The sequence below is a fragment of the Faecalibacterium sp. OF04-11AC genome, from assembly GCF_003460645.1.
In the GTDB taxonomy this organism is placed as follows: Bacteria; Bacillota; Clostridia; order Oscillospirales; family Ruminococcaceae; genus Faecalibacterium; species Faecalibacterium prausnitzii_I.
The window spans coordinates 57,672-115,342 of sequence record NZ_QTVP01000002.1; the positions used below are offsets into that span (position 1 = coordinate 57,672).

Here is a 57,671-nt window from a genome sequence, read left to right on the forward strand (position 1 = left end):
CCGCCCAGACGGTTTGCACCGTGGACGCCGCCGGTGATCTCACCTGCTGCAAACAGGCCGGGGATCACGTTGCCATTGGTATCCAGCACTTCCGTGTTGGTGTTGATGGTCAGGCCGCCCATGGTGTGGTGGACACCGGCAGTGACCTTGATGGCATAGTAGGGAGCGGTATCCAGCGGGTTTGCAAAGCTGGTACGGCCAAACTCGGCGTCGGCCTTATCGGCCACGCACTGGTTCCAGTTGTTCATGGTCTCGGCAAAGGTCGCCTCGTCCACGCCAATGGCCTTGGCCAGTTCCTCGTAGGTAGCGCCCTCCGCGGTATAGCCTTTCTTGATGTAGCCCTGGATGACGCTGGAAGCATCGGCCATGGCCTGATCGACCACCAGCCAGCTGTAGCTGCCCGGCTGTGCGATCTCAGCAGCGGAAACCACGTCACGGGTGCCCACTTCGTCAATGAAGCGCTTGCCGTCAGCGTTGACCAGGATCGCGCCATCGCCGCGCAGGCCCTCGGTGATCAGGGCAGCGGTGTTAGCCTCCACAGTGGGGTGGATCTGGATCTGGTCCATATCCACGGTACCGGCACCGATGGCCGTTGCCATCTCAATGCCCTGGCCCAGGATGCCGGGAGCGTTGGTGGTCATAAAGCCCTCGAGCTCCGGCTTGTACTTCACGACCATGTCCAGGTTGGCACCGAAACCGCCGGAAGTCAGGACCACGGCTTTGGCGTTGACGGTGACGGTCTCACCGGAAGCGCCGGTGGCCTTAACGCCGCAGGCTGCGCCGTTGGCATCGGTCAGGATCTCGTTGGCGGTGGTGTTCAGCAGGATCTGAACACCGGCCTTTTCGCAGTTCTCCTGCAGCAGGGGGATCATGTAAGAGCCCACAGAGAGGGTCTTGCCCTCTGCGTCCACAGGGCGATGGATGCGCTTGACAGAAGCGCCGCCAAAGCTGGAAACGCTGTGCAGGGTGATGCCGTTCTCATCCAGCCAGTCGATGGCATCGGCACTGTTCTCGCAGAGAGTCTCCACCAGAGCGGGATCGTTGATGCCCTTGCCGCCGATCATGGTATCCAGCTCCATCAGCTCCACAGAGTCGAAGTAGCCGGTGGGGTTGGCCTGATAAGCAGCCCACTGCTCGGCCACGGTAGCAGCCAGAGCGGTGATGGTCTCATTGTCAGCGTACTTTTCGGCAGCGGTCTTCAGGGTCTTTTCCACGCCTGCGGACTCGCCGAACTCGTTCTCATCCTGATACACGGTCTTGCCTGCGTTCATGCCGCCGGTAGCGCGGACAGAGTTGCCGCCCACCATGGCCTGGCTCTCCAGAATGACAACGCTCTTGCCCTCGTTGGCAGCGGTAATGGCGGCAGTCATGCCGGCACCGCCCGCGCCCACGATGACCACATCGGCGTCCACCGTGGAGTCCTCAGCGGGCTCGGCGGTGTTGTCCACAGCGGTCTTGTAGTCGTCGGGGTTCAGGCCGGCCGCGGTCAGGGCGGCAGCGGCAGCCTCCTTGATGGCGTTGGAGGTGACGGTTGCGCCTGCAACGCCGTCCACCGCAATGCTGCCGCTCTCGGCGATGGCGCCGGGCAGCTGGTCGATGGCCGTGGAGCCCACGCCCTCGGTCTCGTCCTTGCCCTCGGCGGTGCAGCCGATGATCTTGCCGTCGGCAAGGGTCAGGGTAACGGTCACATCGCCGCCAAAGCCTTTGGCAGTGCCCATGCTGGTGGTTTTGCCGCTGCTGTACACCAGCAGACCGGCTGCCACCACCACCACCACCATCGCCACAGCGAGGAGGATCTTCTTTATCTGGTTCTTCTTCATGGTTTTTCCAATTCCTTAGCAGATTTGAGGGCCAATGCCCTCAGTTTGTTAATGCGAACATATCAGCAGAAAAAGGGGGCTGCTCATTCGGAAAGCAGCCCCCTTTGCCGAACTAAGAGAAAAAATCAGGCGTTGGCCTGTGCAGCAGCAACTGCGCAGGCAACGGTTGCACCGACCATGGGGTTGTTGCCCATGCCGATCAGGCCCATCATCTCAACGTGCGCAGGCACGGAGGAGGAACCAGCAAACTGAGCATCGCCATGGACGCGGCCCAGAGAGTCGGTCAGGCCGTAGCTGGCGGGGCCGGCTGCGACGTTATCGGGGTGCAGGGTACGGCCCGTGCCGCCGCCGGAAGCGACGGAGAAGTACTTCTTGCCGTTCTCGATGGCCCACTTCTTATAGGTGCCAGCAACCAGGTGCTGGAAGCGGACGGGGTTGGTGGAGTTGCCGGTGATGGAGCACTGGACGTCCTCTTTCTTCATGATGGCAACGCCTTCCATGACGTCGTTGGCGCCGTAGCACTTAACAGCGGCACGCTCGCCATCGGAGAACGGGATCTCCTTGACCACTTTCAGGGTCTGGGTGGGGATATCATACTCGGTCTGCACATAGGTGAAGCCGTTGATGCGGGAGATGATGTAAGCGGCGTCCTTGCCCAGGCCGTTCAGGATGACGCGCAGGGGGGTCTTGCGGACCTTGTTTGCGGTGCGGGCGATGCCGATGGCACCCTCAGCAGCAGCAAAGGACTCGTGGCCAGCCAGGAAAGCGAAGCAGGTGGTGTCCTCGCTCAGCAGGCGGGCACCCAGGTTGCCGTGGCCCAGGCCGACCTGGCGCTGCTCAGCAACGGAGCCGGGGATGGTGAAAGCCTCCAGGCCCTCGCCAATGGCAGCCGCGCACTCGGCAGCATCGGTCAGGCCGCGCTTCACGGCGATGGCGGTGCCCAGGGTGTAAGCCCAGACAGCGTTATCAAAGCAGATGGGCTGCACGCCGCGCACGATCTTGTCGCAGTCGATGCCCTTGGCGAGGAGCATCTCGTTGCAAGCGTCCAGAGACTCCAGGCCGTTAGCCTTCAGGCATGCCTCGATCTTCGGCATGCGGCGATCCATAGATTCAAAAGTTGCCATGAGTTGTTCCTCCTCTCTTATTCCTCACGCGGGTCGATGTACTTGACAGCGCCTGCTTCCTTGCTGAAGCGGCCGTAGGTGCCCACGTTCTTCTCGTATGCCTCGTTGGGGGTCTTGCCGTGACGGATGTCCTCCATCATCTTGCCCAGCTTGACAAACTGATAGCCGATGACCTCATCGTTCTTGTCCAGAGCCAGCTTGTTGATGTAGCCCTCGGTCAGCTCCAGGTAGCGGACGCCTTTCTCCTTGGTGGAGAAGATGGTGCCGGTCATGGAGCGCAGGCCCTTGCCCAGGTCGTCCAGACCCGCGCCGATGGGCAGACCGTCCTCAGAGAAAGCGGTCTGGCTGCGGCCGTAGACGATCTGCAGGAACAGCTCGCGCATTGCCACGTTGATGGCGTCGCACACCAGGTCGGTATTCAGAGCTTCCAGGATGGTCTTGCCGGGCAGGATCTCGCCAGCCATAGCAGCAGAGTGGGTCATGCCGGAGCAGCCGATGGTCTCCACCAGAGCCTCCTCGATGACGCCGTTCTTGATGTTCAGCGACAGCTTGCAGGTGCCCTGCTGGGGTGCGCACCAGCCCACACCATGGGTGTAGCCGCTGATGTCCTTGATCTCATAGGCCTTGACCCATGCGCCCTCTTCGGGGATGGGAGCCGGACCATGCTTAGGACCTTTGGTGATCGGGCACATATTCTGTACTTGCTGCGAATAGGTCATAATCATACTCTCCTTTTGACAATTTGTGCTCTGCGGGCAAAAAACGAGCCTGGTATCCCAGCCTCATTTCATGTTCCACGTTGCATTGACCGGGCGTGCCGCTCTCTTTCTGCACCACATTCCGGTACTACCACGCATGATTTTATTATAGAGAACCTTGGCGCATTTTGCAAGACATTTCTGATAAATAATTCGCAATCTTTTTGGTAGTTATTCATGTCTAACCGTCATTTTTGCTTCTTTCGTCTTCCACATCGTCATGTTTTTGTCAATTTTGTCGGAATGGATTTTTAGTTCAATTGGGACGGGGCGCGCGGGGCGGCTGGACGGGTCTCAGGGCCCAGATGGCAACAAATCCGCCCACCGCTCCCGCAATGGCAAGGATGTGCCGCCCCTGCTCCAGCCCCCAGAGATTGGCCATCAACGGAAACGCCAGGCTCCCCACGCTCTGTCCCAGAGCCAGAAAGCCATAGTTGACCCCGGCATGGGGAAACCCGAACAGATCGGTGGAGAGGGCGGGCAGCACCGCCGCCAGCGCCGAGTAGCAGAACGTCAGGCCCGCGTACACGGCCACCACGGCCCACCCCTGTGCAAACCAGAAGACGGCACTCAGCCCCAGCGAGACCGCAAACAAGATCATATCCGTCGGCCTGCGGCCAATTTTATCACTCAGCATGGGCATCAGCAGCCGCCCGGCTGCACTGCCCACGCTGCCCAGCACCACGCTCCACAGCGCGGATCTCTCGTCCAGCCCCCGCTCCATCCCCAGTTTTAAGATGATGGGACTGAACAGCAACACCGCCGGGGTGGAGCAGCACACCGCCCCGGCGCAGAGCCAGTATTGCCTGGTGCGGAGCATCTGCCCAGGGGAGAGGTCCAGCTTCGGGGCCGCCTTTCCCCTGCCCTGCTGGCTGGGCCGGGGCTTTTCCGGCGGAGGGTCGGTCAGCAGGGCACTGCCCACGAGGCAGACGGGCAGGGTGAGCACCCCCAGGGCCCAGAACGCGCCCCGGATGCCCTGTACCGGGCCAAAGCCCCGCAGCGCCGTCCGGACAAAGACCGTGAGGAACGCGCCGGAGAGCCCCACCGCCCCGCCGATGACGCCCGTGGCCAGCCCTTTGCGGCCCTTGTACCATTTCTGGGCGCAGGACTGGATGGAGGGGTACAAAAAGGCCGTGCCCAGCCCCGCCGGGACACTGAACAGTACCCAGAACCACCCGCCCGCGGCCCCGGGCAGGAGGGCCGCCGCAAAGAACCCGCCGCAGAGCAGGGCCGTGCCCCAGAGCGCCGCGTGGCGCGGGCCGTTCCGGTCTTGCAGAAAGCCGCCGATCACACACCCCACCCCGAATGCCGCGATCAGGATGCCGAACGCCAGCCCGGCCCCCTGTTCCGAGAGGCCGTACTCCTCCATGACCGGCTGCTGGAACACGCCCCAGGCCGCGGGCAGGCCTGTTAATATTTGAATGGCCGCCCCCGCCGCCAGAATGGCCCATGGTCTTGTTTTCTGCATTTCGCGCATCACCTCACAGGATAGTGTGCCCTTTTTGATTGACAAACCCGCATATTTCTTTATAATTGAGGGGTAAGAATTACGATGAAACCTCTCAGTCTCGCTCCGCTCGACAGCTCCCCTACTGAGGGGAGCCTCTGGCGAAGAGGGAAAGCTTCTCGTTTTTGCCAAGGCCTCCCCTATGAGGGGAGGTGGCACGCCGCAGGCGTGACGGAGAGGTTTTACTTCTTTAAAAAGAGAGGAATTACCAACCATGAAGACCCAAGCGTTGAAAGGTATGCGGGACCTGCTGCCCGCGGAGCAGACCCTGCGCGATTATATCCAGGGCAAAATTCTGGAGACCTACCGTGCCTCCGGTTTCGAGCGCATCTCCACCCCCATGCTGGAGGATATGGAAAACCTCGATAAATCCGATGGCGGCGACAACCTGAACCTCATTTTCAAGGTGCTCAAGCGGGGCGATAAGCTCACCGCCGCCCTGAACAGCGGCGACCCCAAGGCCCTCTCCGATATGGGCCTGCGCTATGACCTCACCCTGCCCCTGAGCCGCTTCTATGCCGCCAACAAGGACAAGCTCCCCCACCCGTTCAAAGTCATCCAGACCGACCGCGTCTTCCGCGCCGAGCGCCCCCAGAAAGGCCGCCTGCGCGAGTTTGTCCAGTGCGACATTGACATCCTGGGCGATGAGAGCCCCAACGCCGAGGTGGAGCTCATCGACGTGACTACCCGCGCCCTGCTGGGCATCGGCTTCACCGGCTTTACCGTCAACATCAATGACCGCCGCATCCTGCGCGGGATGCTGGAAAGCATGGGCTTTGCGGCCGACACGCTGGACTCCGTCTGCATCACCTTTGATAAGATGGACAAGATCGGTGCCGAGGGCGTCAAGGCAGAGCTGACCGAGAAGCAGCTGCCCGAGACCGCCATCCAGGCCCTGGCCGATTTCATCGCCGCAGGCAATGTGACGCTGGACGCCGTGGCCGCCCGCTGTGCGGACCCCGCCATTGCCGACGACCTGAAGTATGTGCTGGCCACCGCCAACGCACTGGCCGACGGCCGCTATGAGGTGGCTTACTGCCCCAGCCTGGTCCGCGGCCAGGGCTACTACACGGGCATGGTCTTCGAGGTCACCTGCCCGCAGTTCAGCGGCGCTGTGGCAGGCGGCGGCCGCTACGACAACATGGTTGGCAAGTTCCTGGGCACCCAGGTGCCCGCCGTGGGCTTCTCCATCGGCTTTGAGCGGGTCTGCGGCATCCTGCTGGAGCAGGGCTACCAGATCCCCGGTGCCAAGCAGAAGATCGCTCTGCTCTATCAGAAAGGCTCCGACTTCCCTGCCGTGCTGGCCAAGGCCGCACAGCTGCGGGAGCGCTACAACGTGACCGTGCTGGAGCAGGCCAAGAGCTGGGCAAACAGCTGGGCCAGCTGGAAACCGCCGGTTTTGCGGGCGCTGCCTTTATGGACAAAGAAGAGATCAAGATTTTCTAAACTTACAACGAGCAAGGGCCTCCGCAGATGCGGAGGCCCTTGTTTTTGATGTCTTTTTATGTTTTCTTCGCGTTGGGGTAGACCCGCTCCATCCGGGCGTTGTCAAAGTGTTCGTCCAAAAAGACCTCCAGCTGGTTCCGCGGCGTGATGCCGTCGGTCCGGCTGTTATACCGGGCCAGCGCCAGACCGGAAAGGGACATGTTCACCGCCATAAAAATGGCCAGTAAAATGGTCATCCAGGGTTTGACGTGCCGCCGGACGAGGTCCATCCCCTTTGCCACCAGCGGATAGCCCAGCCGGAGCCAAACCACCGCCGCAATGCCCCAGAAAAGCAGTACAGCAGGTTGACGCGGCCCGCAATGTTGAATTTGAAGCCGCTGTAATCCCAGAAGATGACACCAAACAGCAGCTCGCCTACGGCGCTGCACACATACTCATAGGCACCGCCCATGAAGACGCCAAAGGCAAAGATGGCGCTGTCGCTCTTGTCCTCACTGTTCCGCAGCAGAACGGTAGAGAGGGCCAGTGCCAGCCCCCACACCACGCTGAACGGACCCCAGACCAGGCTGGAACGGCTCATCCAGACGCCCGCCGTCACCCGGCAGAACAGCGTCTCCACAATGTCGCCCAGAAATGCCCCGATGACGAACAGCCAGAGCAGGTCGGCAAAGCTCAGGGTCTTTTCGGCTGTGACGGTCGGTACCACCCGCGCGGCGGCCGGGTAAGCTTTCTGGACACGGCGCTCCACCCAGCTGCTGAGCCGGGTGCGGAGCTGATCGGAGTGCTTTTCCAGCTTGGCATTGAGCTGTTCCAGGTGTGGATGCTCCCGGGCGTAGCGGCTCACTGCTAGGAACGCGCCCAGCTGGTCCAACAGGGAGATCGTGATGGAGACCCACAGCAACGGCCGGACGAGCCACTGGGGCAGCAGGCCGTAAAGCTTGAAGAGCAGACCATTGCCCCACAGGACCGTCGCCGTGCCCAGCGCGCCCCAGAGCAGCGAGTATTGCAGGCAGATGTAGCCATCCACATTGAAGCGCTTGCCGGAGTAGTCCCACCAGCGGCGGCGATGCACCCGCTCCAGCAGTTTGGCTGTCAGCCACTCCACCACGGTGGCGTCAATGGCGCAGCCAGAAACAGCAGCAGCGGGCCGGGCCGGTCTGCAAAGGAAATCGCCAGCAGCACCGCCGTAAAGCCGTAGATAAAGCAGAACGGGCCGGACGCCACGCCTCGGTTGGCAAAGCGGCGGCCCTTTATCGTTGCCACCACCGTCTCGCCTACCCAGCCCAGGAACGAATAGACCAGATATAGAACACTCAGAGAGTAAAAATTGAGCTCCATTGCAGCTCCTTTCCATCGCGTGTGAATTGCATGGTACAATTTTATGCTATTTTAGGCTTCCAGGCAAGATAAAATGCAAAAAACACAGCGATACACGCTCTGTTTGCCAGAGACAGCGTATCGCTGTGTTTGGATGTTTTCTTTCAGCAGGCTTGCCCTCTCAGGCACTGCGGGCCGTTACAGCTGGCTCTTGTACAGCTCCACGATCTCTTCCACACTGGTGTCGCGGGGGTTGCCCGGGCGGCAGGCGTCTGCATAAGCGGACTCCGCCAGGAACTGGATGTCCTCTTCTTTCAGGATGCCGTGCAGGTTTGCGGGGATGCTCACATCCGCGCTCAGCTGCTTGACGGCTGCGATGGTGGCATCGGCTGCCTGCGCGTCGTTCATCTCGTCAATGCCCTTGACGCCCATGGCCTTGCCGACCGCGCGGTAGCGCTCACCGGCAACGCTCTTGTTGTACTCCAGACCGACCGGCAGCAGGATAGCGCAGGCCACACCATGCGGCGTGTCATACAGAGCGGACAGGCCGTGTGCCATGGAGTGGACGATGCCCAGACCGACATTGGAGAAGCCCATACCGGCAATGTACTCGCCCAAAGCCATGCCCTCGCGGCCTTCCGGCGTGTTCTGGACCGCACCGCGCAGGTTCTCGCTGATGAGCTTGATGGCTTCCAGATGGAACATATCGGAGATGGTGCAGTGGCCCTTGGTGATGTAGCCCTCAATGGCGTGGGTCAGAGCATCCATACCGGTGGCAGCGGTCAGGCCCTTGGGCATGGAAGCCATCATATCGGGATCGACGACGGCGATCTCCGGGATATCGTTGGTATCCACGCAGACGAACTTGCGCTTCTTCTCCACGTCGGTAATAACATAGTTGATGGTGACCTCGGCAGCGGTACCGGCAGTGGTGGGCACTGCAATGGTGAACACCGCGTGCTTCTTGGTGGGAGCCACGCCCTCCAGAGAGCGGACATCCGCAAACTCGGGGTTGTTGATGATGACGCCAATGGCCTTAGCGGTATCCATGGAGGAGCCGCCGCCGATGGCCACGATGCAGTCTGCCTCCGCGGCCTTAAAAGCAGCCACGCCGTCCTGCACGTTGGCAATGGTGGGGTTGGGCTTGATCTCGCTGTACACGCTGTAAGCAAAGTTTGCAGCATCCAGCAGGTCGGTCACTTTCTTGGTGACGCCGAACTTGATCAGATCCGGGTCAGAGCAGACGAACGCTTTCTTGTAGCCACGGGCAGTCAGCTCGGGCACAATGTTCTCGATGGCACCGTGGCCATGGTAAGAAATCGTATTCAGGACAATGCGATCAGCCATAATAGTAAGCCTCCAAACATTCTCTTCCCCGCCCCGTGCGGGGTTTTCTTTACCATTACTTTACCACATTGTTAAAAATAATGCAATTGGATTTTCTTGTGATTTTCATGAAATTTTTATACAGATGATTTTTGTTTCAGAAACTTTATCCAATTTACAATTATAAAAAAGAACCATGCAAGCTTTTCAGCCTACATGGTTCTTTTTCTTTTATTGTAATTTCAAGCGACAGGCCTTAATTACTTAACTTCATAAACCAGAACGATGAACTCGCCCTCATTAAAAGTGCCACGGACATCTTTCTCAAAAGCGGCCTTGGTATGAGAATTGGAATAACCGTACTTAGTAGCGCCATTTGCTTTCAGGGTAGAAACGATAGAAGCAATGGTAGCTGCATCTTTCTCCTGAACGGTAACGAAACCAATCTGCTCACCACCAACCAGAGTAGCAGCGTCTACAACTTTACCGATTGCTGCTGCACGAGCTTTCTGATAATCCTTCTGAGTATCATACTTGCCCTCAGACTGCTTCTTCTCAATGCTCTTGATCTCAGCAGCATAACTATCCCACAGCTGTGCAATCTTCTCAGCCTTTGCAACATCTGCAGTGTTATACTCAGCAGTAACCTTTGCATTAGACAGAGCGTCGGTCAGCTGCTTGTGGAAAGTGGTCTTGTCGCTGTCGCTGCAGCCAGTCAGGACTGCCAGAGCCATGACGCCTGCCAGAACGATAGCAGCCAGTTTTTTGAATGCCTTCATAAGTAAGGTCCTCCTCAAAAAATAAAATTTCGTTCAGGATATTTTCCTGTTTCCTGCATTGTACCCCCCCCCCGGGTGCCTTGTCAAGTGTTTTGAAAATTTCACAAATTATTTGTGCATCCCGACAAAAAACGGCCGATATTTTTTGGATATCTTTTCAAATTTTTATCACAAATCAAAGAGTTCCTTCTATCCTTTCGCATTCCCGGAATGAGTTTCTTTTCCCCAAACAAACCTAGAAACATCCTCTCTGTTCCTCTTGCGGAATTTCTAGCATCCAGAATCAAACGCCCGCCTTTTTCTGTCCATCTATGTGATCCTAAAGTCGCTGCCCTTTCCACTCAATTCTCATTGAGATGGGAGGGAAACCTTTTGGAACTGTTCGTATCATTCGTTTTGTCCGTCGCAGCAGGTGTGGTTTCCAACTGCATCAGCAAGTGGCTTGACGGCAAGCACAAGGACAGCAAGCACTCACAAATGGAAGAACCCCCTTGGAGTAGCCGCTCCGAGGGGGTTCTTCCATTTGGTGATACCCATTGGAAATGTGTATCGTATCGTTCGCATTTTTTTATATGCGATTTTGCAAAAAGTCAAGCCATGGCAGTATTTTTCCATCAGCAGCTTGCGGCCCCCTCCTGCGGGGCGATCATCAGGCGGATGATCTCACGGTCGGTCTCGGCCATGCCGTCGTGGGCCATCTTGCTCACGTTGCGGATGGTGTTCTCCACGCCCTTGAGCACGATGCCGTCGCCGCCCACGAACTCGCTGTCGTGCATCTGCATCTGCATTCCCAGCAGACCTGCTTCCACGGCAGAAGCGATCTTTGCGGCGCAGCTGGCCTTGGCACCATCGCAGACCATACCGGAGTTGATGGCCAGCGCGTTGACCACCGTGTGAGCGATCTCGTTATAACGGCCGCCGTGGAGGTATGTAATGCCCGCGCCTGCACCGCAGCCGGCACTGGTGGCGCCACAGTAAGCCGAGAGGGGCCCGATGCCTGTTTTGAGGTGGATGGTAACGAGGTTGGACACCAGCAGGGCACGGTAGAGCAGCTCCTGCGAGGCTCCCATATCCCGGGCGTAGATGATGACCGGCAGAGAAGCCGTCAGGCCCTGATTGCCGCTGCCGGAGTTGATGACCACCGGCAGCTCGCAGCCATTCATCCGGGCATCGGAACCGGCGGCGGCCCAGGCCTTGGCCCGGTTGTGGACGCTGTCGCCGTAGGAGCGGAGCAGGATGCGGCCGATCTCGGCACCCCAGTGGCCCTCCAGGCCCTGCTTGGCAATGGCCGTGTTGCAGTCGATCTGGCGCTGCAGGGTCTCTTTCACGTCGTTCAGGTCGGCTTCATCGGCAAACTGGACGATCTGCTCCACGTTGAGCAGGGTGTGGTCGGTGGCCTGGGTGCTGGTCTGCTCCACGTATTCTTTCTGGAGCAGGACCTCGCCGTCCCGCTGCAGGGCGATGACATTGGTGTGGTGGCCTGCGATCTCCGCAAAAGCGGTATGCCCGCCGCCGAACAGCCGCACCTGGATGTCAAACAGGTAGGGCTTGCCCGAGCGCTCCACATGGATGGGCGTCTTTTCCAGGAAATCCGCCATCTTCTTCAGGTCATCCTCCGTCACGGCGCAGAGCACTTCCAGTTCCTTGTCCGCATCGCCTGCCACGATGCCTGCGGCAGCGGCGGCAGCAATGCCCCGGCGGCCGCCCGTGTGGGGCACCACCACGCTTTTGACGTTCTTGATGATGTTGGCACTGGCGGCTACCTCAGCCTGCTCTGCCGGGCAACCCAGTGCCCGGGCAGCCAGGGCAGCAGCATAGGCCACCGCGATGGGTTCGGTGCAGCCCATCGCGGGCACCAGCTCTTCTTTCAGAATTGCAAGATAAGTATTGTAAAGCGCTTTCTCCATTTTTCTATCCTCCGTTTTATTTTACCGGGCACCCTCGCCCGCAAAAAACTCTTTGACCAGCTTTGCCACCGTGCCGGAGAGCAGCAGCAGGGCGATCAGGTTGGGAATGCTCATCAGGCCATTGAATGTATCGGCAATGTTCCACAAAAGGCCCAGATCCATCGTCGCGCCCACAATGGACACAAAGGAATAGAGCACGAGGAACGGCCCCACCACCTTATCGGTGCGGAACAGGAATTCCGCACAGCGAGAGCCGTACAGGCCCCAGCCGATGATGGTGGAAAACGCAAAGCAGCAAAGTGCCATCGCCGTAAAGATGGACGACCAGCCGCCGTAAGTCGCGGTAAAACCAGCGATGGTCAGCTCGGCGCCAGCGGCAGCCCCGTAGCCCACCGGCACGCCGCTGCACAGGATGACCATGGCGGTCAGAGTGCAGATGACAATGGTATCGGCAAAGACTTCAAAGATGCCGAACATCCCCTGCTTGACGGGCTTCCGGGTATCGGCGCAGGCATGGGCGATGGAGCCCGTACCGAGGCCGGCCTCGTTGGAGAAGATGCCGCGGGAGACGCCTTTCTGCACGCTGAGAAACACACTGCCGATGGCACCGCCCGTGAACGCTCTGGGGTTGAACGCGCCCGCGATGATGGACTCCAGCACATAGGGCAGACGCCGCACATTGAGCACCACGACGCCTACCGCCAGCACCACATAGAACAGTGCCATGAACGGCACCAGCTTCTCCGTGACGTTGCCAATGCGTTTGATGCCGCCCAGCAGCACCATGGCCACCAGCATGGCCACTACCACGCCCACAATGAGGTTGAGGGTGGGCAGAAAACTTTTTACCGAGGTGTTGTACGCCAGCACGGCGGAATCAATGGCCGTGACGATGGTGTTGACCTGAGTGGCGTTGCCGGTGCCAAAGACCGTCAGCACGCCAAACAGGGAGTACAGCACCGCCAGGAACTGCCAGCGCTGCCCCAGGCCGTTTTTAATATAGTACATGGGGCCACCCACCAGCTCCCCGTTTTTGTTCCGCTCCCGGAAATGGACGGCCAGCGTCACCTCCGAAAACTTGGTGCACATGCCCAGCAGCGCCGAGCACCACATCCAGAACACGGCACCCGGCCCGCCGATGGCGATGGCACCCGCCACGCCCGCGATGTTGCCGGTGCCCACCGTCGCCGCCAGTGCGGTGCAGACGGCCTGGAACGGGGTCATGGTGCCGTCCGAGGCATCCTTTTTGCGGAACATCCGGCCAATGGTGGTGCGGATGGCGTAGGGGAATTTGCGGATCTGCAAAAAGCCGGTCCGCACACTGAGCAGCAAACCCACGCCGATGATGCACACCATGGCCGGGATGCCCCAGATAAAGCTGTTGACCGCCTGATTGACGGCCGCAATGGTTTCGATCATATATTTGTTTCACCTATTACTTGGATTTTTAACACAACAGAAGACATTTTATCCTATTTTAGGGGTGGTGTCAAATTTTTTCTACACAAACCACCCCGGTTGTGCTATGATAGGGCTGAAAAATTGGTTTGGCAATGCCAACCACAAGGAGATGTTTCCAGAATGGTCACAACTTCCACTCTGATGGAAAATTTACGGCAGGAGGGCGTCAGCCGGATCTGCTGCTGGCCGTCAATGAATATCGTACCACCCACCCGCTGACCGAGGCTTTGGCTCCCCGTGTGCCGCAGTCGGCCTTTACTTACTATGGAAAAGACGTCTGGGAGCAGGCACTGGCCGCCCTGCTCTGCGGCGAGAACCTGCTGCTGGCCGGCGGCAAGGCCACCGGCAAAAATGTGCTGGCGGAGAATCTGGCCGCCGCCTTTGGCCGCCCTGCATGGGATATCTCGTTCCATGTGAATATGGACGCGGCCTCCCTCATCGGCATGGACACCTTTGAGGGCGGTGCCGTCAAATTCCGGCCCGGCCCGGTCTACCGCTGTGCTCAGTGCGGCGGCTTTGGCGTGCTGGATGAGATCAACATGGCAAAGAACGAGGCGCTGGCTGTCCTCCACGCGGTGCTGGATTTCCGCCGCGCCATCGATGTGCCCGGCTACGAGCGCATCCCGCTGGCCGAGGAGACCCGTTTCATTGCCACCATGAACTACGGCTACGCGGGCACCCGGGAACTGAACGAAGCCCTCACCTCCCGCTTTGTGGTCATCCAGATGCCCACCATCACCGAGGAAAACCTCGAAAAGCTGCTCCGGGCCCAGTTCCCGGATCTGACGGGCAAGTACGTCCATCAGTTTGCCCAGCTTTTCCTCGATTTACAGAAAAAGTGCGACAGCGCGGAAATCTCCACCAAAGCGCTGGACCTGCGCGGGATGCTGGACGCCCTGCGGCTCATCCGCCGGGGCGTGCCTGCCGGGGCCGCGCTGGACATGGGCATCACCAACAAAGCCTTTGATTCCTACGAGCAGGGGCTCATTCGGGACGTCATTGCCGCCCGCATCCCGGCCCAGCTCACCGCCGCCAAGCTCTTCAGCTGAGGGGCCGCCCTATGGAAGCGCAGAGCTACACCGCGCAGGAGCGGCGGGCCGCCAATCAGGTGTGGGCCGCGGCAGGCGAATACGGCTTTGAGCCGCTGTTTCTGGCCCGCAACACCGATGGCACCGTGGATTTTTACATGAACTGCATCGTGGGGCTGGTGCACAAATATTACGGCGACGACCTTGTGCGGGGGCTGTTCAATACCTGGGACGGCGACGTGAAGCAGTCCCTGCTGGACGACCTGACCTGGCTGTACCTCGAAAGCGCCGCCTACGCGCTGGAGCTGCCCCGCCGCCCGGTGCTGGCCGAGCTGCGGCGGGCCCACGCGGATTATTTCTTCGGCATCCAGTACAAACTCTCGCGGCAGGAGTGGATGGCGAAAAACCAGCTGGTCTACTCCATGCAGGCCACCCGCTGGCGGCGGGTACAGGGCCGGGCCGACCCGGTGCTGACCCCTTATGAAAGCCAGCTGGCGGCGGCCCTGGCCCCGGAAACACCGCCCAAGCCCGAGGAACTGAAAGCCAGCGTACTGGCCTTTTACGCTAAATTTGCCCTCTTTGACGGCACGGTGCACCAGAAACTGGCACTGCACCTGCACTTGGAGGGGCTTCTGGCCTCTCTTGCCACCAAGACCATGCCCACCCAGATGATCAAGACCGACCGGATGACGGTGGAGCACTCGGGCAGTGTGGACGCGGGCGGCGGCGGGCCGACTGCCGACAAGCGGCTGGCCCATATTACACTGAAACAGAACGCCGCCGAGGACCGGGCCTACATCGAGAGCTGCTTTGGCCGCTCTCTCTACCCGCCGGAACGGCTGCGCAAGGCCGAGCAGGAGCTCTGCACCGGGGACCATCTGGGGTGCCATTTGTGGTTTGCCTCCGGCGTGCCCAGCCCGGAGCAGGCCCCCACCCCCGAAGCGAAACATCTGGCCGAGCAGGCCGAATTGCAGGCCGACCGCAACCGGGCTTACGATGCCAAAAACCGGGAGCTCCACCGCAGCGTAGTGCTCCGGCTGACTGAACAGATCCAGAACTGCATCCTGGTCCACCAGCAGCCCAACGCCCGGATCGCCCGCAGCGGCAATCTGGATCCCGAGCGGGTCTGGCGGGCTCCCCTGCTGGACGACAGCCGGGTCTTCCGCTGTGCCGAGGAGGAGAACCAGCCCTCGTTCACCGTAGACCTGCTGCTGGATGCCTCGGCCTCCCGGCTCCACTGCCAGGAAGTCATTGCGGCACAGGGTGCCATCCTGGCCGAGAGCCTTTCCCGCTGCCGCATCCCGGTGCGGGTAAGCAGCTTTTGCAGCCTGCGGGGCTACACCGTGCTCCGGGTGCTCAAGCATTTCAAAGACAAACAATGGCAGGGTGTCAACCAGTATTTCGCCTCGGGCTGGAACCGGGACGGCCTGGCCCTGCGGGCGGCAGGCGACCTGCTGGATTTTGACCCCGGCCCGGCTCCCCGCCACCTGCTCATCCTGCTGACGGATGCCTCCCCCAATGACAGCCGCCGCATCCCGCCCAGCCCGGAAAACCCGCTGGGCCGGGATTACGGCGGGCCCTACGGCGTGGACGATACCGCCGCCGAGGCACGTGATCTCCGCCGCAAGGGGATCCAGGTGTCCGCCGTCTTTATGGGCGAGAACAGCTCCATCCCCGCCGCCGAGCGCGTTTACGGCAAAAACCTGGCCCGCATCCGGAGCATGGACCAGCTGGCCCGTGCCGCCGGGCAGCTCATCCAGCACGAGATCCGGGCCTGGGGGATTGAGTTCATACAACCATATTGTTTATTCTGTTTTCCGTTTTAAAAATATTTTTGTCCAGTAAGCAAACTTATAGTTGTATTTTGTTGTTGTTTGTGGTATACTCCTCTCAGAAATACAACCAACATCGGTCCCGGAAGAGAGGAGAACCACCATGGATGCTGCCCGTTACTTTGAGATGATGCACCGCGCCATGTCTGCCCGGAAACGTGATACCACCCTGCTGCTCCGCGTGAAAGTGCAGGATCTTGGCGGGGCAGACGCTTATCTGGAGCTGCGGCAGGAGCCCGGCAGCGCCCGGGTGCGGTTGTTTTACTCCACCATGGGGCGGCGCAACCTCAACTTCCAGTTGTTCCGCAAGGGCTGGCAGCTCTGCCACAACGCTTCCGGCGAGATGACGGGCCGCTTCCCTGCCAAGGCGGATGAACTGCTGAGTGCGGACGACTTTGCCGCCTACATCCGGGACGATGCCCTTGATGCAGGCCGGGCCGAGCGCGTCCTGCACGAGCTGCGCCGCTGCTCCGGCGAACACACCGCCGCCCTGCCCCGCAAGCGTCCTGCACGAGCTGCGCCGCTGCTCCGGCGAACACACCGCCGCCCTGCCCCGCAAGCGCGCGGAGGGGGCGCTCATCACGGTGGACAGCTTTGTAGGCCGGGGCGCGCACTGGTGATACTGGAGCACCGATGCCGCCGCCCAGCTGCCCATGGCCGCCGTCCTCTGCTGGCTGGGCGATTTCCTGGCCGGGACGGAGCGGCGCACCCTCCAATCCTGCCCGGAGGCCGTCCAGCTGGCCGCTCAGTGGCAGGCCGACCTTGCTTCGCCCTTTGCCTGCCCGGTGGACCGGATGCCCAGCCCATGGCCCCGCCGCCTCCGGCTGCTGCCCGCCGCGCTTCTGCACAGCCTGTGCAGAACCCCCGGTGGCAGAGCATCCTCGCCGTGCTGGCAACGGTATAAGAAATGCCCGGAGAACGCTGTGATCTGCAGTGTCTCCGGGCATTTTTTATCTTTTGCGATTCTAAAAATTTTCAACCGTTCCAGCCCCGGGCCGTGGGGTCCAGCATCTCCGCGGCAGAATAAATGAGGGCGTTGCAGATGGCGGCGGCCACATTGCTGCCACCCTTGCGGCCCATTGCCACAATGGCAGGCACGCCGTGGGCCTCGCAGGTGACAAACAGCCGCTCCTTGCTCTCCACCACATTCACAAACCCTACCGGGACACCGATGACCAGCGCCGGGCGCAGGCCCGCCTCGATTTGCTCCGCAATGGTGAGCAGGGCTGTGGGTGCATTGCCGACGGCCAGGATGGCCCCCGGGTGCTCGGCGGCTGCTTTGTGCATCGCCGCCACAGCCCGGGTGGTGCCCCCCGCCTTGGCCCGTGCGGCCACTTCAGGGTCCGCCATATAGCAGGCTGCCTGCCCGCCCAGCTTGGCAAGACCGGGCTTGGTAATGCCCGCCAGCGCCATGTTGGTGTCGGTGACGATGAACATCCCTTTGTGCAAGGCCTCCACGGCCTTTTGCACGGCCCCGGGCGTAAAGCGCAGGTTTTTTGCGTAGTCAAAATCCGCCGTGGTGTGGATGACCCGCCGGACAACGGCTTCCGTCTCCGGAGGCGGGGTCAGGCCCATCTCGGCCAGCTCCGCGGCAATCATTTTCAGGCTCGTCCGCTCAATGTCAGCGGGCAGATGGTGCTGCGGCATCAATATTCTATCCCCTTTCGCGCCGGGACCCCTTTCTGGTAGGGGTGGCGGTGGCATTTCATTTCCGTCACATAGTCGGCCTCGTCCAGCATCCACTGGGGCGGCTGGTGGGCCGTCAGCACGCACTCCCGCGCGGCAGGGCGCTCCCGCACCGCCTTTTGGAGCAGTGCCTTGTCCACCATGTCCAGCTCCCAGGCCGAACCGGCCTCGTCCAGGACCAGCAGATCGGCAGGCCGGGCCATGGCGTTCCGCAGGTTCCGGTTCTGTAATTCCCGGGTGGCGGCTTTTTCGGCTTCATTCATCTGGAAGACGAATTTCTGCCCCGCCTTGCCCCGGTAAATTTCGGCCCCCAGCTTTGCCAGCAGCGGGATCTCCCCGCTGTTTCCGCCTTTCAAAAACTGGACGATGACCACCCGTTTGCCGCTGCCCAGTGCCCGCAGGGCCAGGCCCATGGCGGCGGTGGTCTTTCCTTTTCCGTCCCCGTAATAGAGGTGCAAAAGTCCCTGTTCCATCTCAGCGCTCCATTCCCATGGCCCGGTAAACCGCGGCCATGTCCAGCGCGCCCCGCACGCCGTCAGCCAGCAGATCAAACTGCTGCTGGCGGTACTGCTCCATGGGCACAAGGGCAGCGGCTTCCGGGGCGATGCCCTTCTGTTTGCACAAAAACACGGTCAGTTTTTCGGTCAATTCGCCGGTATCAAAGAGGCCGTGGAGGTAGGTGCCAAACACACTGCCGTTAACACAGCCCTCGGACTGGCCGTCCGCAAGGGTATCAAAGGGCGTGCCCTCCACCACGGTCCGGCCGGTGTGGATCTCATACCCCGTCAGCTTTGCCCCGGCAAAGGGCTCTGCCGTGACCGTGGCCGTGACCTGGGTGCGGCGCTTCTGCTCCGAGAAGACCGTCCGGGTGGGCAGCAGGCCCAGCCCCCGCAGGGACTGCACCCGGCCACTCTCGCTGCCGGTGGGGTCGTCCAGCTGCCGGCCCAGCATCTGGTAGCCGCCGCAGACGCCCAAAATAGGTGTGCCTCGCTCGGCCAGCTTTAAAATGGCCGCTTCCAGCCCGGATTGACGGAGCCAGAGCAGGTCGTCCACCGTGTTCTTGGTGCCGGGCAGAATGATGCAGTCCGGCGCGCCGAGGCCGCGGGTGCTCTCCACATACCGCGCGCCCAGCAGCGGGTGCTGCTCCAGCGAGATGAAATCTGTAAAGTTGGAGAGGCGGGGCAGCCGGATGATGGCCACATCCAGCGGCTTGACGACATTTTTCACGTCCAGCCGCTGGGAGAGGGAATCCTCGTCCTCAATGTCCACGTTCAGGTAGGGCACCACGCCCAGCACGGGCAGGCGCGTTTTTTCTTCCAGCATGGTCAGGCCCGGGCGCAGAATTTCCACATCCCCCCGGAATTTGTTGATGATGAGTCCCTGAATGCGGGCACGCTCCTCCGGCTCCAGCAGCTCCACCGTGCCGTAAAGCTGGGCGAACACGCCGCCCCGGTCGATATCGCCCGCCAGCAGGACCGGGGCATCCACCAGTTTGGCCAGCCCCATGTTGACGATGTCGTCCGCCTTGAGGTTGATCTCCGCCGGGCTGCCGGCACCCTCGATGACGATGATGTCCACATCCTCCGCCAGGCTGTTGTAGGCAGCTAAAATATCGGGGATGAGCTGTTTTTTGTGGCGGAAGTAGTCCGCCGCTTTCATCTGGCCCCGCACCTCGCCGTTGACGATGACCTGGCTGCCTACATCGCTGCTGGGCTTGAGCAGAATGGGGTTCATCCGGACGTCCGGCTCGATGCCCGCCGCCTGGGCCTGCACCACCTGGGCGCGGCCCATTTCCAGCCCGTCCCGGGTGACAAAGCTGTTCAGGGCCATGTTCTGGCTCTTGAACGGGGCCACCCGGTACCCATCCTGCGCAAAAACGCGGCAGAGCGCCGCGCAGAGCAGGCTTTTGCCCGCGCCGCTCATGGTGCCCTGCACCATAATGCATTTTGCCCGGCTCATCCCAACACCTCCTGCAGTGTTTTCAGCAATCGTTCATTTTCCGGCCCCGTGCGCACGGCAGTGCGGTACCAGCTGGCGTCCAGCCCCGGATAATTGGCGCAGCCGCGCAGGACGACGCCCTTTTGCCGCAGCGCTTCGCCCAGACTTTCCGGCCCCTGCAGCAGCAGGTAATTGGCCCTGCCCTCGATCACCCGCAGGCCCAGCGCCCGCAGGCCTGCCGTGAGTTTCGGCTTCTGCGCTGCAATGAGGGCCCGCACCCGCGCAACGTACGCCGTTTCTTTCAGGGCCGCCACACCGGCGGCCTGAGCCAGGCTGGACACCGCCCAGGGCTGGCCCGCGTTCCGCATTTTTTCCAGCAGAGCAGCGTCCGCACTGAGGCAGTAGCCCAGCCGGACGCCTGCCATGCCGTAGAGCTTGGTAAAGGCCTTGAAAATGATGAGGTTCTGATCCTCGTGCAGCAGGGGTTTTGCCGTCCAGCGGTCGCCATCCGGCAGGAAATCCAGAAAGCACTCGTCCACAGCCAGAACAGCCCCGCACGCCGCGCACCGCGCCGCTGCCCGGCGGACAAGGGCCGGGCTGGCCAGCTGGCCGGTGGGGTTATTGGGCTGGCAGAGGAAGACGATCTCCACCCCCGGGACGATGGCGTCCAGAAACTCCTCTGTCACCGCGAAATCATTGGCTTCGTTCAGCGTAAAACGCTCCACCGTGCAGCCCACGGTTTCGAGTGCCGTGGCGTACTCCGCAAAGGTGGGGGCCGTCACCAGCGCCCGGCGGGGTTTTACGGCCAGCGCCAGCCGGAAGATGAGGTCCGCCGCGCCGTTGCCGCAGAGGATCTGATCGGCGGGCAGGCCCTCCGCCTCGCTCAGTGCCGCGCGCAGGGTGCGGCAGAGCGGGTCCGGGTAGCGGTCCGCCTGCGGCAGGGCCGCCGTGATGGCATCGGCCACCCCTTTGGGCAGGCCCAGCGGGCTGACATTGGCCGAAAAATCCAGCGCGTCGCGCCCAAATTGTTCGCGGTAGCCCATCCAGTCACCGCCGTGCACCAGTTCCATAAAAATCTCCTTTACAAAAGCACCCGGAGGCCCAGGCCGATGGCCAGCGCCAGAATGCTCTCCGCAACCATCATCCGGTTGGCCCGGAGGATGTCCTCCGGCTCGATGGGCCGCAGGGCATCCCCGATGGTCCGTTTGGGGTAATACTGCCCGAAATAATAGGCAGGCCCCGCCAGCTGGACGCCCAGGGCCCCGGCACAGGCGCTCTCGGTCTGGGCGCTGTTGGGGCTGGCATGGCGGCGGCGGTCCCGCCGCCAGATCTTCCACGCCCCTCCGGCGCTGTTTCCGGTCAGCGCGGCAGCGGCCACCCAGAGCAGGCCCGCCAGGCGGCTGGGGATGTAATTTGCCGCATCGTCCAGCTTGGCGGGCACGCGGCCAAAGTAGAGGTATTTTTCGTTTTTGTAGCCCAGCATACTGTCCATCGTGTTGATGGCCTTGTAAGTGAGGGCCAGCGGGGCCCGCCCAGCAGCATATAGAGCAGCGGCGCAATGACACCGTCGCTGGCGTTTTCGGCCACCGTCTCCACGGCGGCTTTCGTCACGCCCTCGGCAGTGAGCTCCGCAGTGTCCCGGCCCACGATCCGGCTGACCGCTTTGCGGGCCCCGGGCAGGTCGGGTTTTTTGAGCTCTTTATAAACATTGGTGCTCTCCTGCACCAGGCCCCGGGCGGCCAGCGCCTGCCCGCACCAGAACATCTGGACGGCCAGCCCCAGCAGCGGGTGGAGCCGGGCGGCCCCCCAGCAGACGAGCCCTGTGAGCAAAAAGGTGCCCACCGGCAGGCAGAACGCCACGATGGCACCGCCCAGCAGCTCTCCCTGAGGCGTTTTGGGCAGACGGGGGCGCAGGAATTTTTCAAGCTTGGAGATGGCCTTGCCCATGTACACCACCGGGTGGGGCAGCCAGGCCGGGTCTCCAAAGAGGGCGTCCAGCACAAAGCCGCCCAACACGGCCCAAACCGTCATCATAGGTTCCCCTCTGCAGCACTTTTTGTATATTGCACCGTCTTGATTACCGTGAGGATATGCTTTTGCGTCCAATCTTTGGCGTCCAGCACATAACCGCCCGCATTGGGGCCGCACCACTTGTAATAATCCTGATGAGGCACCCCATACCGCTCCATGGCCGCCATCTGGGTACCGCCATGGGCCAGAATGACCAGCCGGTCTTTTCCCTCTGCCAACGCCTCATCCACCAGCTTGGAGAATGCGGCACAGATGCGGTTGGAAAAGTCTTCTTTCCGTTCGCCGTCCGGGCAGGAGCTCTCACAGTTGGCCTGCACCCAGGCCTGATAATCCGGGTCATGCTCCATCTCAATGAAATTGCGGCCCTCAAAGCTGCCAAAGCACATCTCCTTGAGGCCGTCCACCACCACGAGTTTTGCGTGGGGGAAGACGATTTTCGCCGTCTGGGAGGTGCGCTGCAGCGGGGTGACATAGACCACATCGGGGTCAAAATCCGCTTTGCGGAGCTGGGCGGCTCCCTTGGGCGAGAGCGGGATATCCCGCTGGCCTGATAGCGCTTCTGGGCGTTGTATTCCGTCAGACCGTGACGCAGTAAATAGATCAGCATTTTTTCAGCAATTCTCCTTTCAGCACCGTGGGGATGCCGCAGAACATCTGCACCACGCAGTCGGCGCGGGCCGCCAGCAGGCAGGCCAGCCGCCCGGCGGCTTCCCGGGCGGCACGCTGCCCGGCATCCACCGGGACCACGCCGCCGCCCACCTCGGTAGCAATGACGATATCGTATTGGGCCAGCTCTTCCGCCAGCTGGGTCAGATCGGCAGCATCGGCGGCTTTGTCCTGCACATCGGTGATGCAGCTGCCCGCAAACTGCCGCGCAAAGGTGCGCTTGCCGCTGTAGAGCGGCCCGGTAATGAACATCATGTTATAAAATGCCTCCCCACTGGCTGGCCGCCAGCGCCGCCAGCATCCAGAATTCGGCTTTTTGCAAAAACCACCCGGCCAGATCCCCCGTGATGCCGCCAAACTCCTTGACGGCCACATGGTGGTACCGCCACAGCACCAGCAGAGCCGCCGCCACCAGTGCCCCGCCGCCCAGCGCAATGAGCGCCGCAGCCAGCAGGACGGACAGAACGATCAGGATTTTTTGAACGCTTTCCCGGTCTGCCGCCGTGGCAAAGGTGTGGGCCAGACCGGTGTTTTTGGCCATGGGGAACGCCGCCACCGCCAGCCCCGAGAGGCCGCGCTCCAGCACCAGCGCCAGCGTCCAGCACAACCCCACCCGGGGGGAGAAGCGGATGCAGAACGCAAAGCAGAAATACGCGAGGAAGTAGGTGCAGAGCCGGATGACGGCAAAGGCCCCGCAGTGGGGGTCTTTTAAAATTTCCAGCTTCTTTTCCCGGTCGCCATAGCTGGAAAGGGCGTCCGAAGTGTCGGCATAGCCGTCCAGATGGATGCCGCCGGTGACCAGCACCGGAATGAGGCAGAAGCCGCCGGCCCGGATCATATCGGGCAGCGGCAGCGCCCCGCAGAGGCTCCACAGCGCCCCGATGACCCCCCCGATGAGAGGGAACGCGCAGAGGGCGTACCGCATGTTTTTGGAGTTCCAAGCAAATTGCGGCACCGGCAGGGCCGAGAACATGGCAAACGCCACGGCAATGGTCTGCAATGCGATCATACCGGAGCACCTCCTTTGTAATAGACCGGGATGCCGCAGACCACCCGGCAGACATTGTCCGCCCGGGCGGCAAGGGCGTTGTTGACCCGCGCGAGGGCCAGCAGATACTGGTCGGTATCGCCTGCATAGTCGGCCCCGCCGCTGAAGACTTCGTTGGAGACGAGGACGAGGTTTTCGCACTGGGAGGCCACCGCCTCCACACCGGCCAGCACAGCCCGGGCCGCGTGCTTCCCTGCCCCGCCGGGGCTGTAGAGCTCGTTAGCGGTCAGGTTGCCCAGGTCTTCCAGCAGGGCAGTGCCCCGGGCGGGGAGCTGCACCTGTTCGAGACGGAGCGGGCACTCCACCGTGGTAAACTGCTTTCGGGCCCGCATTTTCCGGTGCTTTGCCACCCGGGCGGCGCACTCGGCGTCCCACACCTGCATGGTGGCCAGATAATAGCGCGGCAGGGCCGTTTTCAGCACCAGACTCTCAGCATACTCGCTTTTGCCGCTGGCCGCGCCGCCCAGCACCAGTGTCAGCATCCGGCACCTCCTTGAGGCGTGTAAGGGGTCAGCCCGCCGTCTGCGAACGAATAGCAGTTCCGATAAACGGCCAGTGCCATATCCCACAGCGGGATGGCGGCCACGGCCCCGGTGCCCTCGCCCAGATGGAGTCCGGCGGTGATGAGCGGGGCTTTGCCCAGCGCTTCCAGCACGAGGCGGGCGGCGGGCTCGGAGGAGCAGTGGCTGGCGAACACGGCCTTGGCCGCCGCCGGGCAGAGCCGGACGGCGCAGAGGGCCGCCACCCCGCTGATGAAGCCATCCATCAGCACGGGCACGCCCTCCAGCGCACCGCCCAGAAAGACGCCGCAGAGACCCGCGATGTCAAACCCGCCAAGCTTGGCGAGGACATCCAGCGCGTCGTCCGGGTCGGGCTGATTGACCGCAATGCCCCTTTGAATGGCATTGATCTTCCGGGCAAGGCCCTCGTCGGAGAGACCCGCGCCTCGGCCTGTCATCCGCTCCACAGGCTGGCCCAGCAGCACCGCCGCCACCGCGCTGGAGGTGGTGGTGTTGCCAATGCCCATCTCGCCCGTGGCCAGCAGGGTGACGCCCTGCGCTTTCTGCTCCCGCACCAGCGCGATGCCCTTGGCAACAGCCTCCACGGCCTGCTCCCGGCGCATGGCCGGGCCCTGGGTAAAATCGGTGGTGCCGGAGGCAACGCGGCAGTTCCGCACGCCGGGCACCGGCTCCCCGGCCATGCCCATGTCCACTGGCACCACCTCGCACCGGGCCGCACGGGCCATCTGGCAGACGCTGGTGCGGCGGGCCGCCAGGTTTTCGGCCACCGTCCGGGTCACGCTCTGATCTGTCTGGCTGACGCCCTGCGCCACCACGCCGTTGTCCGCGCAGAGGACGAGGACGGCACGCTTGGAGAGATCCAGCGCCGCACTCCCGGTGAGGGCGGCGGCGGATTCCAGCGTGGTTTCCAGCGCTCCCAGCCCGCCCAGCGGCTTTGCCAGGCTGGCCCAGTGGGCATGAGCCGCCGCGCGGGCGGCCTCGTCCGGCGGGGTGATGCCCTCCAACAGGGTTTTGAGTGTTGCTTCTGTCATAAACTGCCTCGTTTGTTCTGGTAAGATTCTGCCGCGGCCACGAACCGCTCCGGCAGGGGCGTACCCGCCCAGTACAAATGCGGGAACCCCGCATAGAAATGCTCGTTTGCAAAGCCGCAGGCCCACTGCCTGCCATTGGCCTTGGAGGCGGTAAGGGCCGTGCCATTTTCCGTGGAATCCCAGTGGTGGAACTCGTGCACGGGGAACTGTTCCCCGGCCCGGAAGAGCAGGCTGTCCGCCCGCGCCGTAAGGGTGGCGTAGCCAAAGCGGACCAGCCGCCCGACCTTGACTCCCTGCCCGGGCAGGACGCCCGCCATGGGCCAGATGCCCCCCTCAGCGTCTTCCAGCGCCTGGCCGAGGTAGAGGAAGCCTCCGCACTCGGCCACGGTGGGCAGGCCTGCCGCGACAGCCCCCCGGATGCTCTGCCGCATGGAGGTGTTCTCGCTCAGGGCCTGGGCGTGGAGCTCCGGGTAGCCGCCGGGCAGGTACAGCCCGCCAACCCCCTCCGGCAGGGCCGGGTCCCGCACCGGGCTGAACGGGACAGGCTCTGCCCCGGCGGCGGTAAGGGCCTCCAGCGTTTCGGCGTAGGCAAAGCAGAACGCCTCATCCCGCGCCACCGCGATTTTGACACACTGTTTTTTGTGTTCCTGTTTGATCCGCGCTGCTGCCGGGGCAGGCTGCTCACAGAGGGAAAGCAGTTTTTCCCAATGGATATTTTCTTCGGCAGCCTGTGCCAGCAGGGCGATCTTCTGCTGTAAGTCCGCTACTTCCCCGGCCGTGTAAAGGCCAGATGGCGGCTCCCGATGGCGGCCTCCGGCACCGGGGGCAGGAAGCCGCTACCGGCAGGCCGGTCTCCGCTTCCAGCATGGGGGCCAGCATCTTGTACAAACCGGGCTTGCAGTCATTGAGCAAAATGCCCGCTAAATGGCTGGGAGTGCGGAAGCTCTGCAGGCCTTTGATCTGGGCCGCCAAGGTCAGGCTGGCCCCCTTGGGCCGCACCACCAGCAGCACGGGCAGATTCAATGTATCCGCCACCTGCCAGGCGCTGGCCGTGGTGCTGGTACCGCCCAACCCATCGTAAAGGCCCATGGCCCCCTCACAGACGGCGGCGCCGTGGCCCGCCGCGCCGCTGGCGTAGAGGCCGCGCGCCGTCTCCGGGGAGGAAAAGAATAAATCCAAATTGTGGCTCTCCACCCCCAGCACCGCCCGGTGGAACATGGGGTCGATGTAGTCCGGCCCGCACTTGAACGCACAGGGGGCGTACCCCCTGTTTTTCAAAGCTGCCAGCAGGGCGCAGGCGAGAGTGGTCTTGCCGCTGCCGGAGTTCGGCGCGGCCAGCAGGAACTGGATCATACGCTTTTCTCCGCTTCGTCGGCCCGGGTGATGAGGAAAATGGGGTTATTGGCCATGAGCAGGTGGAGTTTGCCCGCTGCTTTGGCGCGGCTGACAGAGATCTGGCAGACCTCCGCCTGCAGGCCGTGGGCCGTGAGGGCCGCCACCGCAGCAGAGAGCGTTTCCAGCGCAATGGCTGAAATGCAGATGCGGGCCGCCGGGTTGCGGGCCAGCGCAGCCTCCACCACCGCTGCCATATTCCCCTTGGTGCCGCCGATGAAAACGGCATCCGGAGCGGGCAGGTTTTCCAGCGCGGCGGGGGCGGTGCCCTCCACCAACGTCAGGTTGCGGACCGCGAATTTTTCTTTGTTCTGGCGGATGAGGGCACAGGCCTCCGGGTCACACTCCACGGCATACACCCGGCCGCGGGGGGCGGCAAGGGCCAGTTCCACGCTGACGCTGCCGGTGCCGGCGCCCACATCCCAGAGCAGCTCCCCGGGCTGGACGCCCAGCTTTGCCAGCACGGCGGCACGGACTTCCTGTTTGGTCATAGGCACTTTGCCCCGCACAAAGGCTTCGTCCGGCAGGCCCTGGGTACGGCGGGACGGCACCTGGGCCGCCTCCACCAGCAGCACGCTCAGGCTCTCGAAACGGCTGGCAGCCAGCTGGCCCACCGTGCCGGTATAAACTTTCTGCTCCGGGGTCCCCAGGTTCTCGCCCACAGCGGCGGCCAGCTTTCCAAAGCCCTCTGCCGCCAGCTGGGCACAAAGGGTGGCGGGGCTCTCGCTGCCGCCCGTCAAAAAGAACGTAGGCTTGCCCTCCATGCACTCGGCCACCGGGTCGCAGGCGCGGCCATGGGCCGAGACGAGCTTCCAGTCCTGCCAGGGGCGGCCCAGCGCGGCAGAGAGCATCTGCACGCTGGAAAGACCGGGCAGCACCACAGGCTGATATCCCTGTGCCTGCAGACGCTCCACCAGTGCCGAAGCCCCGGAGTAAAACCCGGTGTCGCCGCTGTACAGGAGCGCGGCGTTCTCACACCCGGAGGCGTGGAGCAGCTCCAATATTTCATCCGGCAGGTAGGCGGCGGCACGGTTCTCCGTGCAGCCAGCAGGCAGGGCCGACAGCAGCCGACGGGCCCCTAAAATCAGGTCCGCTGCCCGCAGGGCCGCATAGCCCTGCACGGTCAGGCTCTCCGGGCAGCCGCTGCCCATCCCGATCAATGTGATCTTCATAACATTTTCTCCTTGCAGAGGTTCAGAATCTCCTGTGCGGTCTGGCCCTGTTCCGGCGGGCGGCGGAGCACCACGAGCTGGGCCCCGGTGCTTTGCGCGGCCTGCACTTTCTCGGCAAAGCCGCCCGCCGCGCCGCCATCCTTGGTGACGAGCCAGCGAATTTCAAACTGCTGGATCAGTGCTTCGTTCAGTGCCCGGGAGAACGGCCCCTGCATCGCAATAATGTTGCGGTGGGGACGCCCGCCGCCTCACAGGCCGCAATCCCCTCCTGGGTGGGCAGCACCCGGGGGTAGCACCGCTCCGGTGCGATGGGGGAAAAGGCTCCCAGCTCTTTGGCCCCGGTGGTGAGGAGGACATTGCCCTCCGTCCGGGCCAGCTCCCGGGCGGCCTCCGCCGCACCGGCAAACACCAGCGCACCCTCCGGCAGCGGGCTGGGGCCCGGAGCAGGCGGTGGTATTCCACCCCCGCCCGGGCCGCCGCCGCTCGGATATTTTTGGTAGCCTCCACGGCGTAGGGGTGGGTGGCGTCGATACAGAGGTCCGCTCCCTGCAGCAGGGAGACCATCGCTTCCGGTTCCAGCCGCCCGGCCCGGACGGTGACACCGGGAGCACTTCCCTGCTCCTCCGCCCCGAGGTCCGTCGCCACGCTGACGAGGACATCCGCCCCAAGGGCCCCCAGCTGTTTGGAGAACGCGCGGCCCTCGGTGGTACCGCTGAACACGACCGCTCTCATCGCTTGTACCCCCGGGGCGTGACCATCCGGCCAGCCAGCTCACGGGTGGCGGCGTTGCCGATGAAGACGGTGGTGAACATATCCACCTGCGTCTTTTCCAGCTCGGCCAGCGTCAGGACACGTTTTTCCTGCCCCTCCCGGCCAATGTTGCGGACGATGCCGCAGACCGTCTCCGGCGTTTTCCCGTTGGCCAGTAAAATGCGGACCGCTTTTTGCAGGTAATCCGGGCGGCCCTTGGAAGAGGGGTTATAGAGTGCCAGCGCAAAATCGCCCCTGGCGGCACAGGCCAGCCGCGTCTCGATGACTTCCCACGGGGTGAGCCGGTCCGAAAGAGAGATGACGCAGAAATCGTGGGCCAGCGGGGCTCCCAGCACGGCTCCGCCGGAGAGGGCCGCCGTCAGCCCGGGCACCACCTCCACGGTGACATCCGGGTAGCCCCGCGCCAGCTCCAGCAGCGGGCTGGCCATGCCGTAGACCCCGGCATCGCCGGAGCAGACCAGCGCCACGGAGCGGCCTGCCTGCGCCGTTTCCAGCGCCCAGCGGCAGCGGTCCAGCTCTTTGGTCATGCCGGTGGAATAGGTTTCTTTTTCCGGGAAAAGGGGGCGCACAAGGTCCAGATAGACCGTATAGCCGCACAGCACCTCTGCCTGTTGTAAGGCACTCTGCGCCTGCGCGGTCAAAAACCGCGCGCCGCCCGGGCCAAGGCCCACGACGAAAACAATGTTATGGTTCTGCATCCTTCCAACTCCAATCCGGGGCAAATGGTTTTGCGGCCAGCGCCAGCGTGACGCCGCCGCCCGCCTGTTTGGGCACCTGCAGCGGCCCGTCCGCCGCACAGACGGCGGCCCGCTCACAGACATTGTCCACCCCGGTCACGCTGCGGACAAAGGCCGAGGGGGTAAAATGGCCCTCCACGGCCTGCAGCTGCCGGGCCGTATAAAAAGTGATGGGCCAGCCGTGGGCGGCACAGAATGCCGCCAAGCCGGGCTCGTCCTGTTTTAAATCAATGCTGGCCGCGCCGCGGATGCCCGCCGGGGCAAGGCCATGGGCGGCACAAAAAGCCGCAAAGGCCGCTTCCAGCTGGTCAGCTGTGGTTCCCCGCTTGCAGCCCACCCCCAGCACCCCGATGCGGGGTACCAGATGCAGCGCTTCCGGGGCTGTTTTTCCCGGGGTGAGGGTCAGGGCAAAATCCGCCGCTTCTCCTGCCCCAGCCAACGCCACCCCGGCGGGCGGAGTGCCCTGCACGGGCCAGTCCGATGCCAGCCGGACGGTGTGCCCGGCCAGCAGCGCCCCGCTGACCAGCTTGATCCGCTCCGGCTCCAGCACCGTGCAGCCCTGGGCTTTGGCCCACTCGTCCACGGCAAAGACGCCGTTGGCATCGGTGGCGGTGGTGATGACAGGCACCGCCCCGCAGGCTTCCGCCAGCGCCCGGGCCAGGGCATTGGCCCCGCCCAGGTGGCCGGACAACAGCGGCACGGCAAACCGCCCGCACTCATCCAGCACCACAACGGCGGGGTCGGCGGCTTTGCTGCGGCAGTGGGGCGCAATGGCCCGCACGGCGATTCCGGCAGCTCCCACAAAAATCAGGGCGTCCGCTTGTGCAAACTGCGTACGAGTCCACTCCGCCAGCCGGACGCCGCCCGCGCCGCAGCGGGAAACGCTGCCGGGCAGTGCCCGGGCCAGCCGGTGGGCCAGAGCCATGCCTTTTTCTGTAAAGGCCAGATAGGCGCGGCTCATTGCTTTGACTCCGTGGCGGGGCGGTACTCGGTGGCAAAGGCGGGGTCGTAGAGCTTGCTGCGCTCGTACCGGGTGCCCAGGAAATCGCCTACCACGATGAGGGCCGTTTTGGTGATGCCCGCCGCCTTGGTGCTCTCGGCCAGGGAGCCGACGGTGCAGCGCACCACTTTTTCTTCCGGCCAGGTGGCCTTATAGACCACCGCCGCCGGGGTATCTGCCGTGTAGGCCCCGCCGGCCAGCAGAGCCTCCTGCACCTTTGCCACCAGACCGATGGACAGGAAGATGACCATGGTGGCCCCGTGGGCGGCGAGGGATTGCAGCTTTTCTTTTTCCGGCACCGGGGTGCGGCCCTCCATCCGGGTGATGATGACGGTCTGGCTGACGGTGGGCAGGGTGTACTCGGCACAGAGGGCCGCCGCCGCCCCGCAGAAGCTGGACACACCAGGGGTATCATCGTAGGGGATGCCGTCGGTGTCCAGTGCATCCATCTGCTCCCGGATGGCCCCGTAAAGGCAGGGGTCGCCGGTGTGGAGGCGGACGGTGGTCTTGCCCGCCGCTTCCATCCGGCGCATGGTGTCCAGCACCTGTTCCAGCGTCATCTCGGCGCTGTTGTAGATGGCACAGCCGGGCTTTGCCAGCCCCAGCAGGGCCGGGTTGACCAGACTGCCCGCGTAGATGATGCAGTCAGCCCCCTGCAGCAGGGCCGCGCCCCGCTGGGTGATCAGATCGGGCGCGCCGGGGCCCGCCCCCACAAAATGAACCATGGCGTTACTCCTTTACCAGAATGGTTGCAAAATATCCGGCGTCCTGTGCCGGGTCATAATCCGTCAGTGCTGGGAAAACGGCCTCGTCCGGCAGACCGCAGTTGCAGACCATCGCACTTTTTTCCAAAAGCCCGTGCCGGGCCAGCGCTTCCAGCGTCCGGGGCAGCTGGCGGCCCGTCTTCATCAGCACTTTCGTGCCCGGGGCCTCCAGCACTTCGTCGGCGTGGCGGCCCGGAGCGATGGTCAGCGGCTGCTCCATCCCGCCTGTCAGGCTGCAGCCCAGCCGGGCCGCGGCGGCGCAGAAGCTGGGCACCCCGGCAATGCGGTACGTCTCATACCCCTGCTCTTTTAAAATCTCTTCCAGATAGCCGTAGGTGGCGTAGACCGACACATCCCCCAGGTTGAGCATGGCCACGTCCTGCCCGGCATCCAGGCAGGCCCGGACTTTCTCCGCGGCCTCCTGGTGGGAAGCGCGCAGGGCTTCTTCCTCCCGGCTCATGACAAAGTGCAGGGGCAGGATGGTCTTGCCGCGGAGGTCTGCCGCCCCTCTGGCAATGTCCAGCGCCAGCATCCGCCCGGAAGCGGTCTGCGGTGCCGCCAGCACGGGGCAGCGCTCCAGGCAGCGCACGGCTTTCAGGGTCATCAGCTCGGGGTCGCCCGGGCCGACGCTGACGCCGTAGAAACGGCCTTTTTTCAGGTTTCCTGTGTCCATGCGTGCAGCAGCTCCTTTGCAGTCTCGGTCTGGCCCAGCGGGCCATACTGGTTGGAAAAGAGGATGGCTCCCACACGGAACGCCCCGGCCGCGCGGCGGTCGAGGTGGGTCTGGATGGCATCCACCAGCCCGGCCAGCACCGGGGCCCGGAGGCCTGCTTTGTCCAGGATCTCAATGCAGGCGTCCGTGGTGGCCGCGTGGAGGAGGGCCGCGCAGACCTCCTGCCCCGCCCCGCTGAGGGCGGCGTAGGTGCAGAAGAGCTCGGTGCGGCAGTCCGCCGTGTGGGAGTGGGTGTTCATGATGCCGCCCGCCAGCTTGCACAGCTTGCCCACATGGCCGATGAGCAGCACTTCCTCAAACCCGGCGGCGGCCGCCATATCCAGCGTGTCACCAATGAAGTTGGAGCACTTGACCACCGGGATCTTTTCCAGCCGGGGCAGGGTGCCGTGGAGGTAATCCAGCCCATAGTTGCCCGGGGCCAGGATCAGCCGCTGGGGCGTACCCGAGTGGGGGCGGAGGCGAGCCTGATTCATTTCCAGCTGGATGGTGTCCAGCAGGGCCTGCTCACTCATGGGCTCCACGATGCCGCTGGTGCCCAGCACGCTGAGGCCGCCCTCCACCCCGATATGGGGGTTGAACGTCCGCTTGGCCACCTCGGCACCACCCTCAATGGAAACAATCACGGCAAAACCGCCCGCATAACCGGCGGATTCGGCTTCTTTTTGCAGGGCCTCCGCGATCATCTCCCGGGGGACATGATTGATGGCGGCTTCGCCCACCGGCTGGTCAAGGCCCGGCTTTGTCACCCGGCCCACCCCCGGCCCGCCGAAGATCTGCACATCCGCGCGTTCCGGTTTCAGGACCACTTCCGCCGCAACGGGCAGGCCGGTGGTCACGTCGGCATCGTCACCGCCGTCCTTTTCAATCACGCAGACAGCACCGTCTTCCGTTGGATGGCAGGCCAGCGGGGCCACCTCCACCACAATGCCTTTTGGGGTGCGGAGAGCGACCGTTTCCGGCGTGCGTCCGGTAAGCAGGAGCCGGGCGGCTCCTGCCGCGCCCAATGCCGCACAGGTGCCGGTGGTATAACCGCAGCGGAGCAGTTTCTGCCCGCTGCGGACATAGTGCTCGAATTTGGGTCTTGGCTTTTTGGGGGCCTCTGCCTGCGGGGCAGGCGTCTGCACCGCGGCGTCCGGGCCATAGAGAAACGTGTACTCCTCCGCCGTCAGGTGGTAGATGCGGCAGATATTTTCTTTGGTGAACGCTTCTTCGGGCGTCAGCACACCGGAAACAGCCTCAGGCGAGACGCAGACCACTTTGTCCGAAATTTTGCGGGCGAGATCCAGCTCATGCAGACTGAGCAGAACGGCCATGTTCCGCTCCCGGGCCAGCTGTTTCAGGATGCCCAGCAGTTCCACTTTGCCCTTGATATCCAAAAAAGACGTAGGCTCATCCAGCAGAATGATCTCTGGCTGCTGGCAGATCGCCCGGGCCAGCAGCACCCGCTGGCGCTGGCCATCGCTGATCTTGTTGAAATCCCGGTCGGCGAGGGCCTCCGCGCCCACCAATCTGAGGGCGGCGCGCACCTGCGCTCTGTCCTCTGCCGAGAGGACGCCCAGCCGCCCGGTGTAGGGGTAGCGGCCCGCCGCCGCCAGCGTGAAGCAGGTGGTGAGCTCCGTGCGGCGGGTGTGGGGCAGCATCAGGGCCATTTTGCGGGCCCGGGCGTTGCCGGACAGCGTGGAAAGCTCCGCGCCGTCCAGCAGCACCGCACCGCCCTGCGGGGCCAGCTGGCCTGCCAGCGTTTTGAGCAGGGTGGATTTGCCCGCGCCGTTGGGGCCCACGAGGGTCAGGATCTGGCCCCGCTCCACCCCCAGCGCGATATTTTGTAAAAGGGCTTTGGTGTAGCCCACAGCCAGGTCTTTTGTCTCGCAGTAATAACTCATCGTTCCCCCTCCTGTGTCTGGCGGCGGATCAGCAGCCAGATGACCACCGGTGCGCCGAACACGGCCGTGACCGAGCTGATGGACAGCTCAGTAGGGGCAAACAGGCTGCGGGCGATGAGGTCACAGAGCAGGCAGAACGCCGCCCCGCCCAGCGCGCAGCCCGGCAGGACGTGCAAGGGTTTGGCGCTGCCCAGTGCTCCCTTGACGAGGTGGGGCACCGCGATGCCCACAAAGGAGATCGGCCCGGCAAAGGCCGTGACGCAGGCCGCCAGCAGGCTGGAAAGAAGCACCAGCGCCATGCTGAATGGCCGCACCGCCACGCCCACGCTTTTGGCGTAACTTTCCCCCAGCTGGTAAGCCGCCATGGGCTTGGAGAGGCAGAACGCCGCTGCCAGGGCCGGAAGCACCACGCAGGCCGCCACCTGCACATTGCCCCAGGTAACGCCCGAAAAGCTGCCCATGGACCAGTTGTGGAGGTTGACGATGTTGGAGTCCTGCGCAAAAGTGACCACGATGTCCGTGATGGCAGAGCAGATATAGCCGATCATGACGCCGCAGATGACCAGAATGCTCATCCGCTGCACCCGCCGGGCCACAGCCAGCACAAAGGCCATCGCCACCATGGCACCCGCAAAGGCGGCTATGATGAGCGCCGCCGAGCTGGTGAAGCGCCCCTGATTGAGGAATATCACCATGGTGAGGGCCACGGCCAGCTTGGCACCGCTGGAAATGCCCATGACAAACGGGCCCGCAATGGGGTTGGCAAAAAAGGTCTGGAGCAGATAGCCTGCTGCCGAGAGCGCCGCCCCCAGCAGGATCACCATGACCGCCCGGGGGAGCCGCAGCTGCAGGATGATGCCCATGGAGAGCGCGTCCTGCCCTTTGCCCAGCAGGGCCGCCAGCACGGCCTGCGGGGTCAGCGAAACGCTGCCCCACAGCAGATTCATGCCAAACAGCACCAAAAGCCCCGCCGTGAGGGCGAGGTAGGTCCGTGTGAGGCGTTTGGGGGTGGTCATGGGGTACTCCTTTTAACATACCGTCAGGAAATTTTCTGTAAGAGGGTCAGCTCCTCCGGGGCGGGGTCGCCCTCGGTGAAGACACGGTTCATATCCAAAATGAGGTCCGGCAGGGCCATGCTCTGCTGGAAAAAGCTCTTGGAAGTGCACCAGCAGTCACCGGACTGGACGGCTTTGAAATCGGCCAGCATGGCGCATTTTTTCACCAGCTGCTCCCGGGTATCCACCACGCCCTCGATGGTGCTGTTGTAAATGAGCACATCGGCGTCTCTGGCCTGGGCGTAGAATGTTTCCTGTGGGAGATTCATGGTGGAAAGGCTGTTGCCATTGTCCGTGAGGTTGGCAAAGACATAGCTGCCGCCGGCCATCCCGATCATCTGGGCCACATAATCCCCGCCCTTGCGGACGGTGATGAGGTTATTTCCCGTGACGGAGAAGAACGCCACCGTCTTGCCCGTGGGCTCCTGCTGCAAAACGGGCTCGATCCGCGCGATCTTCTCGCTGAAAACGCGCTCGGCCTCTTCGGCTCTGCCCAGCAGCAGCCCAATGAACTTGATCCACTCCATCCGGGCAAGGGGGCCGCTCTCATAACTGGAGCGCTCCACCAGCACCGGCACCCCGAAGTGTTCCAGCTGCTCCTTGACCTCCGGGGTGTGGTAGATCATGGTGTTTTCAATGGCAAGGCTGCAGTGGGCAGCCAGGATGCACTCGTAGTCCGGCGCACTGTACTTGCCCGCATAGGTGATCTCGCCCGCCTCCATGGCGGCTTTGGCCTCGTCGAGATACCAGCCATCGGCCCGGGTGCCGGAAAGAGTGATGGAATCCAGCGCGTCCAGATGGATGAAGTAATCCATAATGGAGCTGGACACGAGGTAAATATTTTCCAGCGGCTGGCGCAGCTCCACGGTTCCCTCCGGGAGGACGGAAAGCTCCGCCGCTCCCTCGGGCCGGACAAGGAACTTGTCCCCAGATTCCGCGATCGTGAGCAGAACGGAACCATCGGTATAAACATCCGCCGTGAATTGCCGGGCATAATCCAGCGGGTAAGCGTGGTCCAGAACAAGGGTATCCGTGGTGGCAGGGGCCTCCTGCTGCCCGCTGCCGCAGGCCGTCAGGGCCAGGGCAGCCGTCGGGAGGGCTTTGAGGAATCGACGTCGGTTGATCTTCATGGCATCAGTTCTCGCTCGGGGCGCTGAACGTCAGGGTGTACTCGATCTCATGGGGAGTGCTCATGGCGACGGTATCCGCCACAACAGAGAGCGGAACGCCAAGGGCAGAGACCGGGATCTCAAACGTGGAATTGCCCTCGGTGTTGGTGGGCAGGTACTTCTCGCCGTCCACGATCATATAGTCATAGTTGGGGCTGGACCAGACGATGGCGGCGGTCATTTTGCCGTCGGCCACAGTCAGGGCAGTGGGGCTGTCCACGGTGGCACGGCCGGAGCCGCCCTCCAGCGTCACCTCGCAGGTGTAGCTGCCGTCCGCGGGAGTCTCCACAGCCTCCGCGGCCTGTGCCTCGACATTGCGGACGCTGACGGTGTGGTCATACCACTTGCCCTTGGTGCCCAGGATGGCCAGCTGGAAATCGGTGTCCAGTGCTTCCACCGGGACGTCAAAGCCGTAGACTTCCTCGGAGGTTCCGTCGGAGTAGGTCACGGTGTCGGTGGTGGGCTGGAGCCAGTCGGCCTCATGGTCCGGGGCATCCGCCGCCATACCGACATAGAGGTTGACGATCTTCTTGGACTGCAGGCTGATGTGCAGGGTCATCTGGCCGTCTTCCACGGTCAGCGTGCCCTTGCCGTCGCTGGCCTCATTGACATGGAACATGCTGCTGTCGGTATCAAACTCCGCCGTATAGGTGCCGTCTTCCAGCGTCCGTGCAGAAGAAGCAGCGGCACTCTCGGAAGCGGCCTCGGAGACAGCGGATTCCGCCGCGGAAGACACCGCCTCCGAGGAAGCGGAAGAAGCCACGCTGGAAGCAGAGCTGCCGCAGCCAGCCAGAGAAGCAGCCAGCAGGGCGGACACTGCCAGCAGAGAAACAAAACGCGTATATTTCATTGCATTACACCTCAAAAACAAGATTACTTGAATAGTATAGCACGCAACTGGGGGAACAGAAAAGGGGGACACAAACAAAATTGCCCGAAAAGGTCTCCCTTTCCGGGCAACGCGGGTCTATTTTAGCCGTTCAGGGAGTCGATGGCAGCCTTGGTGTGGGCAACGTAGAGCTGCTGGACGTCAGCAACCCCGCCCAGGCCTGCGATCTGGCAATCGACAGAGTCGAATGCACCGGAAGCCTCAAACTGGCTCAGCCAGGAGTCCTCGTCCGCACCGGCCATATCGTTGTTGGCGTGGTCGCCGGCAACGACCATCAGCGGGCGGAGCACGACCTTGGTGTAACCGGCAGCCTTGACAGCTCGATGACATTCTCGCAGGAGGTGGACTCAGGCTCGCCCTCAACAGTGCCGATGAAGACATTGTCATAGCTCAGGGTCTGCATGGCGGTCTGCATCTGGCTGTAGCTGACTTTAGCGGTGTGAGAAGTGCCGTGGCCCATGAAGACGAATGCAGTGCCATCCTTGGCAGCAGCCTCTACGCTGTCGTAACCAGCAGTGGCAACCGCCTCGGCAGTGACAGCCTTGGCAACCGCTTCCTTATCCTCGTTGATCGCGGTAGCGTCAGCGCCGACCTCACCCAGCAGGGGCTCAGCCACAGCGACGGACTCGAACTTGTCGCGGTACTCGTCGATCATCTCCATCATCTCGTCGTACTCAGCGCCGTGCATCAGGTGAGTGGGCTGGACGACCAGATTCTTGACGCCGTTGGCAACGGCACGGTCCATGGCCTGCTGCATGTTGTCGATCTTCTCGCCGTCACGAGCCTGGACATGGTTAATAATGATCTGAGCGGTGAATGCACGGCGGACAGACCAATCGGGGTAAGCGGCCTGCAGAGCATCCTCGATGCCCTTGATGTCTTTCACGCGGCTGTCGTTGAACGAGGTGCCGAAGCTGACCACCAGCAGCTCGTTGTCGCCGATGTTGTCCTCATTGCGGGGGTCATCCTTGGAAGCATCGCCGGTGTCGCGGCCAAAGTAATCGGGATCAGCCTCTTCCCCCTCGACCAGCTCTTTCTGGGCGTCGGTCAGAGCGTCCCAGGCGTCCTTGGCAGCCTTGCACTGCTCATCGGTGTTCTCGTTGCGCTCCTGCACATAGATGGCGTCGATCAGGTCTGCCACGTTCTTTGCGGCCATTTCGTCAGCCTCCTCGCTGCTCACCTCGCTGGCGGCAGTGCTGGATGCAGCCTCGCTGGAAGCGGCGGTGCTGCTGGAAGCGCTGCTGCCGCAGCCTGCCAGGGTGCCGACGCAGAGCGCCAGAGCGGCGGAGACTCGCCGACGCTTTTTCCAATTGAGTTTACGCATGGTTCTAGTTTGTTCCTTTCCTGTTTTTGCTTGTGTGCGGATCTTCTGACAGAAAGGGTACAGGCGGTACGCCCGGACACAAAAAGGGCCCTTTTGCCGCGCGGAGTGCACAACAAAAAGACCCCTGTTATTTCTGGGCTTTTCGGTACAACCAATTCCTCGTGATCTGGAGCATCTGCTCCCGTACCAACAGCAGGCAGGTTTCCTGGCTGAAAGGGACGGGCAGAACTGCCCGCGCCCGCGGCTGCCTTCCCGGAGGTTCCCCCAGTGACCGGCGCAAAACGCGCCAACGCCGCAAAGCTCCCTTATCACAGTGACGAGATCGTGCGGGAATCCCACCCGCTTCTCTTTTACCCTTTCCGCCGCCCGAAAGCGGCAAAAGGCACCTGCTGTTTTCTATTCAGACGGGGTTAGTATAGCACAAGCCCGCCAAAAATGCAATTGGTTTTCAGCCTCTGCCGGTGTCCAGACCATGCCCAGGGCGCTGAGGTTTTCCACCCGCTCCGGGGTCAGTCGGGCGTCATGGGCTGCATAGCTCTCCCGCATCCGGCGGATCCAGTCGCCCAGGCAGAAGCCATCCTCCGTTTTATAATTGACGGGTACGGTCAGATCCCCGTGGGCGGCGCGGTACTCCCCGGCCCGGCGGAGGGCGCACTGCCACTTGGCCTCCCGGGCGTCCCACTGCATCCCGATCTCGTCCAGCATGGCGATATGCTCCGGCGTGACCTGGAACGAGTCAGGCCGCGTCTTGCGGGCGGCCCGCAGGTTGGAGATCCAGACGCCAAGGCGGAACCCCGTTTCATCCACATAGCTGGCAGGGACCAGCAGATCTCCCGGCGCTTGGCGTAAGCCTTGGCATGGCGGTAGTTGTTGAGCCAGTTCCGCTCCCGCACGCTGCAGCGGGCACGGGTGCGGACAGCCCCGCTCCGGCGCTCCAGCTCGCCCCGGAAGAGCTCTTTCAGGGCTTTGACCCGCTCACCGCTCAGGCTCTTATCCCCTTTCTGGAGCAGCTGCTTCTGGCGGCTGAGCCAGCTGCCCAGCCAGATTCCTTCTTCCGTGCGGTACTGGGCCGGGAGCTCCAGGCTGCCCTGGGCGGCCTTGTAGGCAGCGGCCAGCTCATAGCGGTGCTGCCAGGAATCCGGCTTCTGCCACACCATGCCCAGCTGGTCCAGCAGGGCCTTGCGCTCCGGGGTAAGGCGCGCGCTGCTGCGGTCCGGGTTCTGCCAGGCGTAACGCTGGCGGCTGACCCACTTGCCCAGCAGCACGCCGTCCGGGTCGATGTACTCCGAGGGGACGTTCAGGTCGCCATGGGCCTGATAATACCGCGCGGCGGCATCATAAGCGGCCTGCCACTTGCGGTCGTTGCGGTTGGTCCAGTCCACGTCCAGCGCCTCCAGCCAGGCTTTCTGCACCGGCTTGATGGTGCCCGCCTTGTAGGCGGCCCGCTGGCTGCCCAGCCAGACGCCCAGAGCCACGCCCTCCGGGGTGGTGTACTTGACCGGCACTTCCAGCGTGCCGTGGTCGAGCCAATACTGGACAGCCGCGCAGTAGCTCTGCTCCCAGATGTCCTGCACGGTGTCCCACACCATGCCCAGTGCTTCCAGCCGCTCGGCACGGTCGGTGGACAGATTGTTGCCGAGGAACCGCTGACGGTTGTAAACGATCCACTCGCCCAGGGCAAAGCCGTTTTTATCCCGGTAGCGGACCGGCACCATCAGGTTCCCGTATTCTCCGCGGTACTCCCGGGCTGCGGCATAGCCCCGCTCCCAGGCCTGCTCCATCCGCTGTTTCCAGGCGATGCCCAGCTTTTCCAGCCGGGCGGCCTGCTCGGCGGTCAGGCGGCCGAGCTTTTCCCCGGCTTGGATCTGTCGCTGCAGCTCCAGCCAGCGGCCCAGCCCAAAGCCGGCTTCCGTGGTAAAGCCGCGGGGCAGCTCATTGATATCCCCTTTTGCGGCGGCCTCTTTGGCGGCTGCAAAGGCCTGCTCCCACTGAGCGTCCAGTTGGCGCTGCAGTTGGCGGGCCGGACGGATGCAGGCCTGGTACGGCTCCTCCAGCGGGAACCCGGTGCCGCCGGCCTGTTCCGTCCCCTGCACCAGATCCTCTGCATTGCGCAGACCCGCAAACGAGACGTTGAGCTCCACCAGCGGGGCGGAGTCTCCGCAGAGCGCCAGTGCCCGGGCCAGCATCCGGCGGTGGTTCTGTTCCAGCCCGGTGGAGCGGACCAGCACGGCACCCGCCATTCCGGCCAGCCGCGCCAGCCCGCCGGGGGTGCTGACGGTGACCAGCACCTGCGCGCCCCGTGCCGGGGAAGCCGCAAACCGCACGGCCATCTCCTGATCCCAGCCGTCTTTCAGGATGGTGGCTTCTGTGTCCGGGCCGAAGAGGGCTTCCAAATTCTCCGTCACCCGCCGCATGGCAGCGGCGTCCTCACACAGGACCAGCTGCTTGCCCTTGGGCAGAGCCTCCCGCAGCCGGGGCAGCGCCGGGCCGCATTTTTCCACCGCGCGGCGAAGATTGGTGAAAACTTTTTCGCCCACGCCCGGGACGCCCGCGGCGTTCCACTGCTTCATCTGGATGCGGAATTCTTCCAGCGCCGTCTCGGCGGGCCAGAGGAGCACGGTATCCGCGGCAGGCGGCGTGACAAGGCCCCGGGCCAGCGCTTCCGTCAGCGAAATGGAGAACGTGCCCGCCCCCTGAAACATGGCTTCCGCCAGGCAGCAGCTGACAGGCTGGTCGGTGTCGATGAGGCCCAGCAGCTTCGCCTGCGGGCTGAACCGCTGCAGCCAGCGGACACGCTCTCCACACGGAAACGCCGTAAACTCCCGCGAGCCATCCAGGATGATGCAGGCCGGGCGGATCTTGGCCAGCTCCAGCCAGCGCTGCGGTGTATTGTCCTCACAGTGGATCAGCTGCACCCGCGGCGGGATCTCCTGGCCGATCCGTTTGGCTTCTTCCAGCCGCATCCCGCGCCGGGTCTCCCCGGGCACCACCCAGATCACGGCCGCGTCCGGGTGAGCGTTGATCCACGCCCAGACGATCCGCCCGCTGCCGCTTCCAACGGGATAGAACAGCGCGGCTTTCCCTTTCTGCTCCAGCTGGGTGTCAATGGCCTCCGCCATCCGCTTATAATATTCCTGCAAATTTTCTGCCATAGTTTCCGCCTTTTTCCTGTTGTTGGGGTTTTTATCCCAGAAAAAAGAAGACCCGGCACAGCTCCCATTGCGTGAACTGCCTCCGGTTCCTTTTCAAATAGAATTTCATTTTTATTTTATTACAAAAGTTTATTTCTTGTCAAGCAAATTTTCCGTGCTTTTCCCATTGGCAATTAAAAACTGCATCAAACCGGTCCGTTGACACAAAAAACCACTATTCAGCTGTCAATTCCGGGCTGCTTGCAGGGTAATTTGTTGTATTCAAGCTTGTTTTTTAGGCAAAAGTTTGTTTCACATGAAAAAGGCGGAGCCCCCGCGCGTGGTGCACAGAGGCTCTGCCTTTCTTCAACCTGTCCGTCATCCTCGCTTGCGCTCGGTGCCTGAGAGGTTATTTTACAATTCGCTGATAGGTGCGGAGCACTTTCCAGCGGGAAACGTGCTTGCCGGGCTTGAAATTGCCGTCCTCACGAGGCTGGAAGAAGCCTGCTTCCATGCACCACTGGGCCGCTTTGGCCGTGTCGGGGTCTGTCACGTCCGCAAAGGCGGGCAGTGCGGCAGGCTCCGGGCGGCCTGCAGTGTTCCAGAGCAGGAGGGCCAGCTGGGCGCGGTCCTGCGGCACGGAGGTGCCTGTCGGCAGCAGCTGGTTCAGGGCCACCTCGGTGCCCACGAAGTAGGCCGTGGCACCCACGACGCCCACGACAGCGGTTGCAGCCGCGATGGTGCCGAAGTCGGCACTGGAATCATCCTCTTCCAGCGTGGAGAACTTGGCCAGAACGCCAATGTCCTCCTGCATGGTAAAGGTGGCAGTGGTGCCGTCCTCCATCAGGTCTTCCGGGCGGGGATCATCAAACACCCAGCAGGAGAACTTCATCCCCTCCGGGATGGCCTTTTCATCCAGCGTGATCGTCACCTTTGCGCCCTTTGGCAGCCGCTGACTTTGTATGACACCGGTAAGAGCATCAAAGTGCAGGGTGGTGCCGTCCGGTTTCTCGACGTCCACAGAGCAGTCCTCAAACTGGAGGAAGACATCTTCGTTGTCGGGGTCGCCCGGGTCAGGCTGATCCGGGTCCGGGTCAGGCTGCACAGGATCAACGTTGCCATCGCTGCACCGCACCGTGATGCCGTCCAGATTCACATCCTCTTTTTCAATGGCTTCCCACTGGGCGCGGGTACCTTTGAAAATGATGGTCTTCAGGTTGGGGCAGTTGAAAATAAAGCAATCCGCCACCGAGTTGAAATTCATTCCGGTCACACTGGCCGGGATGGTAATGGTCTCAAGGTTTTCGCATCCATAGAACAGCGGAAGGCCGCTCATCTCTTTGAGAGTGTCCGGGAACGTGATGCTGCGGATGGCCGCATTTGCATTAAAAACAGGTCTTGCAGAGTTGCCGATCTCCGTGACGTCCCGGCCGCCCAGCGTTGCGGGCACCACCACGTCAGCCTCGCTGCCATCGTAAGCAAGGATGCGGCATTGCCGTCCGTGGTGATCTCGTAGGTGTAATCGCCCTCAATGAAGTAGCCGTCCATGGAGGGTTCCTCGTCCGTCAGCTCCAGATAGACTGCATCCAGCGGCTTATTGCTGTTGAACGCTTCCGCCGTTGTTTCCACAAAGGCTGCCTCGGGGCCGGTGCGGTACCAGAATTTATCCACCTCCGCGTTCAGTGCGGCGAGGCCGCGGTCCTCTGTGGTGCTGTCCGCAGCGTTCATGGTCAGGTGACCGCCCTTGTAATGTATTCTACTTGTCTCTGTCGTGCTCAGGAATTTCTTTGCATGTATCTCCAGCGTGGCTCCCGGCATCAGAGTACAATCGAAGCCAGTCAGGCCGATCTCTCCATCATAGATGAAAACATCGCCATAGATCGTGACGGGATCAAAGCTGATCCCCTTTTTGAAATTGTGCAGCTCGACCGTTACACCGGAGTGGATCTTTGTGTTGCGCTGGCCAACAATGCCCTCGTTGCCATCCGGATCGACAGCATGGAGGATATAATGGCCTGCTACGATCTCGTCCATGCTGCTGATGCCATCGTGCCAGGCACCTGTCACCCAGCCCTCAACGGTCTGGTCCGCGGTCAGCTTTGTCGTTTTGCTGTAGCTGTCGCCCGCGAGCAAGGTCTTATTGATTGGTTCCGTCGGGGAGCCCAGCGTCACAGGGCCGCTGATCTGGAGGATGTCATTTTCGCTGTCATAGGAGATGGTACCGCCCCGTACAATATCCGGTGCAATGTTCCCTTTGTTTTCACTGTTCACCTGTGTGCCTGCGACCCAGACATGGTACCAGTCCAGATTCAGGTTTTTATTGACCACTTCAAAATAAGCACTGTCGGGGAATGCAGCCGGAGTCCCCGTACCTTTTTCGTACTGGCCATCCTTGGAAGTACGGTACCACTGCCCATCCATCACACAGAGCTTGCCGCTGCCCTTGAGGGCCGTGCTCTGCACCTGCAGCTGCACGGTGCTTCCGTTGCTTACCGTGAGATCGCCGCCTTTTGCCCAGATCGCACAGGCTTCTTCTTCATTTTCGATGACGACCTTGCTTCCGTCAATGTCGATCTTTCCGTTTGCGACGATGCCCGCCGTATCGTCCCACTCTGTCATTCGGATCCAGCTGCCGTTCCGGAATGTCAGATGGTTGGCCGAGATCGTACCCCGGACCAGACTGATGTCTCCGTCATCAAATAGGATATCTCCATTTTCTGCCGTGATCGAGTTTGTTCTGCCGAGCACCGCTCCCCCAATGCCGGTTATGGTCAACTGGGGAAGTCCCGACCGGATCGGTGTCTCACCGGTTCCCCAGCAGTCCAGATGTGCATAGCGCAGCTTCAGGGTCATGGTATCGGGGTCGAACACGACCGTGGCTTCTCCCTCAAGATTCTCTTCATCATCCTTATCATTCAGCACATCGTCCTTGTTTTCATCGGTCACCTGAATACCCTTGATCCAGAGCTTGTAGGTACCCTCGGTGGGCTGGTCGGGTTCACCGGTACCGCCACCGCCGGTCTCACCGCCGCCAGTACCACCACCGGTCTCGCCGCCACCGGTACCGCCACCACCGGTCTCGCCGCCGCCGGGTTCGCTGGGCTTGGTGCACACGACCGTCACATCCGCAGGGAGCTTCCCTTTGATGACCGTATTGGCGTTCCACTCTTCCGGCGTGCCTTCAAAGTACACGGTTTTCAGGCCGCTGTTCTGGAACACATTCTCGCCAAACTCCTTGATGGTGTTATAGAGGGTGATGCTTTCCAGATTGGTGCAGTTTTCAAACGCATTATCCCCAATGCTGACCACGTTTGCACTGAGGCTGACCTGGGTCAGATTTTTGCAGCCACTGAACACATGGTCTGCGATCTCCGCCTTGCCCGGATAGCCTACCATGCTGAAGCTCTGCAAACTGGTGCAGCCGCTGAACGCATAGGAATCTACGCTCTGGCGGTGTTCGCCGGGCATCGCAAAGCTTCGCAGGCTGGTGCAGTTCTCAAACGCTCTCTCGCCAACATCCATCAGGGCCGTAGTTGTATTGACCGTTGTCAGGTTGGTACACCCGGAAAACGCCCTCGAGTTGATCACATAATAATACCTTTCCGGAAACGTCACGCCGGTGATCCTGGTGTTATCCTGAAAAGCTTTTTGGCGAATGGCGCCAACATAATAGTTACGCCCCTTGCCATCGTTGATCGTTTCGGGCAGAGAAATCTCCGCAGCGCTGCCCTCATATTTGTACACCTGCCAGACGGTCGAGTTTATATCATTAAAGTATTTGACGCTGTCTTTTGTGTAATACCAGCCGGGCGGATCATCCGCAAACGCCGCCGCGGGCAGCAGGGTCAACAGCATGGCCACCGCCAGAAACGCGCTCAGGACGCGCAGTTTGGGCGGGGTTCGGGTGGTTTGTTCTTTCATTTTACACGCCTCCTTCTGGTGCAGGAAAATCCAAAGAAAAAAGCCCTGTGGTTTGATTTTACTCTACCACAGAGCCTGCAAAATTCCTATTAACCTTTGGTTAGTATTTTGTGCCAAAAAGGGCAGCCAGCTGGGCGCGCTTGTTTCGCACGGCCCCGCCGATGTCCAGCTTGGCGTACAGCTGGTTGATGTACTGCTTGACGGTCCCCTCCGAGAGGTGGAGTGTTTCGGCGATCTCCTTGTTCGTGCGGCGCTGGGCCACCAGCCGGGCAAGGGCCAGCTCTTTCTCGGTCAGTGCGGCGGCAATGGCCGGGCGGTCTGCCGAGCCGTTGAGCTGGGCGCGCCGAGCCTCGTACCGCTGCCCCAGAGCGATCGCCCGCTCCACCAGCGGCTGGGCACTGCCCCAGCCGCCCTGCGCCAGCAGCGGGGCCAGATAGCGGTAATTTTCGGCCAGCGGCATCCAGAAGCCATCCGGCGCGGCCTCTGCCAGCGCCTGCTCCAGTGCAGCCCGGGCCTCGGCAGGCTGGCCATACAGTCCGTACGCTGCCGCCATCTGCACCCGGACATGGAGGGCCACCAGCCATAGTGGAACCGCTGGCAGGCGGCCAGCAGCTCCTCACAGCGGGCCAGCACCTTGACTGCCTGCCCCTGTGCCAGCCAGACCTGCAGCTCGATCATTTCCATCATGGGGCGGCAGAGGGCAAAGTAGCTCACGGAGGCAAGACGATGCTCCCGGAAGACCTCGGGCACGGCATCGGTGCGGCCAAGCAGGGCGTAGTAATAGGCCTCGATGCTCTCCAGCAGGTGGAGCAGAACGACATCGTGCCGCTGGAGGAGGGCGGCACGGCGGGCCTCGAAATCAAACGGCTCCCCTGCCTGCCCGCAGAGGGAAAGCCGCAGGGCGAGGAAATCACAGCAGAGGGCCATGTTCTCCTGCCCGCAGGAAGCCGCCCGCACCCGGGCCCGTTCCAGCAGCAGGACCGCCCGTTCAAAATGTCCCTGCATGAACGCGGCCTCGGCATCCATCACCAGCTCGGCCCCCTGCCCGTGGCCCTGGGTGATCTTATAATAATGGGGCATACACTCGTACATCTCGGCCAGCTCCTTGCCCAGCTCCCCGGGAGCACGGTAGTACATCATCAGCACCGAGGGGGAACCGAACGTCCAGCTGCCGCTGTTGCGCAGGGTAACGGCAGGGCGGGTCATCTGGCGGCTGGCACTGCGGTGGAGGCGGCTCATCTGGGTGATATCGTTGTACATCAGAAAGCTCAGGATGAGGTCGCACTCGCCCAGCAGGTTGCCCCGCTCCTGGGCCGGAAGCTCCGGGTGCTCCCGCACGGCGGCTTCCAGCAGGGCCTTGAGCTCCATCATTTTGGGGATCTGCTGGCAGGTGAACATCCGGCGCATCAGCACCAGAATGGCCAGCGGGTGCCGCTTAAGGGCGTCCACCGGGCAGCGGCCCAGCCGTTCCAGCAGCTCCGCCGGGCCGAGGGATGCCAGCAGGATGCCGGCGTCCTCCTCAATGACGTGGAGGGCGGCGTCATAATCCCCGCATTTTTCGTAGGCACGCAGGGCGGGCAGATACTGCCGTCGGGCCTCGTACCAGCGGCCATACCGTTCCCAGACGGCCGCCTGCCGCGGGGCGGGCAGCTGGGCAAACAGCCGCTCGGCGCATTCTTTCATCATGTGGTGGAACCGGAAGCTCTCGCCGTCCGGCAGGCGGGTGACAAAGGCGTTCTGCCGCGTCAGGGCCAGCAGCACCTGCTCGGCGTCCGGCATCCGGGTCACGGCAGAAGCCATCTCCACCGTAAACTCATCGGCCAGGCCCATCACGGCCAAAAACTCCTGCCGCTGCGGAGACAGGGACTCGATCATGGCCGCGGTGAACATGGCGTAGATGTCCGAGCTGGTGGGCAGCAGGGTGCCCCGCTCCGCCAGCGCGTGGAGATTGAGGTAGATGGCAGAGAACCAGCCTCGCAGGAGTGGAGCAAGGTTTCCCGCTGGGGCTCCGTCAGCTCCATGCCGCAGCGGCGGACGTAGGCGGATAACTCTTTCTCGTTCAGCCGCAGCTGGTCGGCCCCCACCCGGTGGAGCCGCTGCCCCAGGCGGAGGATCTCGCCTGGGGCAGGAAATCGTTCCGGCTGGCCACCACGAGGTGGGCGTTGCCCGGCAGGCGGTTGGCCAGCGCACAGAGGAACGCGGCGGCCTGCTCGTCCCGGAGCAGGTGGAAGTCATCCAGAAAGAGATTGATCTCCCGCTCCCCGGCCAGCGCGGTGCAGAGGTCGTCCAGCAGCAGGGCCGCGCCGCTGGCGTCCGTGGGGCACTCGTACCCCTCCAGCACAGTCAGCCCAGCCTGCGCAAACGCCTTTTGCAGGCTTTTCCAGAAGATGGCCCGGTTGGCGGAGTAGATGCTCACCCGCAGCACGGCGGCTCCCTCCCGGCCGCGCTCGTTCAGGTACCAGTTGATGGCGGTGGTCTTGCCGTAGCCCATGGGCGCAATGATAGTAGTCAGGGCGCAGCCCGCGATGGGGCGCAGGCACTCCTGCAGCCGCTCTGAGATGTAGACCGCATTCAGATTTCCTTTGTATTTCGGCATAAGCTGTTTCTCCCCGCACCGGCTCTGTGACGGACATTCTTGTCTTTATTATATCAGACTTTTCCCAGACTTCAATTCTGCGGGAAACAAAAAGGCCGCGGAGCCTCTGCCGGTTTCCGGCGGGGGTTCCGCAGCCTTGATTTTCGGGGCAGAACGCCTGCATTGCAGGCATCTGCAGAACTTACTTGGTGGTGAAGAACATCTTGACCCGGTTCCAGTTGCGGAGAGCTGCGTTGCTCTTATCGTTCAGGATCTCCTGCACAGCGGGGTCGTTCAGGTTCAGGCTCTTGCTGTAGGGGGCGTCGATCTTGCCCTGATTGACCAGCGCGATCAGGGTCGCACGGTCGGGGTTGGTCTCCTGCAGATCCACGCCCACGATCTTCCAGTTGTTGTCCACTTCGGGAGCCACCGGAGAATGCTCGGCAAAGTAAGCCACGATCATGTCGCGAATGGAGTTGGAGGACTCCCACTCCTTCTTGCCGGACACGAGGCCCTGACTCTTCAGGGCGGACGAGTAGCGGTAGTTGTTGACCGCCAGCGTCAGGGTCTGGTCGTCCTGCAGCGGTGCGCCGTGGAACATGACATTCTTGATGCGCTGACCCTTGGGCTGGCTCAGATCGATCTCATAGTCCACACCGGCAAACATATCGTAGAGGTAGCCGGGGTATTCGGGGTCAAAGGAGATGTTGATGTCGCCAGGCACCCACTGATTGTAGCACTCGGCGGACCACTCCATGTAGGCTTTCAGCTCGGCACCGGTCACGCGGACACGGTACAGGGTGTTGTCAAACTTGTAGATATCGAAGATGTTGCCGTAGTTGATCTCGCCCTTGGGCAGGTCGCTGGTGTCCTTGAAGAGAGCTGCTGCGGAGACGTCCGCGCCGGAGTTCTCCAGCTGCACCTTGTTGATGAGATCCATGACGGCCGTATCCCGCAGCTTGCCCTCGGGCAGACCGGCGATCTCGTTGGTGGGCTGGAACTTTGCGGTGGTAGAGCCAAGCGCACTGCCCTTTTCGCCGTCGCACCGGTGCCGCCCTTGATGAAGTCGCGGGTCTCCTGATGGGCTTTTGCGACCACGGGGTTGGCACGCAGCTCCTCACTGGGGGTCACACCGGTCATATCCACGATCTCCACCGAGGAGTCCACGATGTTCTTGTCGGCGTCCAGCGTCAGATCGAAACGGGCGATGTCACGGCCGCTGTTGCGCACACCACCGATGACCACATTGCCCTCTTTCTGCTTGACGACCACATGGTTGTGTGCCACCTGCAGGACATCCACTTCCGGGTTGTCGTCGAGGATCTTCTGGGCGGAGTCAGAGCCGCCTTCCTCATCAAACTCGGCGTAGAGACCCATGTGGGCGGAGACCACGATCACGTCGGCCTGCCCGTTGATGGCCTGGATTGCTTCCTTGACTGCGGTGCTGGCGGCCTCATAGGTGCATTCCTCGATGCCGGCCTTGCCGCCGTCCCAGATGGGCACATCGGGGGTGACCACGCCGATGATGGCGATCTTCACGCCATCCCGCTCGGTGATGGTCCAGCCTGCGCCGGTCACAAAATTGCCGCTGGCGTCCTTGACATTGGCTGCCAGCACGGGGAAGTTGGCCTGACTGAGGATGGTCTTCATGGTCGGGATGCCCCAGTTGAACTCATGGTTGCCAAGCGTCATGGCATCGTAGCCCATCTGGTTCATGGCGGCGATCACCGGATGCGCCTCATTCGGCCGCTTGTTGGCGATGTCGTCGGTCATGATCGTGCCTGAATGTCGTCACCGGCATCCACCAGCACCACATTGGGCTGCTCAGCCCGCACCTGCTGGATGTAGGTGTACAGGCGTGCCATGCCGTTGTTGGCGGTCTCCTTGTCGTCCTCGTAGCTGTAGCCCCACGGATTGCCGTGCATATCCGAGGTGCCGAGAATGGTGATGTGCGTCTGCTGGTCGTTCCCCGCAGCAAAAGCCGCAGCCGGGAAGATGCTGATCGCCAGCGCAGCCGCAGCAACGCCGGAGATCAGTTTGCGGAACAGATTTCTCATGTGAATACCTCTTCTCTTTCGTCCGATGATTTGCGTCGTTTTTCGCTTGAACCTAGGCTCAGTATACGCATTTCTTTCACATTCCGCAAGCGATTTACGGTTTTTTACCCCTTTTTCGACAAAAGTTATACTTTTACCCTCCGTTTTGCAGCAGTCTGCCGGAATCGGCCCGCCATTTGGCTTCCGGGGAAAAGCTGCCATCCCCCTTAAAGCGGTCACACCCAGTTCTTCCGCCCATAGCGGGTGGTCAGCTGGCAGAGAGGGCACTGCATCGATGATGACTTTGATCGCGGGATCCGGGTCTTTCACGTCAGAAGATTTGTAGCCTTTCTTGACCGCAATGAAAATGGCCAGGCCAGCGACACACAGACCCATCAGGATGCCGGGCAGGTAGCCGCCCATGAACAGAGCAGCAACAGAAACGCCGCCAGCGGTGATGGAATACAGGATCAACGGACCAGACGGAGGGATCAGGATGCCGGTAGGAGCCGAGCAGATGTTGACGGCTGCGGAGTAGATGCTCACCCGCAGCACGGCGGCTCCCTCCCGGCCGCGCTCGTTCAGGTACCAGTTGATGGCGGTGGTCTTGCCGTAGCCCATGGGAGCCACCACCGCCGTCAGGCTGCTGCGGGCAACGGGCTGCAGGCTGTGCCGCATCCGCTCCGAGATGTAGATGATATTCAGTTCCGGCTTTTGTCTGAGCATCCGCGTCCCTCTTTTCTATTCTTATTGATTATATTACCACAAATCTCTAGAAGTTGGAAGTAAAGCCTACATCACAAAAAACATGGTTTCCATCACAAAAACCTGTTTGGCCGCACCGGATCTCCATGGTACAATATACTCAAATCATTTTAAGATAAGGAGTCTCTTTTTATGGAAACGACCTCAAAACGCAAGTCTGGCACCACGGACCTTACGGTGGGCAAGCCGTTGTTCCAGATTTTGCGGTTTGCGCTGCCGCTGGTGCTGGGCACCCTGTTCCAGCAGCTGTACAGCTTTGCGGACACTGTCATTGTGGGCCGGTGCCTGGGCACCGACGCACTGGGTGCGGTAGGCACCACCTACTCCCTCAACTTCCTCATCCTGGGCTTTGTGCAGGGTGCCTGCGTGGGCTTTGGCATCCCGGTAGCCGAGACGTTCGGTGCCAAGGATAAGGGCGGCCTGCGGAAATACCTGTTCAACGGTGCCCTGCTCTGCGTGGTGCTGAGCGTGGTGTTCACCATCTTCACCACCCTGATGGCGGGCCCGCTGCTTCAGCTCATCCACACGCCGGAAGAGCTGTACGCGGACGCCGTGCTCTACATCCGGATCCTCTTCCTGGGCATCCCGGCCACGGTGCTGTACAACTACGCTTCCAGCGTGCTCCGCGCCATGGGCGACTCTCAGCACCCGTTCTATTTCCTGCTGGCGGCCAGCGTGCTGAACATCGGGCTGGATTACCTGCTCATCGTCTCCATGGGCATGGGCGTGGACGGCGCGGCCCTTGCCACCGTCCTCAGCCAGTTGCTCAGCGGCGGGCTGTGCGCGTTCTGGTTCTTTACCCGGACGGCCAAGCAGGAGGAGCTCACGTTCCGGGGTCAGAGCAGCCTGCTCTCCGCCGGGCACTGTAAGCGGCTGGCCTATATCGGCTTTCCCATGGGCTTTGAGTATTCCGTCTCGGCCATTGGTGCCGTCATCATGCAGGACGCCATCAACCTGCTGGGCAGTACCGCGGTAGCCGCCCAGACTGCCGGTGAGAAGATCCGCCAGATGTTCACCCTGCCCATGGAGAGCGTGGGCATGGCCATGGCCACCTATGTAGGGCAGAACCATGGTGCCCACCGCACCGACCGCATCAAGCAGGGCATCAAGGACGGCTGCACGATCCAGCTGACCTACTGCGTGGCCGCCTGGGTCGTCATCTTCTTCATCAAGCCTTACGCCGTGGGGCTGGTGCTGGGCGATGCAGACCCCGCCGTGACCGCCGGAGCCATCCAGTACCTGGCCATTATGAGTATGCTGTTCTGCTTCCATGGCCTGCTGATGATCTTCCGCAACACGCTGCAGGGCCTGGGCTACAGCGTGCAGGCCATCATTTCCGGCGTGGGCGAGCTCATCGGCCGCAGCCTGGGCGGTCTTCTGGCCGTGAAAACAGGCCTGGGCTATGTTGGCATCTGCCTTTCCAACCCCTTTGCCTGGGGCCTGGCCATGCTGTACTGCATGTTCATGGTGCGCCGGATGCTCAAGCGGGAAGAATAACAAAACCAAAAGAAAGGCCGAGGCCTGCGGGAGCTTTCCCACAGGCCTCGGCCTTTTTATAGAAGAAGATTGGAAGTGGCGGTTTAGTCTTCAGCCATGCCGATGAGGTCGAACTTCTCGGTCGAGATGGTGACGGTGAAGTCTTTCTTGGCAGGCTTGTTGAACTTGACCCAGATGGTGCGGTCAGACAGGTTGTAGTACCAGCCGGACTCTGCTTCCTCCCAGCCATCGCGGACGATGTACTGGGTGAGCTGCTCGCCATCCACGCTGGCCCAGAGCGCGCCCTTTTTCTTGCTGACCAGCTTGATGGTCATGCGCTCCACGGGAGACTCGTAGGTGCCCTCGGTGGAGAAGTGGATATCGGTGCGGTCGCCGGCCTTGACGTTGATGGTGGTCTTGGCGTAGACACCGTTCTTGTAGTCCTCGGTGTGGCCGTCGTCGTCATACAGCACAAAGCTGGTGTCGGTCTCGGCGGCGACCAGAAGGTCGAGCTGATGCATGGTGTCGCGGAGGATGTGCTTGACGTCCTCGCTGGTGGCCACGATGGCGCTGCCGCGCAGGAACATGGGGATGCTTGCCAGAGTGACCGGGATCTCGATGGTCTGGCCGCCCTCATACTCGCGCAGGTTGTCGCTCATATCGTACCACTTGCAGCCGGCGGGCAGGTAGATGGTGCGGGTGGTTGCACCCTTTTCCACCACGTTTGCCACCAGGATGCTCTTGCCGAACATGAACGTCAGGTTCTTGTCGGTGTAGCACTTGGGATCGTCCGGGAACTCCAGGAACAGCGGGCGCCATGCCGGCATACCGTCCTGGTTGCTCTCGTACATCAGGGAGTACAGGGTGGGCATCAGGCGGTAACGCAGCTTGTAAGCCTCGCGGATGTAGGGCAGGTTCTCCTCATACATCCAGGGCTGGGTGACGGTGTTGTCGTTGTTGGCGGAGTTCAGGCAGAAGCGGGGCTGGAGCACGCCGTTCTGCAGCCAGCGGAGCAGCAGCTCAGCCTCCGGAGCCGGGCCGGCAAAGCCGCCGATGTCGCAGCCCATATTGGAGCAGCCGGACAGGCCCATGCCCAGAATGGTGGCAATGTTGAACTTGACGGTGCGCCAGTCGGTGAGGTTGTCGCCGCCCCAGACCTGTGCATAGCGCTGGATGCCGGCGTAGCCTGCACGGTTGATGATGTAGGGACGCTCGCCGGGGTAAACCTCGGCCAGAGCATGCTTGGCGGTGTAAGCCATCAGGTTGGAGTGGAGGATCTTCAGCTCAGCCATGGTGCCCTTCTTGCCCTCGAAATCGCACTGGGCGTCACGGTCTTCCACGCCGTCCATCTCGCAGTTGTCGTTCCAGACGGTCTTGGTGCCCATCTTGAGGATGTTCTCCTCCAGCAGCTGCTTCCAGGTATCGCGGCCCTTGGGACCGGTGAAGTCGAAGAAGCGGCCCTCGCCGCCCCACCAGCGGCCATAGTACGGAGCCTTGCCGTCCGGGGTCTTGATGAAGACATCGTTCTTCTCGAACAGGTCGATGTAGGGGTGACGCTTCAGGATGCCCGGCTTCAGGTTGGGGATGACATTGATGCCGCGGGCATTCATGTTCTCAAAGAACTTCTTGGGGTCCGGGAAGCGCTTGTGGTTCCAGTTGAACACATAGCGCAGGTTGTCCTCTTCGCCGCTGGAATAGCCGGAAGCCAGCCAGAAGTTGTCGATGAGGATGCCCTCTTTCTCGTGCTTGTCGATGACCTTGTAGATCTCCTCATCGCAGTTCTTTTCCAGCTCCGCGTAGTACATGGTGGAAGCGCAGTAGCCCAGAGACTGTTTGGTGGGCAGAGCGCTGCGGCCGGTCAGCAGGGTGTACTCGTTGAGGATATCCGGCAGGGTGGGGCCAGCCAGCAGGAACAGGTCGATGTCGCCGCCGTCGGTCTGGTAGTAGCAGTAGCGCTCCCAGTAACCGGACAGCTCCTCGCCCAGGTCGAAGACGCAGTCATAGGAGTTGTGGTAGAACAGGCCGATGGGGCGGCGGTCCTTCTCGTTCACACGGATGTAGAACGGAATGTGCTTGTACATCGGGTCACCGGTCTCGGGGTCGTGGCCGATGGCGTCCTTGGGGGACATGCGCAGGCGGCGGCCTTTCTTGTCCAGGTGGCCGGTCTTCTCGCCAAAGCCGAAGAAGTGGTCATACTCGCGGTCCACCTTAGAGAAGTGGGTCAGGCGGCCGATCTGGTCTTTCTCGAACGCGCGCTCCCGCAGATCCTGATACAGCAGCTTTCCCTCTTTGTCGTACATCTCAAAATGGAACGGCTTCTTGAACAGCTTCAGGGTAACGTGAGCGGTCTCAAAGGTCAGGCACTTCTCATCCTCGGTGCAGGGCACATCCAGCGCGGTGATGCGGGTGCGCTCGTCCTTGAGCAGGTCGTCCATGCGGTCGGGCCATGCGGTGGTCACCAGGGTGTAGGACTCCTCCTCCATGGGGGTGCCCTTGTCGAAGTGGACGCGGACACGGATGATGTCATCCGTCATGAAGATCAGCTTTACGTCCGCAGCGTCGCCGTGGATGAGGTAGCCATTCTCCGTTTTTTCAAAGGATTCAAAACTGCGAAGCAGCATAACAAGTTCCTCCGTGTTGTTTTTTATTACATGCCGATCAGGTCGAACTGTTCAAACGAAACGGTCAGGTTGTAGTCCTTGCCCGGGTTTGCATACTTGACCTCGACCGCTTTCTTGGTCTGGCTGTAGTACCAGCCCTCAGCAGCCTCGTCGAACTTGCGGCGGTTGAGGAAGTGCTCGATCTTGCGGCCGTCCAGAGTGACCCAGAACGGGCTCTTCTCCTTGGCGATCATCTCCACCTTGACGGTCTTGACGGTGTCCTCATAGCTGCCCTCAGAGGTGAAGTCCATGGTGACACGCTCACCGGCGGTGGTGGTGATGGTGGTCTTGCGGAAGACGCCGTCCTTGAAATCGTTGGTCACGCCGTCGTCATCATACAGAGTGGTGGTAACGGTGCCCTTGGGAGCCACGATGAGGTGGAGGTCGGTGGTGTGGTCCCCCTCCATGGTCATCAGCTGGTTATCCGCCATGGCGATGACAGCGCCCTCCCGGATGAACATGGGGATGCTTGCCATGGTGACGGGGATCTCGATGGTCTGGCCGCCCTCGTAGCAGCGCATCTTGTCGCTCCAGTCGTACCACTTGCAGCCTGCGGGCAGGTAGACCTTGCGGGTCTTAGCACCCTCTTCGATGACGTTGGCCACCAGGATGTCACGGCCGAACAGGAACTCGAAGCTCTCCTCGTAGACGTTGGGGTCATCCTGGAAATCGTAGACCAGAGCGCGCATGATGGGAGCACCCGTCTTGCTTGCGTTGTACTCCGCGCTGTACAGATACGGAGTGAAGCGATAACGCAGCAGGATCGCGTCACGAATGAGATCTGCAGAACCACGGAACATCCAGGGCTCGGTCACGGTGTTATCGTTGGAAGCGGAGTGGATGGAGAAGCGGGCCTGGAAGATGCCCTGCTGCACCCAGCGGACGAACAGCTCCTCGGTGGGAGCCGGGCCTGCAAAGCCGCCGATATCCGCGCCCTCATTGGGCTGGCCGGAGAGGCCCATGCCGGTGATGATGGGGATGTTGTACTTCAGGGACTTCCAGCTGGTGTAGTTATCGCCGCACCAGGTCTGCGCGTAGCGCTGGATGCCGGCGCTGCCGCTGCGGCAGACCATATAGGGACGAGCCTTGGCATTGTGTTCCACAACGGCGTCTGCACCCACCTTGCACATCAGGGTGCTCATGATGGGTTTCAGCTGAGCGATGGTGCCGCCCTTGCCGTCAAAGTCGCAGATGTCGTCCTTATCCATCAGACTGTCATACTCGCAGTTGTCGTTCCAGACGGAATCGGTGCCCACGGCAATGATGGACTCGGTCAGGTACTTCTTCCAGGCTGTACGGCCCTCGGGTTTGGTGAAGTCCCAGAAAGCGCCGTCGCCGCCCCACCATTTGCCGACGCCGTAGTTCTCGGGGTTCTTGCTGTCTTTCACAAAGACATCGTCGGCATTAAATTCATCAAAGCGGGGGTTGCACAGCAGGACACCCGGCTTGACGTTAGGCACGTTCTGGGCGTGCTTTTCGTTCATGGCATGGAAGTAAGCACTGGGGTCCTTGAAGCGCTCGGTGTTCCAGGTAAAGACACAGCGCTTGTTGTTCTGGCTGGTGTAGCCGCTGGACAGGTGGAATCCATCAATGGGGAAGCCCTCTTCCTTGATGGTGTCAACGAATCCCAGCACAGCGTCGTCGCTGTCTTTCTCCAGCTCGGGGTAGTACATGCTGGAGCCCTGATAGCCCAGAGCACGCTTGGGCAGCAGAGCCGGACGGCCGGTGAGCAGGGTGTAGTTGTCCACGATGCGGGCGATGGTGTCGCCGCCGATCAGGAAGCAGTCCAGATCGCCGCCGTCGGCCTGGAAGTAGGTGTAGCGAGGCCAGTAGTTGCTCTTCTCGCGGCCCATGTTGAACACGGACTCGTAGAAGTTGTGGTAGAACACGCCGACAGCCTTTTTGGTGTCACGGTCCAGACGGATGTAGAAGGGGATGTGCTTGTAGAGGGTATCCATCTTCTCGGCATCGTAGCCCATCGCGTCGGTAGCACGCTCACGCTGGAACGTCTTGTTCTTGTCCAGCTCGCCGGTCTTCTCGCCAAAGCCGTAGAAGCAGTCGTCCTCTTTCATCCGGCTGTAAGCCACAACGCGGTTGTTGGAGTCCTTGACGAACGGGTTGCCGGGCAGGGTGCTGTACAGCTCCGAGCCGTCAGCGGACAGCAGCTTGAAATTGATGGGGTCTTTCTCGACCACCAGAGTCACCTTGCCGGTGGCAAACGTGATGGTCTTGTCGTCCTCGGTGACCTCAGCCGCAAAAGGCTCCACGCGGGTGCGCTCGCCCTTGAACAGGTCGTCCATACGGTCTTCCCAGGCGGTGGTCATCAGGATGTAGGATTCCTCGGCCAGCTCGTGGTCAAAGCTGGCGCGGACACGGACGATCTCGTCGGTCACGAAGCAGACCTTGACATCCGCGTTGTCGGTGTGCAGCAGGAAAGCGCCGTCCTTGCGCTCCATGCCGGTAAAACGGGAGCAGATTTCCATAATGCAGTTCCTCATTTATTTTTGTGGGGTGTGGTTTCGGATACAAAAAGCCCCCATTCCCCCTCAGATGCAGCTTATCTTCAGAGAAACGGGGGCAAACATTCAGTTGCTCAACCCAGAGCAGTCAATCTCACATGGTCCAGCCCAGGCTGGGGACGAGGCCGCACAGATAAGGCACGACCAGAGCGATGGCCGGGATAAAGGTGACCAGGAACAGTGCCACGACCATGGCGGCGAACAGAGGCACGATGTACTTGGTAACGCCCTCGATCTTGACCTTGCCGACGCCGCAGCCAACGAACAGGCAGGAGCCGACGGGAGGAGTGACGGAGCCGATACCCAGGTTCATGATGAGCATGATGCCGAACTGGACATCGCTCATGCCGATGCTGCGGGTGATGGGCAGGAAGATCGGAGTGAAGATCAGAACGGCAGGAGTCAGGTCCAGGAACATGCCCATGACCAGCAGGAAGACGTTCATGATGAGCAGGATGACATAACGGTTGTTG

General features: G+C 62.0%; 44 protein-coding genes, 7 pseudogenes and 1 riboswitch (2 of these 52 cut by a window edge). Of the genes and pseudogenes, 5 read left to right on the forward strand and 46 right to left on the reverse strand.

From position 1 onward, the window contains the following. From DXA70_RS01460 to DXA70_RS01475, 4 genes are all read right to left on the reverse strand, one after another. Positions 1–1,820: the 5' portion of a flavocytochrome c gene (locus tag DXA70_RS01460; protein ID WP_128117394.1), read on the reverse strand. Its footprint begins 70 nt before the window's first position; only the first 1,820 of its 1,890 coding nucleotides appear in the window; the start codon lies at positions 1,818–1,820; the stop codon falls past the left edge of the window. 125 nt (positions 1,821–1,945) lie between these two features. Next, positions 1,946–2,944, reverse strand: a complete 999-nt coding sequence (locus DXA70_RS01465; RefSeq protein ID WP_022256886.1) for a GGGtGRT protein — start codon at positions 2,942–2,944, stop codon at positions 1,946–1,948. 17 nt (positions 2,945–2,961) lie between these two features. After that, positions 2,962–3,663: a hypothetical protein gene (locus DXA70_RS01470; RefSeq protein ID WP_112114572.1), complete on the reverse strand. Its 702-nt coding sequence runs from the start codon at positions 3,661–3,663 to the stop codon at positions 2,962–2,964. A 295-nt stretch (positions 3,664–3,958) separates the two neighbouring features. After that, positions 3,959–5,170: an MFS transporter gene (locus DXA70_RS01475; protein ID WP_243000948.1), complete on the reverse strand. Its 1,212-nt coding sequence runs from the start codon at positions 5,168–5,170 to the stop codon at positions 3,959–3,961. Positions 5,171–5,423: 253 nt separating this feature from the next. On the opposite strand from DXA70_RS01475, the pseudogene hisS reads away from it, so the two are divergent. After that, a pseudogene (gene hisS / locus DXA70_RS01480) lies at positions 5,424–6,655 on the forward strand (histidine--tRNA ligase). A 56-nt stretch (positions 6,656–6,711) separates the two neighbouring features. Here the strand turns inward: hisS and DXA70_RS13910 are convergent. From DXA70_RS13910 to DXA70_RS01505, 7 genes are all read right to left on the reverse strand, one after another. Then, positions 6,712–6,891: a hypothetical protein gene (locus DXA70_RS13910; protein ID WP_243000951.1), complete on the reverse strand. Its 180-nt coding sequence runs from the start codon at positions 6,889–6,891 to the stop codon at positions 6,712–6,714. After that, positions 6,888–7,862, reverse strand: coding sequence for a putative ABC transporter permease (locus DXA70_RS01485; RefSeq protein ID WP_243000974.1), 975 nt, complete (start codon positions 7,860–7,862; stop codon positions 6,888–6,890). The genes DXA70_RS13910 and DXA70_RS01485 overlap by 4 nt, the downstream gene beginning before the upstream one ends. Next, the gene (locus DXA70_RS13915) at positions 7,748–7,993 is read right to left on the reverse strand and encodes a putative ABC transporter permease (RefSeq protein ID WP_243000975.1); all 246 of its coding nucleotides are present in this window, start codon (positions 7,991–7,993) and stop codon (positions 7,748–7,750) included. Before DXA70_RS13915 ends, DXA70_RS01485 begins: the two co-directional genes overlap by 115 nt. A 177-nt stretch (positions 7,994–8,170) precedes the next feature. Next, complete coding sequence (gene fucO, locus DXA70_RS01490) at positions 8,171–9,319, reverse strand: lactaldehyde reductase (protein WP_128117395.1); 1,149 nt, start codon at positions 9,317–9,319, stop codon at positions 8,171–8,173. A 239-nt stretch (positions 9,320–9,558) separates the two neighbouring features. Next, entirely contained in the window at positions 9,559–10,077 is a 519-nt protein-coding gene (locus tag DXA70_RS01495) for a hypothetical protein (protein WP_128117396.1), read from the reverse strand. Positions 10,078–10,691: 614 nt separating this feature from the next. Next, complete coding sequence (locus DXA70_RS01500) at positions 10,692–11,984, reverse strand: L-serine ammonia-lyase, iron-sulfur-dependent, subunit alpha (protein ID WP_128117397.1); 1,293 nt, start codon at positions 11,982–11,984, stop codon at positions 10,692–10,694. A gap of 21 nt (positions 11,985–12,005) precedes the next feature. Next, a complete protein-coding gene (locus DXA70_RS01505; RefSeq protein WP_128117398.1) occupies positions 12,006–13,403 on the reverse strand; it encodes a sodium:alanine symporter family protein in 1,398 nt (465 codons plus the stop codon). Positions 13,404–13,565: 162 nt separating this feature from the next. Here DXA70_RS01505 and DXA70_RS01510 point away from each other — a divergent pair. From DXA70_RS01510 to DXA70_RS01520, 3 genes and pseudogenes are all read left to right on the forward strand, one after another. Then, positions 13,566–14,494: pseudogene (locus DXA70_RS01510) on the forward strand (MoxR family ATPase). An 11-nt stretch (positions 14,495–14,505) separates the two neighbouring features. Next, complete coding sequence (locus DXA70_RS01515; RefSeq protein ID WP_128117399.1) at positions 14,506–16,299, forward strand: hypothetical protein; 1,794 nt, start codon at positions 14,506–14,508, stop codon at positions 16,297–16,299. Positions 16,300–16,408: 109 nt separating this feature from the next. Continuing rightward, entirely contained in the window at positions 16,409–17,209 is an 801-nt protein-coding gene (locus DXA70_RS01520; RefSeq protein WP_128117400.1) for a hypothetical protein, read from the forward strand. Positions 17,210–17,280: 71 nt separating this feature from the next. Here the strand turns inward: DXA70_RS01520 and DXA70_RS01525 are convergent, their stop codons facing one another. The 32 genes and pseudogenes from DXA70_RS01525 to DXA70_RS13960 form a co-directional block, all read right to left on the reverse strand. Continuing rightward, a complete protein-coding gene (locus DXA70_RS01525) occupies positions 17,281–17,955 on the reverse strand; it encodes a precorrin-8X methylmutase (protein ID WP_128117401.1) in 675 nt (224 codons plus the stop codon). Continuing rightward, positions 17,952–18,464, reverse strand: coding sequence for a cob(I)yrinic acid a,c-diamide adenosyltransferase (locus DXA70_RS01530; protein WP_112114561.1), 513 nt, complete (start codon positions 18,462–18,464; stop codon positions 17,952–17,954). The genes DXA70_RS01525 and DXA70_RS01530 overlap by 4 nt, the downstream gene beginning before the upstream one ends. 1 nt (position 18,465) lies before the next feature. Then, on the reverse strand, positions 18,466–19,950 hold the full coding sequence (locus tag DXA70_RS01535) for a cobyric acid synthase (RefSeq protein ID WP_128117402.1): 1,485 nt from the start codon (positions 19,948–19,950) through the stop codon (positions 18,466–18,468). Continuing rightward, entirely contained in the window at positions 19,947–20,999 is a 1,053-nt protein-coding gene (cobD, locus tag DXA70_RS01540) for a threonine-phosphate decarboxylase CobD (RefSeq protein ID WP_128117403.1), read from the reverse strand. Before cobD ends, DXA70_RS01535 begins: the two co-directional genes overlap by 4 nt. Positions 21,000–21,010: 11 nt before the next feature. Beyond that, positions 21,011–21,960: pseudogene (gene cbiB / locus DXA70_RS15220) on the reverse strand (adenosylcobinamide-phosphate synthase CbiB). Continuing rightward, positions 21,960–22,567: pseudogene (locus DXA70_RS01550) on the reverse strand (histidine phosphatase family protein). Before DXA70_RS01550 ends, cbiB begins: the two co-directional pseudogenes overlap by 1 nt. Then, entirely contained in the window at positions 22,561–22,881 is a 321-nt protein-coding gene (locus DXA70_RS01555; protein ID WP_022257576.1) for a bifunctional adenosylcobinamide kinase/adenosylcobinamide-phosphate guanylyltransferase, read from the reverse strand. Before DXA70_RS01555 ends, DXA70_RS01550 begins: the two are co-directional and overlap by 7 nt. 1 nt (position 22,882) lies before the next feature. After that, positions 22,883–23,635 (reverse strand): adenosylcobinamide-GDP ribazoletransferase, encoded by a 753-nt coding sequence (locus tag DXA70_RS01560; RefSeq protein WP_128117404.1) that lies wholly within the window; start codon positions 23,633–23,635, stop codon positions 22,883–22,885. After that, positions 23,632–24,156, reverse strand: coding sequence for a bifunctional adenosylcobinamide kinase/adenosylcobinamide-phosphate guanylyltransferase (locus tag DXA70_RS01565; RefSeq protein ID WP_128117405.1), 525 nt, complete (start codon positions 24,154–24,156; stop codon positions 23,632–23,634). Before DXA70_RS01565 ends, DXA70_RS01560 begins: the two co-directional genes overlap by 4 nt. Then, on the reverse strand, positions 24,150–25,226 hold the full coding sequence (gene cobT, locus DXA70_RS01570) for a nicotinate-nucleotide--dimethylbenzimidazole phosphoribosyltransferase (protein WP_128117406.1): 1,077 nt from the start codon (positions 25,224–25,226) through the stop codon (positions 24,150–24,152). Before cobT ends, DXA70_RS01565 begins: the two co-directional genes overlap by 7 nt. Further along, a pseudogene (locus DXA70_RS01575) lies at positions 25,223–26,579 on the reverse strand (cobyrinate a,c-diamide synthase). Before DXA70_RS01575 ends, cobT begins: the two are co-directional and overlap by 4 nt. Beyond that, entirely contained in the window at positions 26,576–27,790 is a 1,215-nt protein-coding gene (gene cbiE / locus DXA70_RS01580) for a precorrin-6y C5,15-methyltransferase (decarboxylating) subunit CbiE (RefSeq protein ID WP_128117407.1), read from the reverse strand. The pseudogene DXA70_RS01575 and the gene cbiE overlap by 4 nt, the downstream one beginning before the upstream one ends. Next, complete coding sequence (locus DXA70_RS15225) at positions 27,787–28,005, reverse strand: precorrin-6A/cobalt-precorrin-6A reductase (protein ID WP_347553456.1); 219 nt, start codon at positions 28,003–28,005, stop codon at positions 27,787–27,789. Before DXA70_RS15225 ends, cbiE begins: the two co-directional genes overlap by 4 nt. Next, a complete protein-coding gene (locus DXA70_RS15230; RefSeq protein ID WP_347553457.1) occupies positions 27,978–28,199 on the reverse strand; it encodes a precorrin-6A/cobalt-precorrin-6A reductase in 222 nt (73 codons plus the stop codon). Before DXA70_RS15230 ends, DXA70_RS15225 begins: the two co-directional genes overlap by 28 nt. A gap of 65 nt (positions 28,200–28,264) precedes the next feature. After that, positions 28,265–28,522, reverse strand: a pseudogene (locus DXA70_RS15235) (precorrin-6A/cobalt-precorrin-6A reductase); the annotation flags it as partial. Then, positions 28,519–29,259, reverse strand: a complete 741-nt coding sequence (gene cobJ, locus DXA70_RS01590; RefSeq protein WP_128117408.1) for a precorrin-3B C(17)-methyltransferase — start codon at positions 29,257–29,259, stop codon at positions 28,519–28,521. The pseudogene DXA70_RS15235 and the gene cobJ, both read right to left, overlap by 4 nt. Beyond that, a complete protein-coding gene (locus tag DXA70_RS01595; protein WP_128117409.1) occupies positions 29,246–30,259 on the reverse strand; it encodes a cobalamin biosynthesis protein in 1,014 nt (337 codons plus the stop codon). Before DXA70_RS01595 ends, cobJ begins: the two co-directional genes overlap by 14 nt. Beyond that, entirely contained in the window at positions 30,256–31,023 is a 768-nt protein-coding gene (gene cobM / locus DXA70_RS01600) for a precorrin-4 C(11)-methyltransferase (RefSeq protein ID WP_128117410.1), read from the reverse strand. Before cobM ends, DXA70_RS01595 begins: the two co-directional genes overlap by 4 nt. Before the next feature lie 4 nt (positions 31,024–31,027). After that, positions 31,028–31,735 (reverse strand): precorrin-2 C(20)-methyltransferase, encoded by a 708-nt coding sequence (gene cobI / locus DXA70_RS01605; protein ID WP_128117411.1) that lies wholly within the window; start codon positions 31,733–31,735, stop codon positions 31,028–31,030. Next, complete coding sequence (cbiD, locus tag DXA70_RS01610; protein WP_128117412.1) at positions 31,717–33,678, reverse strand: cobalt-precorrin-5B (C(1))-methyltransferase CbiD; 1,962 nt, start codon at positions 33,676–33,678, stop codon at positions 31,717–31,719. Before cbiD ends, cobI begins: the two co-directional genes overlap by 19 nt. Next, positions 33,675–34,694, reverse strand: coding sequence for an iron ABC transporter permease (locus DXA70_RS01615; RefSeq protein WP_128117413.1), 1,020 nt, complete (start codon positions 34,692–34,694; stop codon positions 33,675–33,677). Before DXA70_RS01615 ends, cbiD begins: the two co-directional genes overlap by 4 nt. A 23-nt stretch (positions 34,695–34,717) precedes the next feature. Continuing rightward, entirely contained in the window at positions 34,718–35,863 is a 1,146-nt protein-coding gene (locus tag DXA70_RS01620) for an ABC transporter substrate-binding protein (RefSeq protein WP_128117414.1), read from the reverse strand. Between the two features lie 4 nt (positions 35,864–35,867). Further along, the gene (locus DXA70_RS01625) at positions 35,868–36,752 is read right to left on the reverse strand and encodes an iron transporter (RefSeq protein WP_128117415.1); all 885 of its coding nucleotides are present in this window, start codon (positions 36,750–36,752) and stop codon (positions 35,868–35,870) included. A gap of 122 nt (positions 36,753–36,874) precedes the next feature. Next, positions 36,875–38,115 (reverse strand): annotated as a pseudogene (locus DXA70_RS01630) (sirohydrochlorin cobaltochelatase). A gap of 177 nt (positions 38,116–38,292) precedes the next feature. Beyond that, a riboswitch (cobalamin riboswitch) is annotated at positions 38,293–38,520 on the reverse strand. Further along, the gene (locus DXA70_RS01635; RefSeq protein WP_128117416.1) at positions 38,512–38,820 is read right to left on the reverse strand and encodes a helicase associated domain-containing protein; all 309 of its coding nucleotides are present in this window, start codon (positions 38,818–38,820) and stop codon (positions 38,512–38,514) included. It overlaps the preceding riboswitch by 9 nt. Beyond that, positions 38,721–41,267 (reverse strand): helicase associated domain-containing protein, encoded by a 2,547-nt coding sequence (locus tag DXA70_RS13930; RefSeq protein WP_128117417.1) that lies wholly within the window; start codon positions 41,265–41,267, stop codon positions 38,721–38,723. Before DXA70_RS13930 ends, DXA70_RS01635 begins: the two co-directional genes overlap by 100 nt. A gap of 1,311 nt (positions 41,268–42,578) precedes the next feature. After that, positions 42,579–45,167 carry a leucine-rich repeat domain-containing protein gene (locus DXA70_RS01650; RefSeq protein WP_128117418.1) on the reverse strand — a complete coding sequence of 863 codons (2,589 nt, stop codon included), beginning with the start codon at positions 45,165–45,167 and terminating at the stop codon, positions 42,579–42,581. 100 nt (positions 45,168–45,267) lie between these two features. Continuing rightward, positions 45,268–45,552, reverse strand: a complete 285-nt coding sequence (locus DXA70_RS13935) for a LuxR C-terminal-related transcriptional regulator (RefSeq protein WP_243000978.1) — start codon at positions 45,550–45,552, stop codon at positions 45,268–45,270. Next, positions 45,459–47,057: a hypothetical protein gene (locus tag DXA70_RS13940; protein ID WP_243000956.1), complete on the reverse strand. Its 1,599-nt coding sequence runs from the start codon at positions 47,055–47,057 to the stop codon at positions 45,459–45,461. Before DXA70_RS13940 ends, DXA70_RS13935 begins: the two co-directional genes overlap by 94 nt. Before the next feature lie 169 nt (positions 47,058–47,226). Continuing rightward, positions 47,227–47,763 (reverse strand): AAA family ATPase, encoded by a 537-nt coding sequence (locus tag DXA70_RS13945; RefSeq protein ID WP_243000958.1) that lies wholly within the window; start codon positions 47,761–47,763, stop codon positions 47,227–47,229. A 181-nt stretch (positions 47,764–47,944) separates the two neighbouring features. After that, positions 47,945–48,682, reverse strand: coding sequence for a 5'-nucleotidase C-terminal domain-containing protein (locus tag DXA70_RS13950; RefSeq protein WP_243000960.1), 738 nt, complete (start codon positions 48,680–48,682; stop codon positions 47,945–47,947). An 829-nt stretch (positions 48,683–49,511) separates the two neighbouring features. Then, positions 49,512–50,504, reverse strand: a complete 993-nt coding sequence (locus tag DXA70_RS13960) for a TRAP transporter large permease subunit (RefSeq protein WP_243000962.1) — start codon at positions 50,502–50,504, stop codon at positions 49,512–49,514. Between the two features lie 171 nt (positions 50,505–50,675). On the opposite strand from DXA70_RS13960, the gene DXA70_RS01670 reads away from it, so the two are divergent. After that, complete coding sequence (locus tag DXA70_RS01670) at positions 50,676–52,040, forward strand: MATE family efflux transporter (RefSeq protein WP_128117419.1); 1,365 nt, start codon at positions 50,676–50,678, stop codon at positions 52,038–52,040. Positions 52,041–52,123: 83 nt separating this feature from the next. On the opposite strand, the gene DXA70_RS01675 is transcribed toward DXA70_RS01670, so the two are convergent. The 3 genes from DXA70_RS01675 to DXA70_RS01685 all read right to left on the reverse strand — a co-directional run. Continuing rightward, positions 52,124–54,640 (reverse strand): TIM-barrel domain-containing protein, encoded by a 2,517-nt coding sequence (locus DXA70_RS01675; protein WP_128117420.1) that lies wholly within the window; start codon positions 54,638–54,640, stop codon positions 52,124–52,126. Between the two features lie 26 nt (positions 54,641–54,666). Beyond that, the gene (locus DXA70_RS01680; RefSeq protein ID WP_128117421.1) at positions 54,667–57,162 is read right to left on the reverse strand and encodes a TIM-barrel domain-containing protein; all 2,496 of its coding nucleotides are present in this window, start codon (positions 57,160–57,162) and stop codon (positions 54,667–54,669) included. A 130-nt stretch (positions 57,163–57,292) separates the two neighbouring features. Further along, on the reverse strand, positions 57,293–57,671 hold the final stretch of the coding sequence (locus tag DXA70_RS01685; protein ID WP_128117422.1) for a TRAP transporter large permease. The gene runs 941 nt beyond the window's last position; only the last 379 of its 1,320 coding nucleotides appear in the window; its start codon lies beyond the right edge, outside the window; the stop codon is at positions 57,293–57,295.

What these genes read in the sequence shown, in the direction of transcription:
- DXA70_RS01465 (WP_022256886.1), bottom strand. Translation starts at nt 2,944, where the DNA reads ATGGCAACTTTTGAATCTATGGATCGCCGCATGCCGAAGATCGAGGCA.
- DXA70_RS01470 (WP_112114572.1), bottom strand. Translation starts at nt 3,663, where the DNA reads ATGACCTATTCGCAGCAAGTACAGAATATGTGCCCGATCACCAAAGGT.
- DXA70_RS01475 (WP_243000948.1), bottom strand. Translation starts at nt 5,170, where the DNA reads ATGCAGAAAACAAGACCATGGGCCATTCTGGCGGCGGGGGCGGCCATT.
- DXA70_RS13910 (WP_243000951.1), bottom strand. Translation starts at nt 6,891, where the DNA reads ATGACCATTTTACTGGCCATTTTTATGGCGGTGAACATGTCCCTTTCC.
- DXA70_RS13915 (WP_243000975.1), bottom strand. Translation starts at nt 7,993, where the DNA reads ATGGAGCTCAATTTTTACTCTCTGAGTGTTCTATATCTGGTCTATTCG.
- fucO (WP_128117395.1), bottom strand. Translation starts at nt 9,319, where the DNA reads ATGGCTGATCGCATTGTCCTGAATACGATTTCTTACCATGGCCACGGT.
- DXA70_RS01495 (WP_128117396.1), bottom strand. Translation starts at nt 10,077, where the DNA reads ATGAAGGCATTCAAAAAACTGGCTGCTATCGTTCTGGCAGGCGTCATG.
- DXA70_RS01500 (WP_128117397.1), bottom strand. Translation starts at nt 11,984, where the DNA reads ATGGAGAAAGCGCTTTACAATACTTATCTTGCAATTCTGAAAGAAGAG.
- DXA70_RS01505 (WP_128117398.1), bottom strand. Translation starts at nt 13,403, where the DNA reads ATGATCGAAACCATTGCGGCCGTCAATCAGGCGGTCAACAGCTTTATC.
- DXA70_RS01515 (WP_128117399.1), top strand. Translation starts at nt 14,506, where the DNA reads ATGGAAGCGCAGAGCTACACCGCGCAGGAGCGGCGGGCCGCCAATCAG.
- DXA70_RS01520 (WP_128117400.1), top strand. Translation starts at nt 16,409, where the DNA reads ATGGATGCTGCCCGTTACTTTGAGATGATGCACCGCGCCATGTCTGCC.
- DXA70_RS01530 (WP_112114561.1), bottom strand. Translation starts at nt 18,464, where the DNA reads ATGGAACAGGGACTTTTGCACCTCTATTACGGGGACGGAAAAGGAAAG.
- DXA70_RS01535 (WP_128117402.1), bottom strand. Translation starts at nt 19,950, where the DNA reads ATGAGCCGGGCAAAATGCATTATGGTGCAGGGCACCATGAGCGGCGCG.
- cobD (WP_128117403.1), bottom strand. Translation starts at nt 20,999, where the DNA reads ATGGAACTGGTGCACGGCGGTGACTGGATGGGCTACCGCGAACAATTT.
- DXA70_RS01555 (WP_022257576.1), bottom strand. Translation starts at nt 22,881, where the DNA reads ATGATGTTCATTACCGGGCCGCTCTACAGCGGCAAGCGCACCTTTGCG.
- DXA70_RS01560 (WP_128117404.1), bottom strand. Translation starts at nt 23,635, where the DNA reads ATGATCGCATTGCAGACCATTGCCGTGGCGTTTGCCATGTTCTCGGCC.
- DXA70_RS01565 (WP_128117405.1), bottom strand. Translation starts at nt 24,156, where the DNA reads ATGCTGACACTGGTGCTGGGCGGCGCGGCCAGCGGCAAAAGCGAGTAT.
- cobT (WP_128117406.1), bottom strand. Translation starts at nt 25,226, where the DNA reads ATGACAGAAGCAACACTCAAAACCCTGTTGGAGGGCATCACCCCGCCG.
- cbiE (WP_128117407.1), bottom strand. Translation starts at nt 27,790, where the DNA reads ATGAAGATCACATTGATCGGGATGGGCAGCGGCTGCCCGGAGAGCCTG.
- DXA70_RS15225 (WP_347553456.1), bottom strand. Translation starts at nt 28,005, where the DNA reads ATGCAGGGGCCGTTCTCCCGGGCACTGAACGAAGCACTGATCCAGCAG.
- cobJ (WP_128117408.1), bottom strand. Translation starts at nt 29,259, where the DNA reads ATGCAGAACCATAACATTGTTTTCGTCGTGGGCCTTGGCCCGGGCGGC.
- DXA70_RS01595 (WP_128117409.1), bottom strand. Translation starts at nt 30,259, where the DNA reads ATGAGCCGCGCCTATCTGGCCTTTACAGAAAAAGGCATGGCTCTGGCC.
- cobM (WP_128117410.1), bottom strand. Translation starts at nt 31,023, where the DNA reads ATGGTTCATTTTGTGGGGGCGGGCCCCGGCGCGCCCGATCTGATCACC.
- cobI (WP_128117411.1), bottom strand. Translation starts at nt 31,735, where the DNA reads ATGGACACAGGAAACCTGAAAAAAGGCCGTTTCTACGGCGTCAGCGTC.
- cbiD (WP_128117412.1), bottom strand. Translation starts at nt 33,678, where the DNA reads ATGAGTTATTACTGCGAGACAAAAGACCTGGCTGTGGGCTACACCAAA.
- DXA70_RS01615 (WP_128117413.1), bottom strand. Translation starts at nt 34,694, where the DNA reads ATGACCACCCCCAAACGCCTCACACGGACCTACCTCGCCCTCACGGCG.
- DXA70_RS01620 (WP_128117414.1), bottom strand. Translation starts at nt 35,863, where the DNA reads ATGAAGATCAACCGACGTCGATTCCTCAAAGCCCTCCCGACGGCTGCC.
- DXA70_RS01625 (WP_128117415.1), bottom strand. Translation starts at nt 36,752, where the DNA reads ATGAAATATACGCGTTTTGTTTCTCTGCTGGCAGTGTCCGCCCTGCTG.
- DXA70_RS01635 (WP_128117416.1), bottom strand. Translation starts at nt 38,820, where the DNA reads ATGCTGGACGAGATCGGGATGCAGTGGGACGCCCGGGAGGCCAAGTGG.
- DXA70_RS13930 (WP_128117417.1), bottom strand. Translation starts at nt 41,267, where the DNA reads ATGGCAGAAAATTTGCAGGAATATTATAAGCGGATGGCGGAGGCCATT.
- DXA70_RS01650 (WP_128117418.1), bottom strand. Translation starts at nt 45,167, where the DNA reads ATGAAAGAACAAACCACCCGAACCCCGCCCAAACTGCGCGTCCTGAGC.
- DXA70_RS13940 (WP_243000956.1), bottom strand. Translation starts at nt 47,057, where the DNA reads ATGTTCACCGCGGCCATGATCGAGTCCCTGTCTCCGCAGCGGCAGGAG.
- DXA70_RS13945 (WP_243000958.1), bottom strand. Translation starts at nt 47,763, where the DNA reads ATGCCGAAATACAAAGGAAATCTGAATGCGGTCTACATCTCAGAGCGG.
- DXA70_RS13950 (WP_243000960.1), bottom strand. Translation starts at nt 48,682, where the DNA reads ATGGATCTCATCAACAAGGTGCAGCTGGAGAACTCCGGCGCGGACGTC.
- DXA70_RS13960 (WP_243000962.1), bottom strand. Translation starts at nt 50,504, where the DNA reads ATGCTCAGACAAAAGCCGGAACTGAATATCATCTACATCTCGGAGCGG.
- DXA70_RS01670 (WP_128117419.1), top strand. Translation starts at nt 50,676, where the DNA reads ATGGAAACGACCTCAAAACGCAAGTCTGGCACCACGGACCTTACGGTG.
- DXA70_RS01675 (WP_128117420.1), bottom strand. Translation starts at nt 54,640, where the DNA reads ATGCTGCTTCGCAGTTTTGAATCCTTTGAAAAAACGGAGAATGGCTAC.
- DXA70_RS01680 (WP_128117421.1), bottom strand. Translation starts at nt 57,162, where the DNA reads ATGGAAATCTGCTCCCGTTTTACCGGCATGGAGCGCAAGGACGGCGCT.